The 55,487-nt window shown below is 71.6% G+C and carries 51 protein-coding genes, 1 pseudogene and 1 riboswitch; of the genes and pseudogenes, 18 read left to right on the forward strand and 34 right to left on the reverse strand.

The features are described from left to right. Positions 1 to 729 precede the first annotated feature (729 nt). The 4 genes from IEJ02_RS37315 to IEJ02_RS37330 all read right to left on the reverse strand — a co-directional run bounded on the left by IEJ02_RS37315 (position 730) and on the right by IEJ02_RS37330 (position 4,635). On the reverse strand, positions 730 to 1,758 hold the full coding sequence (locus IEJ02_RS37315) for an L-idonate 5-dehydrogenase (RefSeq protein WP_191068850.1): 1,029 nt from the start codon (positions 1,756 to 1,758) through the stop codon (positions 730 to 732). A gap of 85 nt (positions 1,759 to 1,843) precedes the next feature. After that, complete coding sequence (locus tag IEJ02_RS37320) at positions 1,844 to 2,674, reverse strand: SDR family oxidoreductase (protein WP_191068851.1); 831 nt, start codon at positions 2,672 to 2,674, stop codon at positions 1,844 to 1,846. A gap of 30 nt (positions 2,675 to 2,704) precedes the next feature. Beyond that, positions 2,705 to 4,102, reverse strand: coding sequence for a GntT/GntP/DsdX family permease (locus IEJ02_RS37325; RefSeq protein ID WP_191068852.1), 1,398 nt, complete (start codon positions 4,100 to 4,102; stop codon positions 2,705 to 2,707). A gap of 20 nt (positions 4,103 to 4,122) precedes the next feature. Further along, positions 4,123 to 4,635 (reverse strand): gluconokinase, encoded by a 513-nt coding sequence (locus tag IEJ02_RS37330; RefSeq protein WP_191068853.1) that lies wholly within the window; start codon positions 4,633 to 4,635, stop codon positions 4,123 to 4,125. Between the two features lie 132 nt (positions 4,636 to 4,767). Here IEJ02_RS37330 and IEJ02_RS37335 point away from each other — a divergent pair, with 132 nt between their 5' ends. Beyond that, positions 4,768 to 5,499 (forward strand): FadR/GntR family transcriptional regulator, encoded by a 732-nt coding sequence (locus IEJ02_RS37335; RefSeq protein ID WP_191068854.1) that lies wholly within the window; start codon positions 4,768 to 4,770, stop codon positions 5,497 to 5,499. Between the two features lie 144 nt (positions 5,500 to 5,643). On the opposite strand, the gene IEJ02_RS37340 is transcribed toward IEJ02_RS37335, so the two are convergent. Then, positions 5,644 to 6,393, reverse strand: coding sequence for an SDR family NAD(P)-dependent oxidoreductase (locus IEJ02_RS37340; protein ID WP_191068855.1), 750 nt, complete (start codon positions 6,391 to 6,393; stop codon positions 5,644 to 5,646). 96 nt (positions 6,394 to 6,489) lie between these two features. Here IEJ02_RS37340 and IEJ02_RS37345 point away from each other — a divergent pair, with 96 nt between their 5' ends. Next, on the forward strand, positions 6,490 to 7,101 hold the full coding sequence (locus IEJ02_RS37345; protein ID WP_191068856.1) for a TetR/AcrR family transcriptional regulator: 612 nt from the start codon (positions 6,490 to 6,492) through the stop codon (positions 7,099 to 7,101). Positions 7,102 to 7,255: 154 nt separating this feature from the next. On the opposite strand, the gene IEJ02_RS37350 is transcribed toward IEJ02_RS37345, so the two are convergent. Then, positions 7,256 to 7,519 carry a type II toxin-antitoxin system VapB family antitoxin gene (locus tag IEJ02_RS37350; RefSeq protein WP_191068857.1) on the reverse strand — a complete coding sequence of 88 codons (264 nt, stop codon included), beginning with the start codon at positions 7,517 to 7,519 and terminating at the stop codon, positions 7,256 to 7,258. A gap of 435 nt (positions 7,520 to 7,954) precedes the next feature. Beyond that, positions 7,955 to 8,995 carry an aldo/keto reductase gene (locus tag IEJ02_RS37355; protein ID WP_191068858.1) on the reverse strand — a complete coding sequence of 347 codons (1,041 nt, stop codon included), beginning with the start codon at positions 8,993 to 8,995 and terminating at the stop codon, positions 7,955 to 7,957. Between the two features lie 77 nt (positions 8,996 to 9,072). Between IEJ02_RS37355 and IEJ02_RS37360 the strand changes: the two genes are divergently transcribed. Further along, positions 9,073 to 9,648 carry a TetR/AcrR family transcriptional regulator gene (locus tag IEJ02_RS37360; protein ID WP_317986018.1) on the forward strand — a complete coding sequence of 192 codons (576 nt, stop codon included), beginning with the start codon at positions 9,073 to 9,075 and terminating at the stop codon, positions 9,646 to 9,648. Here IEJ02_RS37360 and IEJ02_RS37365 read toward each other — a convergent pair. Next, positions 9,645 to 10,061: an ATP-binding protein gene (locus IEJ02_RS37365; protein WP_191068859.1), complete on the reverse strand. Its 417-nt coding sequence runs from the start codon at positions 10,059 to 10,061 to the stop codon at positions 9,645 to 9,647. The genes IEJ02_RS37360 and IEJ02_RS37365 overlap by 4 nt on opposite strands. A 116-nt stretch (positions 10,062 to 10,177) precedes the next feature. Here IEJ02_RS37365 and IEJ02_RS37370 point away from each other — a divergent pair, with 116 nt between their 5' ends. After that, positions 10,178 to 10,987: a helix-turn-helix domain-containing protein gene (locus IEJ02_RS37370; RefSeq protein WP_191068860.1), complete on the forward strand. Its 810-nt coding sequence runs from the start codon at positions 10,178 to 10,180 to the stop codon at positions 10,985 to 10,987. Beyond that, positions 10,984 to 11,169, forward strand: a complete 186-nt coding sequence (locus tag IEJ02_RS37375; protein ID WP_191068861.1) for a DUF397 domain-containing protein — start codon at positions 10,984 to 10,986, stop codon at positions 11,167 to 11,169. The genes IEJ02_RS37370 and IEJ02_RS37375 overlap by 4 nt, the downstream gene beginning before the upstream one ends. Positions 11,170 to 11,229: 60 nt before the next feature. Here IEJ02_RS37375 and IEJ02_RS37380 read toward each other — a convergent pair whose 3' ends face one another. Both IEJ02_RS37380 and IEJ02_RS37385 read right to left on the reverse strand, forming a co-directional pair. After that, positions 11,230 to 12,003 carry an SAM-dependent methyltransferase gene (locus IEJ02_RS37380; RefSeq protein ID WP_191068899.1) on the reverse strand — a complete coding sequence of 258 codons (774 nt, stop codon included), beginning with the start codon at positions 12,001 to 12,003 and terminating at the stop codon, positions 11,230 to 11,232. A gap of 234 nt (positions 12,004 to 12,237) precedes the next feature. Next, the gene (locus IEJ02_RS37385; RefSeq protein WP_191068862.1) at positions 12,238 to 13,650 is read right to left on the reverse strand and encodes an amidase; all 1,413 of its coding nucleotides are present in this window, start codon (positions 13,648 to 13,650) and stop codon (positions 12,238 to 12,240) included. Positions 13,651 to 13,790: 140 nt separating this feature from the next. On the opposite strand from IEJ02_RS37385, the gene IEJ02_RS37390 reads away from it, so the two are divergent. Further along, positions 13,791 to 13,946 (forward strand): SCO1431 family membrane protein, encoded by a 156-nt coding sequence (locus tag IEJ02_RS37390; RefSeq protein WP_191068863.1) that lies wholly within the window; start codon positions 13,791 to 13,793, stop codon positions 13,944 to 13,946. A gap of 191 nt (positions 13,947 to 14,137) precedes the next feature. On the opposite strand, the gene IEJ02_RS37395 is transcribed toward IEJ02_RS37390, so the two are convergent. Further along, complete coding sequence (locus IEJ02_RS37395) at positions 14,138 to 14,353, reverse strand: hypothetical protein (RefSeq protein ID WP_037953453.1); 216 nt, start codon at positions 14,351 to 14,353, stop codon at positions 14,138 to 14,140. Between the two features lie 128 nt (positions 14,354 to 14,481). Then, positions 14,482 to 16,071 carry an acyl-CoA mutase large subunit family protein gene (locus IEJ02_RS37400; RefSeq protein ID WP_191068864.1) on the reverse strand — a complete coding sequence of 530 codons (1,590 nt, stop codon included), beginning with the start codon at positions 16,069 to 16,071 and terminating at the stop codon, positions 14,482 to 14,484. 131 nt (positions 16,072 to 16,202) lie between these two features. On the opposite strand from IEJ02_RS37400, the gene IEJ02_RS37405 reads away from it, so the two are divergent. Then, positions 16,203 to 17,099: a L,D-transpeptidase family protein gene (locus tag IEJ02_RS37405; RefSeq protein ID WP_223865101.1), complete on the forward strand. Its 897-nt coding sequence runs from the start codon at positions 16,203 to 16,205 to the stop codon at positions 17,097 to 17,099. Positions 17,100 to 17,338: 239 nt separating this feature from the next. Here the strand turns inward: IEJ02_RS37405 and IEJ02_RS37410 are convergent, their stop codons facing one another. From IEJ02_RS37410 to IEJ02_RS37425, 4 genes are all read right to left on the reverse strand, one after another. Continuing rightward, complete coding sequence (locus IEJ02_RS37410) at positions 17,339 to 18,586, reverse strand: hypothetical protein (protein ID WP_191068865.1); 1,248 nt, start codon at positions 18,584 to 18,586, stop codon at positions 17,339 to 17,341. Next, on the reverse strand, positions 18,586 to 19,266 hold the full coding sequence (locus tag IEJ02_RS37415; protein ID WP_137980790.1) for an RNA polymerase sigma factor: 681 nt from the start codon (positions 19,264 to 19,266) through the stop codon (positions 18,586 to 18,588). The genes IEJ02_RS37410 and IEJ02_RS37415 overlap by 1 nt, the downstream gene beginning before the upstream one ends. A 60-nt stretch (positions 19,267 to 19,326) precedes the next feature. After that, a complete protein-coding gene (locus IEJ02_RS37420; RefSeq protein ID WP_191068866.1) occupies positions 19,327 to 20,361 on the reverse strand; it encodes a DUF4328 domain-containing protein in 1,035 nt (344 codons plus the stop codon). A gap of 451 nt (positions 20,362 to 20,812) precedes the next feature. Continuing rightward, on the reverse strand, positions 20,813 to 22,462 hold the full coding sequence (locus IEJ02_RS37425) for a beta-N-acetylhexosaminidase (protein WP_191068867.1): 1,650 nt from the start codon (positions 22,460 to 22,462) through the stop codon (positions 20,813 to 20,815). A gap of 251 nt (positions 22,463 to 22,713) precedes the next feature. On the opposite strand from IEJ02_RS37425, the gene IEJ02_RS37430 reads away from it, so the two are divergent. From IEJ02_RS37430 to IEJ02_RS37455, 6 genes are all read left to right on the forward strand, one after another. Continuing rightward, entirely contained in the window at positions 22,714 to 23,271 is a 558-nt protein-coding gene (locus tag IEJ02_RS37430) for a 2-oxo-4-hydroxy-4-carboxy-5-ureidoimidazoline decarboxylase (RefSeq protein ID WP_191068901.1), read from the forward strand. 251 nt (positions 23,272 to 23,522) lie between these two features. After that, positions 23,523 to 23,903 (forward strand): succinate dehydrogenase, cytochrome b556 subunit, encoded by a 381-nt coding sequence (gene sdhC, locus IEJ02_RS37435; RefSeq protein WP_191068868.1) that lies wholly within the window; start codon positions 23,523 to 23,525, stop codon positions 23,901 to 23,903. Positions 23,904 to 23,908: 5 nt separating this feature from the next. Beyond that, entirely contained in the window at positions 23,909 to 24,379 is a 471-nt protein-coding gene (locus IEJ02_RS37440) for a succinate dehydrogenase hydrophobic membrane anchor subunit (protein WP_037953443.1), read from the forward strand. Between the two features lie 24 nt (positions 24,380 to 24,403). Next, entirely contained in the window at positions 24,404 to 26,158 is a 1,755-nt protein-coding gene (gene sdhA / locus IEJ02_RS37445; protein ID WP_191068869.1) for a succinate dehydrogenase flavoprotein subunit, read from the forward strand. After that, entirely contained in the window at positions 26,158 to 26,931 is a 774-nt protein-coding gene (locus IEJ02_RS37450; RefSeq protein ID WP_137978354.1) for a succinate dehydrogenase iron-sulfur subunit, read from the forward strand. The genes sdhA and IEJ02_RS37450 overlap by 1 nt, the downstream gene beginning before the upstream one ends. A gap of 145 nt (positions 26,932 to 27,076) precedes the next feature. Further along, complete coding sequence (locus IEJ02_RS37455) at positions 27,077 to 28,510, forward strand: VanZ family protein (protein ID WP_191068870.1); 1,434 nt, start codon at positions 27,077 to 27,079, stop codon at positions 28,508 to 28,510. A gap of 47 nt (positions 28,511 to 28,557) precedes the next feature. On the opposite strand, the gene IEJ02_RS37460 is transcribed toward IEJ02_RS37455, so the two are convergent. Both IEJ02_RS37460 and IEJ02_RS49295 read right to left on the reverse strand, forming a co-directional pair. Continuing rightward, a complete protein-coding gene (locus IEJ02_RS37460) occupies positions 28,558 to 29,823 on the reverse strand; it encodes a metallophosphoesterase (protein ID WP_370467183.1) in 1,266 nt (421 codons plus the stop codon). A gap of 630 nt (positions 29,824 to 30,453) precedes the next feature. Beyond that, positions 30,454 to 30,705 (reverse strand): SCO4848 family membrane protein, encoded by a 252-nt coding sequence (locus IEJ02_RS49295; protein ID WP_037953585.1) that lies wholly within the window; start codon positions 30,703 to 30,705, stop codon positions 30,454 to 30,456. A gap of 10 nt (positions 30,706 to 30,715) precedes the next feature. Between IEJ02_RS49295 and IEJ02_RS37465 the strand changes: the two genes are divergently transcribed. Further along, complete coding sequence (locus IEJ02_RS37465; RefSeq protein ID WP_498067120.1) at positions 30,716 to 32,152, forward strand: D-alanyl-D-alanine carboxypeptidase family protein; 1,437 nt, start codon at positions 30,716 to 30,718, stop codon at positions 32,150 to 32,152. A gap of 121 nt (positions 32,153 to 32,273) precedes the next feature. Here IEJ02_RS37465 and IEJ02_RS37470 read toward each other — a convergent pair whose 3' ends face one another. The 3 genes from IEJ02_RS37470 to trpS form a co-directional block, all read right to left on the reverse strand. After that, complete coding sequence (locus tag IEJ02_RS37470) at positions 32,274 to 33,275, reverse strand: YihY/virulence factor BrkB family protein (RefSeq protein WP_191068872.1); 1,002 nt, start codon at positions 33,273 to 33,275, stop codon at positions 32,274 to 32,276. A 264-nt stretch (positions 33,276 to 33,539) separates the two neighbouring features. Beyond that, the gene (locus tag IEJ02_RS37475) at positions 33,540 to 34,139 is read right to left on the reverse strand and encodes a 2'-5' RNA ligase family protein (protein ID WP_191068873.1); all 600 of its coding nucleotides are present in this window, start codon (positions 34,137 to 34,139) and stop codon (positions 33,540 to 33,542) included. 234 nt (positions 34,140 to 34,373) lie between these two features. Beyond that, positions 34,374 to 35,387 carry a tryptophan--tRNA ligase gene (gene trpS / locus IEJ02_RS37480; RefSeq protein WP_191068874.1) on the reverse strand — a complete coding sequence of 338 codons (1,014 nt, stop codon included), beginning with the start codon at positions 35,385 to 35,387 and terminating at the stop codon, positions 34,374 to 34,376. A 76-nt stretch (positions 35,388 to 35,463) separates the two neighbouring features. Between trpS and IEJ02_RS37485 the strand changes: the two are divergent. Next, a pseudogene (locus IEJ02_RS37485) lies at positions 35,464 to 36,018 on the forward strand (RNA polymerase sigma factor); the annotation flags it as partial. Positions 36,019 to 36,374: 356 nt separating this feature from the next. Here the strand turns inward: IEJ02_RS37485 and glyA are convergent. After that, a complete protein-coding gene (gene glyA / locus IEJ02_RS37490) occupies positions 36,375 to 37,646 on the reverse strand; it encodes a serine hydroxymethyltransferase (RefSeq protein WP_191068875.1) in 1,272 nt (423 codons plus the stop codon). Between the two features lie 39 nt (positions 37,647 to 37,685). After that, positions 37,686 to 37,783, reverse strand: a riboswitch (ZMP/ZTP riboswitch). A 32-nt stretch (positions 37,784 to 37,815) separates the two neighbouring features. Here glyA and rocD point away from each other — a divergent pair. Next, positions 37,816 to 39,036 carry an ornithine--oxo-acid transaminase gene (gene rocD, locus IEJ02_RS37495; protein ID WP_191068876.1) on the forward strand — a complete coding sequence of 407 codons (1,221 nt, stop codon included), beginning with the start codon at positions 37,816 to 37,818 and terminating at the stop codon, positions 39,034 to 39,036. Between the two features lie 11 nt (positions 39,037 to 39,047). Here rocD and IEJ02_RS37500 read toward each other — a convergent pair whose 3' ends face one another. The 3 genes from IEJ02_RS37500 to pdxR all read right to left on the reverse strand — a co-directional run bounded on the left by IEJ02_RS37500 (position 39,048) and on the right by pdxR (position 42,328). Continuing rightward, a complete protein-coding gene (locus tag IEJ02_RS37500; protein WP_191068877.1) occupies positions 39,048 to 40,235 on the reverse strand; it encodes a glutathionylspermidine synthase family protein in 1,188 nt (395 codons plus the stop codon). A gap of 15 nt (positions 40,236 to 40,250) precedes the next feature. After that, the gene (locus tag IEJ02_RS37505; protein WP_191068878.1) at positions 40,251 to 40,601 is read right to left on the reverse strand and encodes a hypothetical protein; all 351 of its coding nucleotides are present in this window, start codon (positions 40,599 to 40,601) and stop codon (positions 40,251 to 40,253) included. A gap of 128 nt (positions 40,602 to 40,729) precedes the next feature. After that, positions 40,730 to 42,328, reverse strand: coding sequence for a MocR-like pyridoxine biosynthesis transcription factor PdxR (gene pdxR / locus IEJ02_RS37510; RefSeq protein ID WP_191068879.1), 1,599 nt, complete (start codon positions 42,326 to 42,328; stop codon positions 40,730 to 40,732). 46 nt (positions 42,329 to 42,374) lie between these two features. Between pdxR and IEJ02_RS37515 the strand changes: the two genes are divergently transcribed. Continuing rightward, positions 42,375 to 42,854: a carboxymuconolactone decarboxylase family protein gene (locus tag IEJ02_RS37515; RefSeq protein ID WP_191068880.1), complete on the forward strand. Its 480-nt coding sequence runs from the start codon at positions 42,375 to 42,377 to the stop codon at positions 42,852 to 42,854. Positions 42,855 to 43,009: 155 nt separating this feature from the next. Beyond that, complete coding sequence (locus IEJ02_RS37520) at positions 43,010 to 43,582, forward strand: Uma2 family endonuclease (RefSeq protein ID WP_191068881.1); 573 nt, start codon at positions 43,010 to 43,012, stop codon at positions 43,580 to 43,582. A gap of 36 nt (positions 43,583 to 43,618) precedes the next feature. Here IEJ02_RS37520 and IEJ02_RS37525 read toward each other — a convergent pair whose 3' ends face one another. From IEJ02_RS37525 to IEJ02_RS37565, 9 genes are all read right to left on the reverse strand, one after another. Further along, a complete protein-coding gene (locus tag IEJ02_RS37525; RefSeq protein ID WP_191068882.1) occupies positions 43,619 to 44,596 on the reverse strand; it encodes an ABC transporter substrate-binding protein in 978 nt (325 codons plus the stop codon). Position 44,597: 1 nt separating this feature from the next. Next, positions 44,598 to 46,616 carry an ABC transporter permease gene (locus tag IEJ02_RS37530; protein ID WP_223865104.1) on the reverse strand — a complete coding sequence of 673 codons (2,019 nt, stop codon included), beginning with the start codon at positions 46,614 to 46,616 and terminating at the stop codon, positions 44,598 to 44,600. Between the two features lie 46 nt (positions 46,617 to 46,662). After that, complete coding sequence (locus tag IEJ02_RS37535; RefSeq protein ID WP_223865105.1) at positions 46,663 to 47,763, reverse strand: quaternary amine ABC transporter ATP-binding protein; 1,101 nt, start codon at positions 47,761 to 47,763, stop codon at positions 46,663 to 46,665. After that, positions 47,763 to 49,349: a GMC family oxidoreductase gene (locus tag IEJ02_RS37540; protein WP_191068883.1), complete on the reverse strand. Its 1,587-nt coding sequence runs from the start codon at positions 49,347 to 49,349 to the stop codon at positions 47,763 to 47,765. The genes IEJ02_RS37535 and IEJ02_RS37540 overlap by 1 nt, the downstream gene beginning before the upstream one ends. 207 nt (positions 49,350 to 49,556) lie before the next feature. Next, a complete protein-coding gene (locus IEJ02_RS37545; protein ID WP_191068884.1) occupies positions 49,557 to 51,059 on the reverse strand; it encodes an aldehyde dehydrogenase family protein in 1,503 nt (500 codons plus the stop codon). 351 nt (positions 51,060 to 51,410) lie between these two features. Further along, positions 51,411 to 52,229, reverse strand: a complete 819-nt coding sequence (locus IEJ02_RS37550; protein WP_223865106.1) for a serine/threonine kinase C-terminal domain-containing protein — start codon at positions 52,227 to 52,229, stop codon at positions 51,411 to 51,413. A 171-nt stretch (positions 52,230 to 52,400) separates the two neighbouring features. Then, positions 52,401 to 53,195 (reverse strand): serine/threonine kinase C-terminal domain-containing protein, encoded by a 795-nt coding sequence (locus tag IEJ02_RS37555; RefSeq protein ID WP_223865107.1) that lies wholly within the window; start codon positions 53,193 to 53,195, stop codon positions 52,401 to 52,403. Between the two features lies 1 nt (position 53,196). Then, a complete protein-coding gene (locus tag IEJ02_RS37560) occupies positions 53,197 to 53,661 on the reverse strand; it encodes a hypothetical protein (RefSeq protein WP_191068885.1) in 465 nt (154 codons plus the stop codon). Continuing rightward, positions 53,648 to 55,486 carry an AbeC-like domain-containing protein gene (locus tag IEJ02_RS37565; RefSeq protein ID WP_275561809.1) on the reverse strand — a complete coding sequence of 613 codons (1,839 nt, stop codon included), beginning with the start codon at positions 55,484 to 55,486 and terminating at the stop codon, positions 53,648 to 53,650. The genes IEJ02_RS37560 and IEJ02_RS37565 overlap by 14 nt, the downstream gene beginning before the upstream one ends. Position 55,487: the final 1 nt, after the last annotated feature.

Here is a 55,487-nt window from a genome sequence, read left to right on the forward strand (position 1 = left end):
GCGCGGGCGGCGCGGGCGCGGGCGGCGCGGGGCCAGCCACTGACCCCGGCAGGGTCGACGCGGGCCGAGACGCGCTGACCCCTCGGGCGGGGGCGGCGAGGCCCGGAAGCACTGCCCCCGGGCAGAGGCGCGACGCAGGCCCGGGAGCACTCACCCCCGGGCGGAGACGCGACGCAGGCCCGGAACCGCTACGGGGCGTCCAGCGGACCACACGGGGTCTCGCCCCTGGACCCCGGGGTCAGGGGCGGAACCCCACCCGGGACCTGGGACGGAGCCCCACCCGGGACCTGGGACGGAGCCCCACCCGGGGCCCGGGGCGAAGCCCTGCCCGAGGCCTGAGGCCCCGTCCGGGGCCCGGGACGGAACCCCGCCCGAGGCCTGAGGCCCCACCCGGGGCCCGAGACGAAACCCCACCCGGGGCCCGGGACGGAACCCCGCCCGGGGCCTGAGGCAGAACACCGCCCGGGGCCTGGGGCAGAGCCCCACCACGCGGCGGAGCCGCATATCGATGCTGCGGGAAGGGGCGGGGAGGGGAACAGCCCGCCGCAGGCGCCACATCGCCGCCCCGAACACCCACCGGCGGGCTGATCGGTGGGCACACCGACGCAACCGAAGACCGGGCGACGCCCGCACGCATCCGCGCCACCCGCGACGCGGCCGGGGCCTGGGGCGGAGCCCCAGTTGAGGGAAGGGGCGGGGAGGGGAACAGCCCGCCGCAGGCGTCAGGGACTAGGCGAAGTCCAGCAGCACCTTGCAGGACTGGCCACGGTCGGCGGCCAAGGTGAACGCCTCCGCCGCCTCCTCCACCGGCCGTACGCCGCTGATCAGCGCGTCGAACGACGGCTCGGCGGCCAGCAGCCGCAACGCGTCGTCGAACTCGGCGTGGAAGCGCAGTGCGCCCCGCAGTTCGATCTCGCGGCTGACCAGTACGTTCCCGGCGAACGGGCTCTGCCCGGGCGGGAGCATGCCGAGTTGGACGACGACCCCGCCGCGCCGCACCCTCCGCAGGCAGGTGTCGAGGCCGGCGGCCACGCCGGATGCCTCGATGGCGACGTCGAACTCGTCCGAGGGCCAGTTCGGGTCGTCCGGGTCGTCGGCCCGTACGCACGCGGTCGCACCGGCCGCGGCCGCGAACTCCAAGGCGCGGGGCAGCAGATCGGTCGCCGTGACCGACGCCGCGCCCGCCGCGCGGGCCGCCGCGATGGTCAGGCAGCCGATCGGGCCGGCGCCGGTGACCAGCACATGGCGGCCCTTCACCGCGCCCGCCCGCCGCACCGCGTGCAGCGCGACGGACAGCGGTTCGGCGAGCGCCGCCCGGCGCGGGTCCAGCCCCTCCGGCAGGGCGCGCAGCTGCGCCGCCGGGACGGTGATGCGGGAGGCGAAGCCGCCCTGCACGTGGGGGAAGCGCGCGGCGCTGCCCAGGTAGCGGGTGTCGCGGCAGACGTTGGCGCGGCCGTCGGCGCACTCCGGGCACACCTCGCACGGCGTCGCCGGGTGCACGGCGACCGGCGTGCCGGCCGCGGGCCCGGTGGCGCCCTCGCCGTACGCCACCACCGTGCCCACGACCTCGTGCCCCAGCACCATCGGCTCCTGGAGCCGGAAGTCGCCCACCCCACCGTGGCGGTGGTAGTGGAGGTCCGATCCGCAGATCCCGCCGTAGCGGATCGCCACGAGCGCCTGCCCGGGCGCCGGTTGCGGCTCCGGGAGTTCCTCGACCCGCAGATCACCCTGTCCGTGGATCACACAGCCCAGCACCATCCGGCCAGCCTCCTCAAGCTCACCTGGTTTCGACCTGGTTTCGCAGCGTTCACAAGCCCGTCAGCGTTCACAAGCGCGTCAGCACTCACAACACGCTCGTCATGCCGCCGTCTACGTACAGCACCTGTCCGCTCACGAAGTCCGCCGCCGGGGACGCGAGATACAGCAGCGCCCCGATCAGGTCCTCGGTGCGGCCCCAGCGCCCGGCCGGGGTCCGGCCGCGCACCCAGGCGCTGAACTCCTCGTCCTCGACCAGCGGCCGGGTCAGCTCGGTCTCGATGTAGCCGGGGCCGAGCCCGTTGACCTGGATTCCGTACCGGCCCCAGTCCGCGCACATGCCCTTGGTGAGCATCTTCAGCGCGCCCTTGGTCGCCGCGTAGGGCGCGATGCCGGGGCGGACCACCTCGCTCTGGAGCGAGCAGATGTTGACGATCTTGCCGTGGCCGCGTGTGGTCATCCGCCGGGCGGCCTCCCGGCCCACCAGGAAGGCGCTGGTGAGGTTGGTGTCCAGGATCTGCCGCCAGGCGTCGTCGGTGAACTCCAGCAGCGGCGCCCGGTTCTGCATCCCGGCGTTGTTGACCAGGATGTCGAGCGGGCCGACCCGCTCCTCGACATCGGCGATCCCGGCGGCGACGGCCGGGCCGTCGGTGACGTCGAACGCGGCGGTGTGCACCCTCGCACCCCTCGCGCTCTGCGCGCCCCCCGCAACCTCCGTGCCCCCCGCGCCCTCCGCAGCCCCCGCGCCACCGCCGAGTTCGGCGGCCGCCTTCTCCAGGGCCCGCGGATCGCGCCCGTTGAGCACCACCGTGCAGCCGGCCTCCACGAGCCCCCGCGCGAGGGCGTGGCCGATGCCCCGGCTGGAGCCGGTGACCAGCGCGGTGCGGCCCGCGATGTCGAAGAGCGGATGTGTCGTCATGTCGTGCGTATCCCTATTCTCTGCTCGGCGCTAGATCACCAGTGACAGCAGCAGGACGAAGACGAGCCCGACGACGGAGATGATCGTCTCCATCACCGACCAGGTCCGCACCGTCTGCCCGACGCTCATCCCGAAGTACTCCTTGACCAGCCAGAATCCCGCGTCGTTGACATGGCTGAAGAAGAGCGACCCGGCGCCGATGGACAGCACCAGCAGCGCCACATGCGTGCTGGACATGTCGGCGGCCAGCGGCGTCATCAGCCCGGCGGCCGAGATCGTGGCCACCGTCGCCGAGCCCGTGGCCAGCCGGATGGCGACCGCGATCAGCCAGGCGAGGAGCAGCGCGGAGACGCTCCAGTCCTCCGAGATGTCCATGATCATCTTGCCGACGCCGATGTCGATGAGGGTCTGCTTGAAGCCGCCGCCCGCGGCGACGATCAGCAGCATCCCGGCGATCGGGGCGAGCGAGTGCTCGACGGTGGAGGAGATCCGGTCCCGGGTGAAGCCCGCCGGGCGGCCCAGCGTGAACATGCCCACGATCACCGCCGCCAGCAGCGCGATCAGGGGGTTGCCGATGACGTCGGCGACCCGCTGGACGCCGTTCTCCGGGTCGTCCACCACGATGTCGACCAGCGCCTTGATCAGCATCAGCACGACCGGCAGCAGCACGGTGAACACGGTGACGCCGAACCCGGGACGCCGCTCCAGCTCCTCCGACGGGCGCGTGGGCATCAGCCGGTCCGGCGGGGTGACGTCGACCCAGCGGTCGGCGACGCGCGAGAAGACCGGGCCCGCGATGATCGCGGTGGGGATGGCGATGAGGACGCCGAGCGCCAGGGTGATCCCCAGGTCGGCGTGGACCGCGTCGATCGCGGCGAGCGGGCCGGGGTGCGGCGGCACCAGGCCGTGCATCACGGACAGGCCCGCGAGCGCCGGGATGCCGATCCGCATCAGGGAGAAGTTGCCGCGCTTGGCGACCAGCAGCACCACCGGGATCATCAGCACCATGCCGACCTCGAAGAAGAGCGGCAGCCCGATGATCCCCGCGATCAGCACCATGGCCCAGGGCATCGTCTTGTTGTTCGCCCTGGCGAGGATCGTGTCGACGATCTGGTCGGCGCCGCCGGAGTCGGCGAGCAGCTTGCCGAGGATCGCACCGAGGGCGATCAGCACGCCGACACCCGCGACGGTCGACCCGAGACCGGCCGAGAAGCTGGTGATGACCTTGTCGAGCGGGGCGCCCGCGACGGCGCCGAGCGCCAGTGAGCCGATCGTCAGCGACAGAAACGCGTGCAGCTTGGTCTTGGTGATGAGGAGGACGAGAACGGCTATGCCGACGAGGACGGCTATGCCGAGCTGTGCGTGACCGGCCGACGTGATCGGGTCGACGGTGTCCGCTGCCAGCATCTCGGCGCTGAGTCTGGTCACGGCGGGTTTCCTAACGTGCGTTACTGGTGTTCGAGCCGCCGCAGTTCGGCGGCGGCCCGCTCGGTGATGACCTCGGGCTCCGGGGAGACGTCCACGGCGACGCCGTACTCGTCCGGCTGGAGCGGTTCGAGCGTGGCGAGCTGGGAGTCGAGCAGGTCCCCGGAGAAGAAGTGGCCCTTGCGCTCCTTCATCCGCTCGGCGATCAGCTCGCGGTCGCCGGTCAGGTGGAGGAAGACGATGCCGGGGGCGGCGGACCGCAGCCGGTCGCGGTACATCCGCTTGAGCGCCGAGCAGCTCACCACTCCCCCGCCCGAGGCGTGGGTCTCGGCCCAGGCGCCGATGGCGTCCAGCCAGGGGCGTCGGTCGTCGTCGTCCAGCGGGATCCCGGCCGACATCTTTTCGATGTTGGCCGGCGGGTGGAAGTCGTCGGCCTCGGCGTACGGGACGCCGAGCTCCTCCGCCAGCAAGGGGCCGATCGTGGTCTTGCCCGTTCCGGACACTCCCATGACCACGACAACCTGGGGGGCGTGCATTGTGTGAACCTCGCTGTCTTCTTCGACCTCGGCGCCGCCGGACACTCAACCCCACAGATACGACGTATTCAAGAGCCCGTGACATAAAAGTCATACTTATTTGATGGTCTGGTGGCCGCGTAGGCTGAGCGCATGGACGAACAGGGGCCCGAGGGCCGTGGTCAGAGGCCCAGGGGCCGGGGGCTGCACGACCGCGTCCTGGAATCCCTCGGCCCCGCGATCACTGCGGGCGACTACCCGCCCGGGACGGTGCTACGCACGGACGAACTGGAGCGGCGCTACGACGTCTCCCGCACGGTCGTCCGGGAGGCGGTGCGGGTCCTGGAGTCCATGCACCTGGTGGAGTCCCGCCGCCGGGTCGGCGTGACGGTGCGCCCCACCGAGGAGTGGGACGTCTTCGACCCCCAGGTCATCCGCTGGCGCCTGGCCGGACCTGACCGCCCCCGCCAGCTCCGCTCCCTCACCGCCCTGCGCTCGGCCATCGAGCCCGCCGCCGCCGGGCTGGCCGCCGAGCACGCCACCCCGGAGCAGTGCGCCGAACTCACCGAGCACGCGCTCAATATGGTGGCCACGTCGCGCGGCCAGCAGCTGTCCGCGTATCTGGTCCACGACGTGGCCTTCCACCGCGTGATCCTGCGCGCCTCGGGCAATGAGATGTTCGCCCGGCTCGGCGACGTCGTCGCGGAGGTCCTCACCGGCCGCACCCAGCACCGCGTCATGTTCAGCGACCCCGACCCGGAGGCGGTCACCCTCCACGTCCGCGTGGCCGAGGCGGTCCGCGCGGGCGACGCGGAGGCGGCGGAGCGCTATACGAAGGAGATCACCGTGGGCGCGCTACGGGAGCTGGACATCCTGGCGCCCTGAGCCCGCCGTGACGCCCGCCCCGGGCCTGGCGTGAATCCACCCCGAGTCCACCCGGGGCCTGCCGTGAGTCCACCCCCGAGCCCGCCGTGAGTCCCCCTTGAGCCCGCCCTGAGTCCGCCCGAGGGCGCGGCCGGTGCGCCCGGGTCAGATCTGGTTCTCACCTCCGTCGACGTAGAAGTTGGCGCCGAGGATGAAGCTGCTCTGCTCGGAGGCGAGGAACGCCACCAGCCCGGCGACCTCCTCGGGGCGCCCCATCCGACCGATCGCGGTGGTCGTGGCGAGGTGTGCCTTGAAGTCGTCCGCTTTGCCCTCGGGGGCGATGCCCGTGATCGCCGGTGTGTCGATCGGCCCCGGCGAGACCGCGTTGACCCGGATGCCGCGACCCTTGAGCTCGTTGGCCCAGGTCCGCGCGAAGGACCGGATCGCGGCCTTCGACGCCGCGTACGCGCCGAACGCCTCCGTGCCGTTGTCGGCGGCGGTGGAAGCGTTCAGGATCACCGAGGCGCCCTCGTTGAGCAGCGGCAGCGCCTTCTGCACGGTGAACAGCGTGCCCCGCACATTGACGGCGAAGGTCCGGTCGAAGTGTTCCTCGGTGACCTCCTCCAGTGTCGCGAACGAGGCGGCCGCCGCGTTCGCGAAGACCACGTCCAGACCCCGGCCCCGGGCGCGGACCGCGTCGTAGAGCCGGTCCAGGTCGGCCAGGTCGGAGATATCACCCGCCACCGCGGTGGCCCCCGCCGGGCCGATGGCCTCGACGGCCGCGTCCAGCTCGGCCTTCCGCCGTCCGGTGATGAACACGTGCGCGCCCTCGGCCGCCATCCGTACGGCGGCGGCCAGACCGATCCCGGTGCTGCCGCCGGTGACGACGGCGGTCTTGCCCTCAAGCTGTCCCATGCCAATAACCTCCCAAGCCTTCGGTACCGATCGATACCGAAAGCGAGCGTAGCGCACTTCTGAACCGATCGGTACTGAAGAGGTATCCTGGACGGCATGACGACGCGGCAGCAGGCACCGATCGGCCGACCGAGGGGGTTCGACGCCGACGAGGCCCTCGAGCGCGCCATGCGGGTCTTCTGGGAGCAGGGCTACGAAGGCGCCAGCCTCACCGACCTGACCAGCGCCATGGGCATCACCCGCACCAGCATGTACGCGGCCTTCGGCAACAAGGAGGACCTGTTCCGCAAGGCCCTGGAGCGCTACACCGAGGGCCCGGCCGCGTACGCGGACCGGGCCATGCGGGAACCGACCGCCCAGCAGGTGGCCACCGCGTTCCTCCACGGCTCCGTCCGGGCCAACACCCGCCCCGACTGCCCCGCCGGATGCTTCGGCGTCCAGGGCTCCCTCGCCGCCGGCGAGCCCGGACGCAGCGCCCGCGACGCCCTCATCGCCTGGCGCAACGAGGGCACGGCCCGCCTCCGCGACCGCTTCCGGCGGGCCGTCGACGAGGGCGACCTGCCACCGGACACCGATCCCGGAGTGCTCGCCCGCTACCTCATGGCCGTAGCGCACGGCATGGCCGTCCAAGCGGCCAGCGGTGCCACGCGGGAGGAGCTCCAGCAGGTGGCCGACGCGGCGCTGCGCAACTGGCCGCCCGCGCCCTGAGCCTGCCCGAGGGCGGTTCCGATCTCAGCGGGGCGCTGCGGAGCGCACGAGCCGATGGCCCCCTCGTCCAGCTCATGACCCCATAGATCGTTGAGCTTGCGGTCACGCTGGAGACGCCAGACGGCCGTGGAGTCGGCGAGGTAGCGGATCACGGTCAGGCCGTGCCCTTCTCCGTACGCTCAGAGCCACCCTTCTCGGCCGCGTGACGTTGCCAGAACCCTTCCTCGTCCCACTGCTGCGCCTGCTCCAGGTGGCGCAGGCGCGCCTCGGTGCGCGCCCGGCGCTCGGCGTACTCGCGGAGGGCGATGTTGACCATCTCCTTCTTGATCTTGGCACCGGACAGCCGCATGGCCTCCGCGAGGGCGTCGTCGTCGATGTCGATCTGGGTGGCGGACGACTGCGGGCAGTTGGGGGCCATGATCCCGACGAGTGCGACGCCCGACCGCGCCCAACGGCGTTTCGGTGGTCCTGACGTCGCACTCGGCCCCCGACCCCTGAATACCCCCTCCGAAATCGCTTGATCTGACGCAACTACTACATCAAGCGATTTCCAGGAGGCACCTCCGGCAGCCCGGCACCGGGAGCGGCCTCCGGGCACAGGTGCCGCCACCGGCCGCACATCGGCGTCCGCGAGATGACCGGCCGGTCTCCAGGCGACGCCCCCGCAGCCCGGCACCGGGCCAAGCCACCGGGCGCGGGTGCCGCCACGGTCTCGACACCGCACCGGCCCGACGGATGCCGACGAGGCCCGCGCCCCCACCCCCTGCCCATGCTCAAATGCGCCGAAGGCGCGAGACGGCGCCGCGCCATCCCACGTCGGTCAGCCCACGACCCCGCCCAGATCCCCGGCGGCTCAGATCACCGGTACCCTCGGCGCCGCCACCCGATCCACGTCGCCGCCGAGGGCGGCCTCGCGGGCTGCGGCGGCCGTTTCGTGGGGGTTGCCGAGGGAGACGGCGCTGACCTCGGCCAGGCGGGTGTACTGGTCCTCGGTCAGGGTCAGGTCCAACGCGCCCAGGTACTCCGTCAGTTGCGCGCTCGTACGGGGGCCGATGACGGGGATGAAGGCCGTGGCGGCGCGGGCCGCGTGGGCGCGCAGCCAGGCCACGGAGACCTGCGCGGCCGAGGCCCCGGTCTCGGCCGCGATGGCCAGCACCGTGTCCAGGACGGCGGTCTTCTGGCCGCCGTCCTCGGCCCGCACCCCCACCCCCCGGCGGGTCAGCCGCCCCTCCTCCCCGGCGCGGTATTTGCCGGTCAGCATGCCGCCCCCGAGCGGCGCGTACAGCGCGGCGCCGAGGCCGAACGCCTCGGCCATGGGGAGAAGTTCGCGGTCGGCGGTGCGTTCGGCGAGGCTGTACTCGACCTGTACGCCGATGATCGGCGTCCTGCCGAGCCGTTCGGCCGCCGTGACCGCCGACGCCACCCGCCAGGCGGGGAAGTTGGACAGCCCGCCGTGCAGGATCTTCCCCGCCCGGATCAGGTCGTCGAAGGCCGTGGCGATCTCCTCCACGGGGGTGATCGCGTCGGGCATATGCGCCCAGTAGACGTCGACATAGTCCGTGCCGAGCCTTCTCAGGCTCGCCTCCAGCGACCGGACCATGGTCTTACGGCTGTTGCCGGTCGCGCCGATCCCGGGGCGCTCGCCCCCGCCCGCGCTGTACTTCGTGGCCAGGACGAAGTGGTCGCGATCCGTGGCGAGCAGCTCGCCGAGCAGGGTTTCGGACGCCCCGCCCTGGTAGCGGTCGGCGCTGTCGAGGAACGTGCCGCCCGCCTCGGCGAACGCGTCGAAGACCGCCCGGTACTGCTCGCGGTCCGTGGTGGTGAAGTTCGCGGTGCCGAGTGCGTACTCGGATACCCGCAGGCCAGTACGCCTGCCGAAAGTGGTGTATCGCATCAGTGTGTCGCCTTTCCTGAAACTGGAATCTGATTCCGGTAACCCTACCGGAATCAGATTCCGGTACGCTGACCCCCGTGGACACCACCGGCAAACCCCTGCGCGCACACGCCGCCCGCAACCGGGACGCCCTCATCGCGGCGGCGCGCGACGCCTTCGAGGCCGGTGAACTGGACATCCGCATCGAGGAGATCGCCCGCCGGGCCGGGGTCGGCGTCGGCACGCTCTACCGCCACTTCGCCACCCGCGAGGCCCTCATCGAGGCCGTCTACCGGCAGCGGGTGGAGGACCTGTGCGGCACGGCGCCGCGCCTACTGGCCGAGCTCACGCCGTACGACGCGCTCCGCGTGTTCCTGCGGCAGCTCATCGCGCACGCGGCGGCCAGCCAGGGCATGGCCACCGCGCTGGAGGCGGTCATGAGCACCGGATCACCGGTTTTCGCGCAGACCAGGGCCGAGATGACCGACGCCATCGCCACGATCATGACCGCCGCCGTCACGGCCGGGGAGATCCGCAGGGACATCACCCCCGAGACCGTCTTCCAGGCGATGGGCGGCATCTGCACCGGCCACGACCGGCCCGACTGGGAAGACGGAGCCCAGTCCGTGGTGCGCCTCCTCCTCGACGGCCTCCGCGAACCCACGCCGCGCTAGGTCCCGATCTCGGCCCACACCGTCTTGCCGATCAGCTCGGGCACGACGCCCCACCGGTCGGCCAACTCCTCGACCAGCAGCAGCCCGTGCCCGCATTCGCGCGGCGCCTCGGGCTCAGGGGCCGGGCGCACGGTCGGCAGGCGTTCGACACGCGGGTCCCGCACCTCGATACGGAGCGTGGACCCGGTGACGGTGAGTGTCAGCCGGAAGTTCCGCCCCGGTACGCGGCCGTGCAGCGCGGCGTTCGCGGCCAGCTCCGCGATGATCAGTGCCGCCGTCTCATGCGGCAGCCCCCAGGAGCGAATGCGCTCCGTCCCGAGGAGTCGTGCCAGGCGGGCGCCCTTGCGGGTGGCCGACAGCAGGACCGTGTAGTGCGAAACGGAAGTGTCGGTTCGAGTGATTTGTTGCTTCACGTCACTCAGCGTGGCCGCGCGCGAATAGGCTGAAAAGTAGCGGCGCCAATACGTGCAGTGACTGTCCGGCCATCGTCCGGACCTGTCCGACGGCGTCGGGTGGGAGGTGGACCCGTATGGAGGATGAGGAAAGCGGCGCGGTCCTGAGGACGGTCGGCCGCCAGATCAAGTTGTGGCGGGAAGCGGCCGGGCTGAAGCAGGCGGAGCTGGGGGCCGCGATCGGTTACGGAGAGGAGCAAGTTTCGGCCGTCGAGCGGGCGCGACGCATCCCCAGCCCGGAGTTCCTGGACAACGCGGATCGGGTGCTGGAGGCGGGCGGCAAGATCGCCGCGATGAAGAAGGATGTCGCGGAGGCGCGTTACCCGAAGAAGGTTCGGGACCTGGCCAAGTTGGAGGCCGAGGCCGTCGAGTTGGGCGGATACGGCAACCACAACTTGCATGGGTTGTTGCAGACACCCGAGTACGCCCGTGCCCTGTACGACATGCGACGGCCCTCGTACTCCGAGGATGAGGTCGAGCAGCACGTGGCGGCACGAATCGCTCGGCAGGAGGTCTTCGAGCGGCGGCCCGCGACCACGCTGACATTCGTGCAGGAAGAGGTGACGCTCAGCCGCCCACTCGGGGGCAGAATGGTGCTGCGCCGCCAGCTCGAACACCTATTGGAACTTGGCCAGTTGAGGCACGTCGAGATCCAGGTGATGCCGACGAACCGCGAGGACCATGCCGGGATGGGGGGTGAGTTGGGTCTGCTGAAGCTCAAGGACGGCACGACGGTGGGCTATTCGGAAGCCCCACTCACCAGCCGCGTGATCTCCAACCCCAAAGAGGTCCAGATCCTTGAGCTCCGTTATGGGATCATCCGGGCGCAGGCCCTCACGCCGCGTGAGTCTCTGGCCTTCATCGAGAAACTGCGGGGAGAGACATGACCCTCAAGCCCAATGAGTGGATCAAGAGCAGCTACAGCGCCAGCAACAGCAACGACTGCGTAGAGGTCGCCGCGACCCCCTCCACCATCCACATCCGCGACTCCAAGAACCCCAACGGCCCCCACCTCACCGTGACCCCCACCGCCTGGACCGCGTTCGTCACCTACGCCAGCAACAGCTAGGGGCCCGACGAGCCGTGACGCCTGCGGCGGGCTGATCCCCTGCTGAAGCGGTCGGGGCCGTCAGGGCTTGCGGCCCACGCCCCCGTACGCGTCGACGTCGGAGGCCGCGCCGCTCGCCCCGTCGGGCCCCGGCCGCCACCGCGTGATCCGGACGATGCCGGGCTCCAGCACGTCGAGCCCGTCGAAGAACGCGGCGAGCTCGTCGACCGGGCGGACGTAGTACGGGACCGCACCGCTCGCGTTGTACGTCTCGGAGGCCGCGATCATGCCCTCGCTGGTGGCGGTGGAGTCGCCGATCACCAGGTAGCTGCCGGACGGCAGACGGGCCATCAGGCGGTTCACCAGGGAACGGGCCTCGGCGTGGTCGGCGACGTGGCCGAGGACGTTGAGCAGCACCAGGGCGACCGGCTGGGTGAGGTCCAGCGTTCCGGCCGCCGCCCGGAGTACGGCGTCGGGGTCGTAGAGATCCGCGTCGAGGTAGTCGGTGGCGCCCTCGGGGGTGCTGCTCAGCAGGGTGCGGGCGTGTACCAGGACCAGCGGGTCGTTGTCGACGTACACGATGCGCGCGTCCGGCGCGACGCGCTGCGCGACCTCGTGGGTGTTGTCAGCGGTGGGCAACCCGGTGCCGATGTCGAGGAACTGGCGTACGCCGTGCTCGGCGGCGAGGCAGGTGATGGCGCGGGAGAGGAAGTGACGGCTGGTCACGGCCACGTCGGCCAGGCCCGGGAAGATCTCCTTGATCTTGTCGCCGACCTCGCGGTCGGCCTCGTAGTTGTCCTTGCCGCCCACGAAGTAGTTCCAGAAGCGGGCGGAGTGCGGCTTGGTGGTGTCCATGCGCTGCGCGACATCGGCGGCCGTGCTGTGGGTCGGCTCGTGCTCGGACAAGGAGCTGGCTCCTGACGGGAGTTCGTGAGGGTACGTACGTAGGTGATGATCTCCTGCAAAGTTAGACGGAACCAGTCGCCCGGTGCACCGAAACGGTCGGGGAGCGAAAGATTGGCCACATATGTATGCGGCACCGTCGGTGCGGCGGGGCCGCGCGGGCCGGGGGCCGGCTGCCGCGCCGGGTTACGCGTAGTGGGCGGGTGGGTGGCGCTCGTACCACCGCTGGTCGGCCTCCAGCTGGGCCGCCAGCGAGATGAGCACGGGCTCGCTGTTGGCCGGGCCCAGGAGCTGGGCGCCCAGCGGCAGGGTGGCGGCGGGGTCGGCGAACCCGGCGGGGACGTTCATCGCGGGCCACCCCAGGACGTTCCACGGCCAGGCGTACGGGCATGCCGCGATCATGGCCCGGTCCGTACGCCACCCGGACAGACCGGCCATGGCGCCGATCCGCAGCGGGGGCGTGGCCGTCGTCGGGGAGAGGACGACGTCGAAGCGCTCGAAGATCGCCCCGACCTGGCGCCGCAGCGGCTCCTCGTACGACCGCGCCCACCGCAGCGCGGCGCCGCCCAGCAGGCGGCCGTTGCGGACGGCGCCGCGGGTGCGGATGTCCAGCAGCAGCGGATCGGGGACCCGGCCGGACCATTCGGTGAGCCCGGCCGTGGCGCGCGGCAGGAAGGAGAAGCCCACGAGCCCGTAGCGCGGCTCGGCCTCCACGACCTCGTGGCCGAGGGCCGCCAGCCGCTCGGCGAGCCGGACGACGGCGGCCCGCACCACCGGGTCCAGCCTCTTCGGGGTGCCGGTGAAGGCCGTCTTGAACGACAGGGCGATCCGCAGCCGCCCCGGGTCGCGGCCCACCGCGGACAGCACGTCCACCGGCTCGGGGCAGTGCAGATCCCCCTTACAGTTGCCGGTCGCGGCATGCAGCAGCAGCGCCGCGTCGGCGACCGTACGGGCCAGCGGGCCGTTGCAGGTGATGCCGTTGAACGCCTCGGCGTCCGGCCAGGTGGAGATCCGGCCGCGCTGCGGCTTGATGCCGACGAGATGCGTCCAGGCGGCGGGGATGCGGACCGAGCCCGCGCCGTCCGAGCCGAGCGCGGCGGGGACCAGACCGGCGGCGACGGCGGCCGCGCCGCCGCCGGAGGAGCCGCCGGGGGTGTACTCCGGGTTCCAGGGGTTGCGGGTGTCGCCGAAGGCGGGGCCCTCGGTGAACGGCCACTGGCCCAGCTCGGGGGTGTTGGTCTTGCCGACGATCACGGCCCCGGCCGCCTTCAGCCGCCGTACCGCCTCGCCGTCCTCGGTCTTGGCGGGGAAGTCCCCGCGGCAGCCGAAGGCGGTGGGCTCGCCCGCGACGTCCGTGTCGTCCTTGACCGCGAGCGGGACGCCGAGCAGCGGCAGCCGCTCTCCCGCCGCGAGCCGCCGGTCGGCCTCGGCGGCCTCGCGCAGGGCGGCCTCGGCGCGGATGCGGCGGAAGGCGTTGAGCGTGGGCTGGGTCTCGGCGATGCGCTGGAGCGACTGCTCGACCAGCGCACGGGAGGTCACCTCGCCGCCGGCCAGGGCGCGGATCTGCTCGCCCAGACCCTTGGGAATGACGCTGGTCACCGTGGACCTCCTCGGGTGAGTTCGGCCACTCCCCCTTTACCCCAGGTGGCCGCTCGGCGCACCCTGGGCAACGGTGATGACCCTTTTCATCACGTTCATCATCTTCATCACGATCATCGCTGAGCACAGAGGACACCCGCATGACCGACATCGCGGCGCGCCGCGCCCGGCCCACCGGCCTCCAGACCCGCACCGGGGGCCCCTCCGACGGTGAGGGCCACCTGCTGGAGCATCTGCTCGGCTGGTCGCTGGTCGTCGTCCTCGCGTCGCTCACCACCGGGCTGGGGCTGTTCTGAGCCTACAGGTCGCGGTCCAACACACTGCACCGCACCGTATGTCATAGCGGACCAATGACCCGGTCCGGGGTCTGGGGCGCAGCCCCGGTCCGGGGGCTGGGGCGGGGTCCCTGCCACGCGGCGGAGCCGCATATCGATGCTGCGGGAAGGGGCGGGGAGGGGAGCAGCCCGCCGCAGGCGGCAGGCGCGGGCTAGAACAGCGCCTGCTGGCCCGGCGTCGGGGGCTCCTCCTCGCCGAACAGCTTCGGCGGAGTCGTGAGCAGCGGCGCGATCCTCCGCGAGCCGGGGCAGGAGATCAGCTCGTACGCGGAGCGCCGCCCCGGCGGGTCATGGCGGGCGAAGCGCCCGCCGACGACCGCGATCTCTCGGGTGCAGACCGGGCAGGTGCGGCGGGGTGACGACGACATGGCTCCAGTGTCACCCACCCCTCCGACAACGGCCCCGGACCGACTCCCCGGCATCCGCCGCACCGGCATGCGACTCCCCGGCATCCGCCGCACCGACATCCGACTCCCCGGCATCCGCCGCCCCGCCCTCAGAACGCGTCCACCGGCCTGTACGCCCCCCACACCTCCCGCAGCGCGTCACAGACCTCCCCGAGCGTGGCCCGCGCCGCGAGCGCGTCCTTCATCGGGTAGAGCACATTGGCCGTGCCCGGCTCGCTCTCGGCGGCCTTCCGCAGGGACGACAGCGCCGCGCTCACCGCCGGCCGGTCGCGCTCGGCGCGCAGCCGGGCGAGTCGGTCGCGCTGGCGGGCCTCGATCTCCGGGTCCACCCGCAGCGGCTCGTACGGCGCCTCCTCCGCCAGCTGGAAGCGGTTGACGCCGACCACCACCCGTGTCCCCGCCTCCGCGTCCCGGGCGATCCGGTAGGCGTTCCGCTCGATCTCCTCCTTCTGGAAGTTCCGCTCGATCGCGGCCACCGCGCCGCCCAGGTCCTCGACCCGCCGCATCAGATCGACGGCCGCCTCCTCGACGGCGTCGGTCAGCGACTCCACCGCGTAGGAGCCCGCGAAGGGATCCACCGTGGCCGTCACATCGGTCTCGTGCGCCAGCACCTGCTGGGTGCGCAGCGCCAGCCGGGCGGAGACATCGGTCGGAAGCGCGATCGCCTCGTCGAAGGCGTTGGTGTGCAGCGACTGCGTGCCGCCGAGCACCGCGGCCAGGCCCTGGACGGCCACCCGGACGAGGTTCACCTCGGGCTGCTGGGCGGTGAGTTGGACGCCCGCGGTCTGGGTGTGGAAGCGCAGCATCTGGGACTTCGGATCGCGGGCGCCGAACTCCTCCCGCATCACCCGCGCCCAGATCCGCCGCGCGGCCCGGAACTTGGCGACCTCCTCCAGCAGCGTGGTGCGGGAGACGAAGAAGAAGGAGAGCCGGGGCGCGAAGTCGTCGATGTCCATGCCCGCCGCGATGGCCGTACGGACGTACTCGATGCCGTCGGCGAGGGTGAAGGCGATCTCCTGCGCGGGTGAGGCCCCGGCCTCCGCCATGTGGTAGCCGGAGATCGAGATGGTGTTCCACTTGGGCAGCTCGGCCTTGCAGTACTTGAAGATGTCCGCGACCAGCCGCAGCGAGGGGACGGGCGGAAAGATGTAGGTGCCGCGGGCGATGTACTCCTTGAGGATGTCGTTCTGGATGGTGCCGGTCAGCCGGGCCCCGGACACGCCCTGCTCCTCGGCCACGAGTTGGTAGAGGAGCAGCAGCAGGGCCGCGGGCGCGTTGATGGTCATGGAGGTCGAGACCCGGTCCAGCGGAATGCCGCCCAGCAGCACCCGCATGTCCTCGACCGAGTCGATGGCCACGCCCACCCTGCCGACCTCGCCGTGCGCGAGGGGCGCGTCGGAGTCGTAGCCCATCTGCGTCGGCAGGTCGAAGGCCACCGAAAGACCGGTGGTGCCGTGCTCGATCAACTGCCGGTAGCGGGCGTTGGACTCGGCGGCGGTGCCGAACCCCGCGTACTGCCGCATCGTCCAAGGGCGTCCGGTGTACATGGTCGGATAGACCCCGCGGGTGAAGGGGTACGCCCCCGGCTCGCCCAGCCGCGCGGCCGGGTCCCAGCCGCTGAGCGCGCCGGGCCCGTACACCGGCTCGACGGGGAATCCCGACTCCGACTCGCGCGCCATGGGTCACGCCTCCTGATGGCTGATACCGGGCGTTCTCCCGGTACGGGGCCTTGTTCACAGCATGCGTCGATGTTCGCCCCCTGGCAGCCCCGGGAAGCATTCAGAGCAAAAAGATCAGGGGAGGGGTTCGGATGCACCGGACAGCGGTGGTCGGCACCGCGCTGGCCACGGCCACGGCGGCGGCGCTCGTCGCCGGGTGCCGGCCGGGGGAGGCGACCGTGAACGGCCGGGGGCAGGAGCGACCCCAGGCCCGGGCGAGTACGAGCGCACCCGCGCGCGAGACACCGCCCCGGCCGCGGCGCACGTACACCCACAAGGCCAAGCCCAAGCGGGCGGTGGCGCGCCCGCCGCGCACCACGGCCCCTGCCGTGCCGCGGCGCACCGCGCCGAGGGTGGCCCCGCCGGTGATCCCCTTCGGCACCAGCGGGGACCGGGTGCGCGAGCTCCAGGCCCGGCTGCGCGCGCTCGGCCTCTTCCACCGGAACCCGACCGGGTACTTCGGCACGATCACGCAGGCGTCGGTCAGCGCGTACCAGCGGGGCCACGGCCTCGCGGCCACCGGCTCGGTCAATCAGCGCACCTGGACCTCACTGCGCTCGGCGACGAAGACGCCCACGCGCGACGAGCTCTACCCGCCGACCACCCTCCCGCTGGCCAAGCCGGACCCGCGGTGCCTGACCGGCCGGGTGCTGTGCATCAGCAAGACCAGCCGCACGCTGGCCTGGATGGTCAACGGCCGGGTGGTGTCGGCGATGGATGTGCGCTTCGGCTCGGAGTACACCCCGACCCGGGAGGGGCTGTTCCAGGTCAACTTCAAGAGCCGGGACCATGTCTCGACGATCTATCACACGCCGATGCCCTATGCGATGTTCTTCAGCGGCGGCCAGGCGGTGCACTACTCCTCGGACTTCGCCGCCCGCGGCTACAGCGGCGCCTCACACGGCTGTGTGAACGTCCGGGACAAGAAGAAGATCGCCGCGCTCTTCGAGAAGGTGAAGGCGGGCGACAAGGTCGTGGTCTACAAGTAGGACCGCAACCATCAATTGAGGAACCCCGACGGCGAGCACCCGGTCCGCGAGAGCGGCGCCGGTTTAGGCGCAAAGAAGAGGGCGGCGCGGGCAGAGCCGGGGGAACGTGCTCTGCCCGCGCCGAATGCGCGGAGCCGTCGGTACGGGGGGAACCTCGGCTCCCGCGCGGCCGATGACCAGTCGGCCCGTTTCTTTCAGCGTCACCGCTGAAAAAAACGTCACACCTGGGTGCCCGAGTCTCAGTCGGCACCCGTTCCCGCGGTGGTCGTGGGGTCGCCCGAAGCGGGCGAATCCGTGGGTGTCGCGGGGTCCTTCAGCCTCTCGGGGTCAGCGGCGGTCGTGGGCGTGGTGGCGTCGCTCGGCGTGCCCGTGGTGTCCGGCGGAGGGGGCGGCGGGACCGGCTCGCCGTCCCCGCCCCCTTTTCCCTGATCGCCACCGGAGTCGCCACCGCTGCCCGAACCGGCAGTGTCACCGGAGCCAGAACCGGAGCCGGAACCGGAACCGGAACCGCCGGAGCCGCCGTTCCCGCTGCCGCCGTTGCCCGAGCCGCTGTCCGTGCCGCCGCTGTCGCCCCCGCTGCCCGTGTTCTCACCGCTGCGCGGGGTGCCGCCCGTACCGTCGTCGGCCAGGACCTGCGTGCAGTAGCCGTGGATGGCGGACGCGCCGCCCGCCGCCTTCGCCAGCTTCTTCAACGACTTCTTGTCGAGGTCCGCGCCCACACCCGTTTCGGAGGCCAGGTAGCGCGGGCAGACGCTCAGGGCCCAGCCCGGGACGCCGGGCGTCCCCTTCGAGGAACCCTTCGACGTACCGCTCTTGCCCTTGCCGTCGCCCTCCGGATCGGAGGGAACCGTTCCGCCCTGGGCGCCGTTCGAGCCCACATCGCTGGCATCGTTGTCGCCCGAACCGCTGGGACCAGGCGTCGTCGTACCGCCGTCCTCGGAGATCTCCGGATGGGCGGAGTTCCCGCCGGTGCCGCCGTCCGGCATGCTCACCGAGGGGCCCGGTGTGTGATCGCTCTGCCCGAACGGTGTCGGCAGTACCCCCGCGGCTGCCGCCACCGCGAATCCGCTGAGCGCGCATCCGGCCACGACCGCGACCATGCCCGCGCGCAGCGGGCGGCGCAGCCGCGGCTGTCTGTCTCTGAACCGCCGGATCCGGTGCGGCCGCCGGGCCATGTCCATTTCGGCCACCTCGGCCACGGACCCCGCCCCGGCCTCGGACCCCGCCTCGGCGCCGATCCCGACCCGGGCCGCCCGGAAGGCGGCCACGGCCGCCTCCTCACCGGGAAGCACGGACGCGTCGGAGGGGACCACCGTACGGCCCGCGCCGGCGACGGCGCTGAGCACGGCCGCCAACCGTTCCGCATCGGCATATGACTGGTCGCCCCGGCCGTCGGGAGCTGCGGGCTGCCCCTCGACCGGTTCGCCGCAAAGCAACCGCTCCGCGGCACTGTCATCCAGCCAGCTGTAGCGGTGGTCTTCGGCCATCACATGTCCTTCTGCGTTGGCGCGCGTGAATCCGTCACACCAGCAGACTTCGCCACGCCCGGCTTGGTTGCGCCACCGCCGTGTGACTCGCGTTGCCCTGGAACCCCGTCGAGCACCGAATCGCCCCCGGCCGCCGGGCCGATCAGATCGGCGAGCCGCCGCAGCCCCCGGTGGGCGGCGGTGCGCACCGCACCGGGCCGCTTGCCCAGCACCGCGGCCGCGCTCTTGGCGTCCAGGCCCAGGACCACCCGGAGCACCACCGCCTCGGCCTGGTCCTGCGGCAGCTGGGAGATCAGCCCGAGCGCCTTGCCGGTGCCGATGGCCTCCATCGCCTCACCGGCCGTGTCCGCGTCGGACGGCCGGAACTCCAGCTCCGACTCGTCGCCGCCGATGGCCGGGCGGCGGCCGCGCATCCGTATGTGGTCCAGCGCGCGATTGCGGGCTATCCGGGCCGCCCAGCCCCGGAAACGATCCGCGTCTCCGTTGAACCGGTGGAGGTCACGGGCTATTTGCAGCCAAGCTTCCGAGGTGATGTCCTCCGCGTCTCCATCACCGACCAGCGTGCGTACGTAGCCGAGGAGGCGAGGGTGCACGGACCGGTAGACGGTCCGGAAGGCGGTCTCGTCCCCTTCCTGCGCCGCGAGCACCGCGGCGGTCAGTTCCGCGTCGTCCCCCTGCACGCTCTCTTCCTGCCCCACTCGGAGAATCCGTGGTCCAGTCGATTCCGGCGTAACCCGCGGCTAGCCCTGCCCGTAGGGCGGGTACTGCTGACCGGGCTGGCCGGGCGGCGGGGTCGGCGGCATCTGAGGGGCACCATACGGGGTGGAGCCGGGGGCCGGGGAGCCGTACGGGTTCGGAGAAGGCATCCCGTACGGGGCCGGGCCGGCCATCTGCGGGGGCAGCGAGGCCCGCTGCTCCTGCATCACGGTGATCTGCCGGACCAGCAGCAGCGCCAGGACCGCCGCGGCCATGAAGATCACGATGGCGAACATGTCGAAGGCCAGGATGGAGTGCAGGCTCTCGATGTCGCTCTTCGCCTCCGAGGGAGTAGGGGAGTAGTCGTCGCCCTCCACCTTGCTCCGCAGCAGGTTGTACCGGATCCCGCCGACGGCGTTGGTGACCAGCGCCACGATCCAGGTGACCCACCATCCGTTGAGCATCCCGCGGCTGACGGCGTGCGGCCCCTGCGGGGAGCTGGCGCGCCAGATGTCGTTGGCGATCTGCTTGGGGAACCAGAGGTTGACCACCGGGGTGAACCACGAACCGGCCGCCCAGCCGCTGCTGAAGCGGTGCTGACCGGGCGCGAAGACCTCGGCGTTCAGCCGCAGCCGCCGGAACCAGATCGCCCAGACCACGGCGATCGCGACGGTGAGCAGCGAGTAGATGACCTGCGCCGTGGTGAACATGTCGTCGGCGTCGTTGAGGTCGTCCTCGGTGATGGAGACCGACTTGCCCTCGACCGCGTCGAGCATGTCCCCGATCACGCTGTACTGGCCGGATCGCGCCACCAGGAGGAAGATGAGCGCGGGCAGCGCCACCCCGAAGAGCACCACGAGCGTGGTGGAAAGTCCGCGCCGCAGATCGACCCCGCCGGTCGGCATGCCCATCGGCGGAGCGGCCGGGTAGCCGCCGGGCATCGGCGGCCCCTGCGGCGGGACGGACGGCTGGTGCGGGGGGCCGGATGGCTGCTGGAGCTGCTGCTGGTAGGTCCCGCATGCGGCACAGCGCCCGTCGGGGCCGACGGCGACAGCGCGGCAGTTCCCACACGGATACATGGTCTTTTGAGTCCCCCTGGGAACGTGACCGCTCCGGGCCACGCGAGAAAATGAGCCTCTGACCGCGCCCAGAGCGCGGACCTGCACGTTACGGGCATCCGACCGGTCCCGTCCAGAGCGGAACGAGCCCCGGACAGCGGGGTGAAGTCCCCGGTTTCGTCCAAGGGGAGGTGTGACGCAATCGAGGCGTGCGACGCTGTAAGGGGTACGAGCCTCTTGCGGGCTCTCCTGATCGACGGTCGGGGCCTCTCCTGTGGGGGGTGGCGGCCCCGACCGTCCTTCTTTTCTCCTTCTTGGAACGCCTTCCGCTCGGAACGCCTTCCTTTCAGAACGCCTTCCTTTCAGAACGCCTCCTCTCGGAACGCCTCCTCTCGGAACGCCTCCTCTCGGAACGCCTTTCTCCCTCGCGGAAGGCCCCAGGAGCGCGCGCTCGCCCCCGGTGGCCCCGCGCTCAGACCCCCAGCCGCTCCGCGAGCCGGGTGAATTCGGACCAGCTCAGCGGCGGCTTCCCAGGGTTCCACACCCGCTGTGCCAGCGCCGCGAGCGGCAGCCGGATGCCCTGGGCCACCTGGACGGGGGTCTGGGCCTGCGGCTGGTCGCCCCAGATGGCGAGGCGGGCGCCGAGGATCCGGTCGGGTCCGGTCAGGCTCTTGTCGGCGATGGGCGTGGAGTCGCGCAGCACCGCCGGGGACCAGTCCCGGTAAATGCGTTCCCCGGTCGGATAGGTGAAGCCGCCGGGCTCGCCGAGCACGTAATAGAGGAAGGAGTCGTTGAGGTTGACCACCTTGCGGCCCTCCTTCAGATACTCCAGCGGCTGCCGCGCCGTCTCCTTCAGCCGTCCCGTCCAGTACTCGACCTCGATGTTCTTGTCGGGCTTGACGACGCCGCCCGCGAAGAAGCCGTCGTTCCACGCCTTGGGCCGCTTGCCGAGCTGCCGCGCGAGCCGGGCCCGGTCGTTCAGCCAGCCGGTGACCAGATCCTGCACCCGGGCGCTGGGGCCGTACTTCTTCTTGGCGGCGGCCACCAGCTGGGGGAACGACGCCTGGGGGTCCTTGACGGTCAGCGCGAGGTACTCATCCGCGCCCAGGTGCCACCAGCGGCCGGGAAAGAGGGGGGCGTACTCGCGCATCAGGTCGTCGACGATGCGGGCCGCGGCCGGTTTGGAGATGTCCACCGAGCCCTGGAAGGTGGTGCCGCCCGCGTTGCGCAGCTGGAGCTGGGGATGGGCCCGGATGACGGCGCCGAGGTGGCCGGGTGAGTCGATCTCGGGGATGAGGGTGATGTGCAGCCGCCGCCCGAGCGCGACGATCTGCCGGACCTGGTCCTTGGTGAGGTACTGGGACGAGACGATCTCGGGGTGGCTGGTGCTCTGGATGCGGAAGCCCTGATCGTCCGAGAAATGCAGGGCCAGCTGGTTGAGCTTGAGATCGGCCATCTGGCGCATCCGGGCCTCGATCCACCCGACCGAGAAGAATTTGCGCGCGATGTCCAGGTTGAGGCCGCGCTGGGCGCGGCCGGGCCGGTCGTGGACCACGCCCTCGGGGAGGCGGCCGCCGGAGCGCAGGGCCTGTTTCACGGTGCGGGTGCCGTAGAAGACGCCCGCGTCGGCCGGGCCGGTGATCCGGGCGCGGCCGCCCGCGACCGTCAGGGTGTACGCCTCGCCGCCGCCGCTCTCCTTCGGGGCGAGGGCCAGGGAGAGGTCACCGCGGCGGGCGGGTCCCGAGGTGGTGCGCAGCCCCAGCTCCGCGGCGATCATGCGGGCCTCGTCGGCGAGCGGGCCCTTGAGGTCGGCCACCACCCGGCTGCCGTTGCCGGGGCGCCAGCCGGGGCCCGAGGCCGGGGTGAAGTCGCGGACGGAGGGGATGGTGCGAGGCGGCGCGGAGGCCGCCGTGCCGTGCGGCGGGACGGCCGAGGGGGACCGCGCCGAGGTGGCCGTCGTGGCGTGGGGCGAGGACCGCGCGGGCGAGGAGCGGGTGCCCGCCGGGCGCTGCCCGCCCTCCGTCTGCTGACAGCCGAGGGCTGTCAGGACGAGCGTGGCGACGGCCCCCGCGACGAGACCGCGGACGCAGGACGCCTTGGTGGCTCTGAGCGGCAATCCCATGGCGCTGTACCTCCTCCTCGGGCCCTCCCCGCTTCAGGCGTTCGGCCGCTTTTGGCCGAAAAACGCCCTGCGCCCCGAATGCCGTCCACCGCATGCGGTAAAACCACCTCGTTCGGGTGATATCGCGTTCCCTCCGGCACACCTACCTCCCCGCCTCGTTAGCGTGTACTGCTCACACGCCCAGCCCATGTGTCCCACGCCTCCCCCGGGTCCGTTTCTCCCGGGCGTCCGTTCCCATGCGCGCCTCATGCGTGTCCGAGGAGTCCACGCTGTCCAGGTCCAGGTCCCGCGCCGCCGCCTCCCGCCTCGACCGGCTCAACACCGCCCCCGCCGACGCGGCCGAGGCCGCGCTCCTCTCCTGTTGCGGCAGCCGCCGCTGGGCCCGGCTGATCGCGGCCCACCGCCCGTACCCGGATCTGGAGGCGCTGCTGGCCGCCGGGGACGAGGCCAGCTATGACCTCACCCCCGCCGATCTGGACGAGGCGCTGGCGGACGAGTCGGTCGTCGGCCATGCGCTGCCGCCCGCGGACAGCCTGGGGTCGCTGGCCGCGCACACCGCGCTCCAGGCCGCGCACGACGCGTACGAGCGTCGATTCGGTCACGTTTTCGTCATCTGTCTGGATGGTCTGCCGCCCGAGGAGCGGCTGGACCGGCTGCTGACCGGGATCCGGGACCGGCTGGGCAACGAGTGGGAGCGGGAGCGCGACAACACCGCGGAGGAGCTGCGGCGCATCGCCCGCGGCAGACTGGTCCGGCTGGCCGAGAATCCGGCCCGTCTGCCGGAAGCACCGGGGTTCCGGATCGCGTGACCGCCCGCCGCCGCGTGAGCGCCTGTCGTCGCGTGAGCGCCCGTCGTCGCGCCATCGCCCGTCGTCGCTTTGATCGCCTGTCCGTGATCGCGTGATCGCCCGTCCGTGCTTGATCGATCACACTTGAGCCCCCCGGCCGGACCCTCCGACAACACGTCGGTACGATGGCCAGGGCCGGTGGACCGTACCCGGCCGGGCCCGACCGACCGTGAAGCCGGCAGGCCCCAATCCCGCTTCCGGAGGGTTTTTCCGTGCCGGCTGGAACGCTGTATCGCGGCCGGGAAGGCATGTGGTCCTGGGTGGCTCACCGAGTCACCGGCGTCCTCATCTTCTTCTTCCTGTTCGTACACGTGCTGGACACCTCGCTGGTCCGCGTCTCGCCCGAGGCGTACGACAACGTGGTCGCCACGTACAAGAATCCCGTCGTGAACCTGATGGAGTACGGCCTGGTGGCCGCCATCCTGTTTCACGCCCTCAACGGCCTTCGCGTCATCGCCGTCGACTTCTGGTCCAAGGGCGCGAGGTACCAGCGCCAGATGCTCTGGGGCGTCGTCGGTATCTGGGTCGTGCTGATGGCCGGTGCCTTCTACCCGGTCCTCCAGCACACGCTGCGCGAACTGTTCGGGAGCTGACGCACATGTCCGCCGAGACCACCACCCCCGCGAGCGACGCGGTCAGCGCGTACGACGTGGATCATCCGGCCCCGGTCATCGAGCCGCCGCGGGCCCGCACCCGCAAGACGCCCAGGGCGACCCGGACGAACTTCGAGATGTACGGCTGGCTCTTCATGCGCCTGTCCGGCGTCCTGCTGGTCGTCCTGGTCCTGGGCCATCTGCTGATCCAGCTGGTGCTGGACGGCGGTGTCACCAAGATCGGCTTCGCCTTCGTGGCCGGCCGCTGGGCCTCGCCGTTCTGGCAGGCATGGGATCTGATCATGCTCTGGCTCGCCACGCTGCACGGCGCGAACGGCCTGCGCACGATCATCAACGACTACGCGGAGCGGGACAACACCCGCCTGTGGCTGAAGGCGCTGCTCTACACGGCGGCGGGATTCACCATCGTGCTCGGCACTCTGGTGATCTTCACCTTCGACCCGAACATCCGCTAGGCCCCGGGGCTGAGGTATCCACTCATGAAGATCCACAAGTACGACACCGTCATCGTCGGCGCCGGCGGGGCCGGGATGCGCGCGGCCATCGAGTCGACCAAGCGCAGCCGCACCGCGGTGCTCACCAAGCTCTACCCGACCCGGTCCCACACCGGCGCCGCGCAGGGCGGCATGGCCGCCGCCCTCGCCAACGTCGAGGAGGACAACTGGGAGTGGCACACCTTCGACACGATCAAGGGCGGTGACTACCTGGTCGACCAGGACGCCGCCGAGATCCTGGCGAAGGAGGCCATCGACTCGGTCCTGGACCTCGAGAAGATGGGCCTGCCGTTCAACCGGACCCCGAACGGCACCATCGACCAGCGCCGCTTCGGCGGCCACAGCCGCAACCACGGCGAGGCCCCGGTCCGTCGGTCCTGCTACGCCTCGGACCGCACCGGTCACATGATCCTCCAGACGCTGTACCAGAACTGCGTCAAGGAGGGCGTGGAGTTCTACAACGAGTTCTACGTCCTGGACCTGCTGCTGAGCGAGGTCGACGGGGTCAAGCGCACCGCCGGTGTGGTGGCGTACGAGCTGGCCACCGGCGAGCTGCACGTCTTCCAGGCCAAGGCCGTCGTCTTCGCCTCCGGCGGCTGCGGCAAGTTCTTCAAGGTGACCTCCAACGCCCACACCCTCACCGGTGACGGCCAGGCGGTCGCCTACCGGCGCGGGCTGCCGCTGGAGGACATGGAGTTCTTCCAGTTCCACCCGACCGGCATCTGGCGCATGGGCATCCTGCTGACGGAGGGCGCCCGCGGTGAGGGCGGCATCCTCCGCAACAAGGACGGCGAGCGCTTCATGGAGAAGTACGCGCCGGTCATGAAGGACCTCGCCTCGCGCGACGTGGTCTCGCGGTCGATCTACACGGAGATCCGCGAGGGCCGCGGCTGCGGTCCCGAGGGCGACCACGTCTACCTGGACCTCACCCACCTGCCGCCGGAGCAGCTGGACGCCAAGCTGCCCGACATCACCGAGTTCGCGCGGACGTACCTGGGCATCGAGCCGTACACGGACCCGATCCCGATCCAGCCGACCGCGCACTACACGATGGGCGGTATCCCGACCAACGTCCAGGGCGAGGTGCTGGCGGACAACGACACCGTCGTGCCGGGCCTGTACGCGGCCGGCGAGGTCGCCTGCGTCTCGGTGCACGGCGCCAACCGCCTGGGCACCAACTCGCTGCTCGACATCAACGTCTTCGGCCGCCGGGCGGGCATCGCCGCCGCGGAGTACGCCGCCACGGCCGACTTCGTCGAGCTCCCCGAGGACCCGGCCGGATTCGTCCAGGCACAGGTCGAGAACCTGCGTGACGCGACCGGCACCGAGCGGGTCACCGAGGTCCGCAAGGCGCTCCAGGAGACCATGGACAAGAACGTCATGGTCTTCCGCACCGAGCAGACGCTCAAGGAGGCCGTCGAGGAGATCGGCCACCTGCGCGAGCGCTACAAGAACGTCAGCGTCCAGGACAAGGGCAAGCGGTTCAACACCGATCTGCTGGAGGCCATCGAGCTGGGCAACCTGCTCGACCTGGCCGAGGTCATGGCCATCTCCGCCCTGGCCCGCAAGGAGTCGCGCGGCGGCCACTACCGCGAGGACTACCCGAACCGCGACGACGTCAACTTCATGCGGCACACCATGGCGTACCGAGAGGTGGGCGCGGACGGCTCCGAGTCCATCCGCCTCGACTACAAGCCGGTCGTGCAGACCCGCTACCAGCCGATGGAGCGTAAGTACTGATGAGCACCCCCACGCTTGAGAAGTCCGACCAGGCCCCCGAGGCGGCCGACGCCACCGCCTCGCACCTGATCACCGTCACCTTCCGGATCCGGCGCTTCAACCCGGAGATCTCGGACCAGGCGGTCTGGGAGGACTTCCAGATCGACATCGATCCGAAGGAGCGCGTCCTCGACGGCCTCCACAAGATCAAGTGGGAGCTGGACGGCACCCTGACCTTCCGCCGCTCCTGCGCCCACGGCATCTGCGGGTCCGACGCGATGCGGATCAACGGCCGCAACCGGCTGGCCTGCAAGACGCTGATCAAGGACATCAGCCCGGAGAAGCCCATCACGGTCGAGCCGATCAAGGGGCTCGCGGTCCTCAAGGACCTGATCGTGGACATGGAGCCGTTCTTCCAGGCGTACCGCGATGTGATGCCCTTCCTGATCACGACGGGCAACGAGCCGACGCGTGAGCGGCTGCAGTCCGCGGAGGACCGCGAGCGGTTCGACGACACCACCAAGTGCATCCTGTGCGCCGCGTGCACCTCGTCGTGCCCGGTGTTCTGGAACGACGGCCAGTACTTCGGCCCGGCGGCGATCGTCAACGCGCACCGCTTCATCTTCGACTCGCGTGACGAGGGTGGTGAGCAGCGGCTGGAGATCCTGAACGACAAGGACGGCGTCTGGCGCTGCCGTACGACCTTCAACTGCACGGAGGCGTGCCCGCGAGGCATCGAGGTCACGAAGGCCATCCAGGAGGTGAAGCGCGCGCTGATCACGCGGCGCTTCTGAGGACGGCTGTGGCTCCCTAGGAGCTTGTGGGCGAGGGCCCCGCTTCCCGGGTTTCCGGGGGCGGGGCCCTCGTCGTTGCGAGCCGTCGAGAGCTATGCAGCCTGGCTATACACCCTAGGTATACACATGACGTATAGTCGTGCTCATGGCCACCGCCTACGTTCTCCCGATCAAGACCGCTGCCGCGCTCTTCCCCCTGCTGGCGCTCTTACTGTTGCTGCCGACAGCCGTCGCCCTGTACCGCCGTCACGGCGTGATGTCCCGGGGGCGGGCGCTGTCGCTGTACGGCTTCCTCTACTACTCGCTCACGGCCCTCTGCATGACGATCGTGCCGCTGCCGAAGCAGACCACCGATATGTGCCAGCGGTTCGCGCTGGTGGCCCATCCGCAGTGGATGCCCGGGAACACCTTCAGAGACATCTGGAAGGAAGCGGACCACAAGGTCGGGCTCAACGCGCTGGTCCTCCAGAACCCCGCCGTGGCCGGAACCGTCTTCAACCTGCTGCTGCTCCTGCCGCTCGGCGTCTTCCTGCGCTATCACTTCCGGCGCTCGCTCCGCGCCACCGCCGCGATCGGCTTCGCGGTCTCGCTGTCCTTCGAGCTGACGCAGTGGACCGGGGTGTGGGGCCTCTACACCTGCCCGTACCGGCTCTTCGACGTGGACGACCTGATCGTCAACACGGCGGGGGCGTTGGCCGGTTGGCTGCTGACCGGGCCCGTCGTGCGGATGCTGCCCACGTTGGAGACGCTGGACGGGCGGGCGCTGGCGGCGCGGCCGGTTCCGTTCGGGCGGCGGCTGACGGCGCTGGTCGTGGATGTGGCCGGATATGTCGTCGCCTCGGTGTTCACCGCCGCCGTGATGACCTATCAGGGCGGGTCGGCCCCCACCTGGATGCTGGTGGGGATCTTCGTGGCCTGGTTCGTGCTGCTGCCGCTGGCGACCGGGTCGACCCCCGGAAAGCGGCTGTTGCTGCTGAAGCTGGTGGCGGACGACGGCGGTCCGCTGGTGCCCTGGCGGCTGACCCTGCGGGCACTGCTGATCGGGGCGCTGGTGATGCCGTTCCTGGCGGGGCTGTTCCTGGCCGCGCTGACGCTGCTGAACGAGCCGTATCCGTCCGGCCTGTTCGCCACCGTCCGCGACTCGGGCACGCAGGGCGCGGCGGCGGTCCTCATGGCGCTGAGCCCCGTTCAGCTGCTGGCGGTGCTGGTCGGGTTCTCGCTGACGGTGGTCTGCGTACGGAAGACGCTGCGCCACCCGGACCGACTGGCCCCGCACGACCGCATCTCGGGCATCCGCAACGCGACACTGCCGCACAGGCGGGCGGCGCGGGCGGCTGCACGGACGGGTGACGGGACGGCTGATGGGGCGGCTGGTGGGACGGCTGATGGGCGCGTTGACCGGCCTACTGGCCCGCTCGCTGACCGGCCCGCTCCGGTCGCGGTGGAGCCGGTCGCGGTGGCGCGGGCGGCCGAGGACGCACCGGCGGGCGCGCCCGGCCGTCCGGTGGCCACCATGGCCACCACCGGTCCGGGGCCGGGTCCGGCGGAGGCTCAGCGGTCCGCCGCCAACTCCCGCTGAGGCACGGCGTGCTGATGGCGGATCGGCGGCGACCCGACCGCAGCCGATCAGGCGCGGGTCGAGGCGAGCTCCACGACGGTGACGTCCGGGGGCGCCCCGACCCGTACCGGCGGGCCCCAGGCGCCCGCGCCCCGGGTCACATAGAGCTGGGTGTCGCCGTACCGGTCGAGCCCGGCGGCGGTGGGGTTGGCGAGCTCGGCCACATAGGTGCCGGGCCACAGCTGACCGCCATGGGTGTGGCCGGAGAGCTGGAGATCGACGCCCGCCTCCACCGCGTCGTGGATCACCACCGGCTGATGGGCGAGCAGCACGGAGGCGCGTGAGCGATCGCGGTCCCCGAGCGCCTTACCGAAGTCGGGGCCCTGGCCCTCGCTCTCGCCCGCGACGTCGTTCACCCCGGCGAGATCGAAGCCGGGCAGCTCGGTGCGCTCGTTCTCCAGGGGACGCAGGCCCAGCTCGCGCACGTGGTCCACCCACTCGGCGGCGCCCGAGTAGTACTCGTGGTTGCCGGTGACGAAGTAGCTGCCGTGGCGGGCGGTCAGCCCGCGCAGCGGCTCGGCGGCGGGGCCGAGGTCGGCCACGCTGCCGTCCACGAGGTCGCCGACGACGGCGACGAGGTCGGCGTTGGTGCGGTTGACCGCCTCGACCACCCGCCGGGTGTGGTCGCGGCCCAGGATCGGTCCGAGGTGGATGTCGCTGACGACGGCGATACGGAAGCCGTGCGCTCCGCGCGGCAGCTTGGCGAGCGGCACGGTGATCCGCTTGACCCGCGGCCCACGCAACACGGTGTACGTCCCGTACCCCACCGTCCCGGCCGCCACGGCGGTGGCCCCGACGGCCACGGCCCGCGCGACGAAGAGCCGGCGAGAGGACGTGGGGGCCGCGTCCGCCGGGTCGGCCGCGTCGCCCTTGGCGGCCTCGACGGCGCCCGCAACGGCCTCGGCCGCCCCGCCGTCCGCGAAGGCCGGGGGCGCCGCGCCTACCGGGCCCGCCACGCCGTCCGTGGCGGCCGCCTGAGCGGTGGGCTCCTCGGCGGCCTCGGCCGCTGTAGGCGCAGCCGCCTCGGCCGCTGTGGGCGCAGCCGCCTCGGCCGCCTGGGCCTCGGCTGCCGAGGCGGCTGCGCCCACAGCGGCCGAGGCGGCTGCGCCCACAGCGGCCGAGGCGGCTGCGCCCACAGCGGCCGAGGCGGCTGCGCCCACAGCGGCCGAGGCGGCTGCGGCGACCTTGACCGCCCCGGCCGTGGCGGGCCCCGCCGCACCAGCCGACGCCTTGACGGCCCCGTCGGCGACGGCCTCGGCTTCGGCTTCGCTCACCACAGCCGCGCCCACGCCATCTCCGGCCGCTGAGCCCGCGCCGCCTTCGGCCGCCGCGCCCTCGCGGCCGCCCGTGCGGACGGCCGCCGGAGCGGGAGCGGGAGCGGGCACGGCGCCGCCGCTGTCGTCGGCGAACGCCGTCGGCGCCCCGCCGGGTGCCGCCGATCCGGCGGCCATTGCCCGCCCAGTGGTAGCCGCCTTCGCGGCCGCTCCCGGGCCACTGGTCGACCGCACATCAGCGGACCTGCTCAGCCAGGCGCGCAGCAGGGGGCGTACCGCCTCACCGACCAGCAGGGCCAGGGTCAGGTACAGGAGCAGCGCGAGCCAGAGGTAGCCCGGCCAGGCGAGGGCGCGCTGGAGGGGGAAGGGCGCGCCCGCACGGCCCGCGACCAGCGCGCCGACGCTGATCAGCGGCAGCGCGAAGGCCGCCGCCGTGCCCGTACGGCGCGCCCATCCCGCGCGCGCCGTCGTATCGCGGACGAGCCGCCGCCACACATACCAGTGGACGCCGGTCAGCAGACCGACGACGACCAGTGCGATCAGGACGTAGAGCACGACCATCCCGGGTCCCCTCCCCTAGCGACTACGCGACTACCTGCCACGGCTGCCTGCCACAGCTGCCTGGAACGGCTACTCGGAGGCATCGTTCCGGCGCAGAGCGCGTACGCCACGCAACCCGATCACCCCGATCGCCGTCCCCAAGAGAAACGAGGTGATCGCGAGCAGCAGATGCACCCAAAAGTACGCGGTGGGGTCACCGGAGTCGTCGAAGGCGAGTCCGCTGGCGTCCTTCCACAAATTTTTGACAAAGGTGAACCAGATGACCCAGCTCCAGACCCCGAAGGCGAGCAGGAACCAGGACACGGGGCGGCTGAGCTTCATGGTCTCCAGTATGGGCACGGCCCCCCATACCTCCACGCGGGGGTATGCCGTCAATACGTCGGCGCTGCTGTCGCTCTCCTCAGCGACGCCAGGTACGTTCACCTCCGTGCCCACACCTTCCTTCACCAGCACTCACGTCCGACGCAGCACCCGTAAGAGCACGGGCAAGAGCACCGACAAGATCTCCGGCAAGGGCCGCGCCCCCGCCCGCCGCGCCGCGGCGCCGCTGGCCGCCACCGCCGCCGCCCTCCTGCTGTGCGGTCCGCTCGCCGCCGCCCCGGCGCACGCCGCCGACCAGCCGGGTGGCTCCACGGACGCGGTCAAGCCGCCCGCGCACATGTCCACGCTGGGCGGGAAGCGGCTCGGCCGCCCCGGCACCCAGGTGGACCCGAAGCCGGGCGCGCCCGCGCTGCCCAAGGGGCTCAGCGGGAAGTCGTGGCTGGTGGCCGACGCCGAGTCGGGCGATGTGCTCGCCTCGCACAACGCCCACTGGCAGCTGCCGCCCGCGTCCACGCTGAAAATGCTGTTCGCGGACACGCTGCTGCCGAAGATGCCGAAGACGAAGACCCACAAGGTGCGGCTCTCCGACCTGGAGGGGATGGGCGAGGGCAGCAGCCTGGTCGGGGTCAAGGAGAACTACACCTACTCGGTCCACGACCTGTGGCTCGGCGTCTTCCTGCGCTCGGGGAACGACGCGGTGCACGTGCTGTCGGCCATGAACGGCGGGGTCCCGGAGACCGTGAGGGAGATGCAGGCACACGCGAAGTACCTCAACGCCCGGGACACCCATGTGGTCACCCCGGACGGCTACGACGAGAAGGGCCAGGTCAGCAGCGCGTACGACCTGACACTCTTCGCCCGCTCGGGGCTGCAGAAGGCGGATTTCCGGGAGTACTGCTCGACGGCGACGGCGCAGTTCCCCGGTGTGTTCAAGAAGGACAAGAAGGGCAAGAAGACCCGCTCCAGCTTCGGCATCCAGAACACCAACCGGCTGCTGACCGGCCTCGGCGTCGAGCCCTACAAGGGCATCGCGGGGGTCAAGAACGGCAACACCACGAACGCGGGCGCCACCTTCACCGGGGTCGCCCAGCGCGGCAACCGGGTGCTGCTGGTCACCGTCATGAATCCGCAGCAGAAGGAGCCGAACGAGGTCTACAAGGAGACCGCGAAGCTCTTCGACTGGGGATTCAAGGCGTCGGGCTCGGTGAACCCGGTCGGCACCCTCGTCCGGCCGGGCGCGGCGGGCGCGAACCACCCCTCGGCCGGTACCGAGGACGGCCATAAGCACGCCCAGGCGTCCGTCTCGACGGACAACGGAAGCTCGGGCGGCATGTGGACCGCGGTGGGCATCACGGGCGGCTCCCTGGCCCTGCTGGGCGCGGTGGCCTTCGGGGTGCACCGCCGCTGGCCGCTCCCGGAGCTGGTGCGCCGCCGCTCACGCGACTGAGCGAAAGCCCTTACGGCCGGCCGTGGCCGCCTTACTGCCGCCATGACCGCCTTATGGTCGCCGTGGCCGCCTTACGGTCGCCATGGCCGCCGTGGCGCCTTACGGTCGCCGTCGTCCGTCGTCACGCCGCCGCCGGCGGGCCTTCCGGCCCGCTGGCGCGGGGCTTCTCGACGACCTCCGGCTCGGGCGGTCCGGACGGCTCCGACGGCCCGGACGGCTCCGACGGCTGGGCCTTGTCCGCCTCGGCCGCCCATTCCGCCTCGTGCTCGGCCTGGGCGGCGGGCGGGGTGGCGGTCCAGGCGGCGCAGTACAGCGTGAGCTTCGCGGTGAAGTTGATCCACAGCAGCAGCGCGATGGGCACCCCGAACGCCCCGTACATGCTCTTGGCCGCCACGTCCTTCAGATAGCTGCTGAGCAGCAGCTTGAGCAGTTCGAAGCCGATCGCCCCGATGAGCGCGGCGACCACGACCGTATGGCGGGGCGGCTCCACGCCGGGGAGCCAGGTCAGCACGTAGCACAGCAGCAGGAAGTCGGCGCCGACGGCGATGAGGAACGCGGCGATCCGCAGCAGCCAGCCGCCGACCCCGTTCTCGGGGATGCCGATGAGCCGGGCGACCCGGCCCACGGCGGTGGCGGCCAGGGCGGACACGGCGAACGACACGAGCGCCACCCCGCCCAGCCCGATCAGTACGAACGCGTCCTTGACCTTGCGCACCAGCGGATTGCCGGGGTCCTCCTCCAGCTCCCACACGGCGCGCAGGCACTCGCGCAGCGAGCCCACCCAGCTGATGCCGGTGAACAGCAGCAGGGCGCCCGCGACGACCCCGATCGTGCCGGCGTTCTGGACGAGCGCGCCCAGGTCGAGCTGGCCGGAGATGCCGGGGATCTGCTGGGCGAGCTTCTTCTGGAGCTGCGCCATCTGCGACTGGGTGAGCGTCGCCGCGCCGATCGCCGCGCCGACGGCGACGAGCGGGAAGAAGGCGATGAAGCTGGTGAACGTGATCGCGGCGGCGAGCCGGGTCCAGTGGACGCGGTCGAGCCGTTCGTACGTACGCCAGGCGTGGGTGCGCATCAGCCGGGCCAGGGCGGGGCCGACGACAGGCAGCCGGGTCAACCATTCCATGATCAGCAACTACCCCTCTGCGCGTTGTCACTCCTCGGCGCGCCGGGCGCGCGGTTTGGATACCCGGGTTCCCCGGACCGGCGCTCCCCTCATCACTCTTTTCGGTGAGGGCGTGCATACGGACGCACGATCACTCCATGAGCGGCCCCGTAAGGGCGCGGGGCTGTGGCGATGTGCGGCTCCGCCGCGCGGGCGCGACCAGCCACGACGGGCCCGCGGATGACTGACGCACCGGAACCCCGGCGGAGCGCTCCGGCGGAGCGCTCAGTGGGAGGGCGCCGCCGGGCGCGAGAGATCGGCCTGACGGGGCACCATGGGCGGGGCACCGCCCGGCCGTTCATCCGCCCCGAAGGGGTATTCGCGGTCCAGCCGCCAGACCCCGTCCGCCCCCTGCTCGTACAGCGCGAAGCCGGTGATCGTCCAGGCGGCCTCGTACTCCTTGAGCTCCACGAACGCCCGGTCCATCGCCTCCTCGTCGATGCCGTGCGCGACCGTGACATGGGGGTGGTACGGGAACTGCAGCTCACGCGCGCACGGCCCGGACTCCGCCCGGATCCGCTCCTGGAGCACCGCGCACTCCTCCGCGCCCTCGACGATCCTGACGAAAACCACCGGTGAGAGCGGCCGGAAGGTGCCGGTGCCCTCCAGCCGCATCGGGAACGGCCGCCCCTCGGCCGCGACCCGCGCCAGATGGTCCTCCACGGCAGGCAGCGCCGAGGCGTCGACCTCGGTCGGCGGCAGAAGGGTGACATGCGTGGGGATGCCATGGGCGGCCGGGTCCCCGAAGCCCGCGCGCCGCTCCTGGAGGAAGCTGCCGTACGGCTCCGGGACCGCGATCGAAACGCCGAGCGTTACGGTCCCCACTGCGTTCTCCCTCCTGGCCCTCCCGGGCTGCTGGGTTCTGGCCGCTGCACCCGTGTCAGTGTGGCGGCTGCGCCGCCTTCGCGGCTAGATTCCTCGGTCCTTCGGCACACCCGTCCAAAGGCCCCCTGGTCAGGGGGCCGGACCGGTGTGTTCCGCTGTCCGCGCGTCCGTATGGGTACGTGCGCGGGGCGCTCCGTGCTCACCGGGCGGTGGGCACGGCGCTCGGCGTGCCGCTCAGCGCACCGCGGGCAGGAAGCCCACCTTGTCGTAGGCGGCGGCCAGCGTCTCGGCGGCGACGGCCCGGGCCTTGTCGGCGCCCTTGGCCAGGATTCCGTCCAACGTCGCCGGGTCGCCCAGGTATTCCTGGGTCCGCTCGCGGAACGGCGTGACCCACTCGACCAGCACCTCGGAGAGGTCGGTCTTGAGCGCGCCGTAGCCCTTGCCCTCGTAGCGGCGCTCCAACTCCGCGATGGCGGTGCCGGTCAGGGTGGAGTAGATGGTCAGCAGATTGCTGACGCCCGGCTTCTTCTCCTCGTCGAAGCGGATCTCCGTCTCGAGGTCGGTCACCGCGCTCTTGATCTTCTTCGCCGAGACCTTGGGCTCGTCGAGGAGGCTGACGATGCCCTTCGGCGTGGACGCCGACTTGCTCATCTTGATCGTCGGGTCCTGGAGGTCGTAGATCTTCCCCGTCTCCTTGACGATGTACGGCTCGGGGACGGTGAAGGTCTCGCCGAAGCGGCCGTTGAAGCGGTCGGCCAGATCGCGGGTGAGCTCGATGTGCTGGCGCTGGTCCTCGCCGACGGGGACGTGGTTGGCCTGGTAGAGCAGGATGTCCGCGACCTGGAGGATCGGGTAGGTGAAGAGGCCGACGGTGGCCCGGTCGGCGCCGTGCTTGGCCGACTTGTCCTTGAACTGTGTCATCCGGGACGCCTCGCCGAAGCCGGTGAGACAGTTCATCACCCAGCCGAGCTGGGCGTGCTCGGGCACATGGCTCTGGATGAAGAGCGTGCAGCGGTCCGGGTCCAGACCGGAGGCGAGCAGCTGGGCGGCGGCGAGCCGGCTGTTGGCGCGCAGCTCCGCCGGATCCTGCGGCACGGTGATCGCGTGCAGGTCGACCACGGTGTAGAACGCGTCGTGGGTCTCCTGCAGCGCGACGTACTGCCGGATCGCGCCGAGGTAGTTGCCGAGGTGGAAGGAACCTGCGGTGGGCTGGATACCGGAGAGCGCACGGGGACGATCGAGGGCCATGCCACCCATTCTCTCAGGTGTGGAACCAGACTCCGTCCGCCGGTGTATGAGAGGTGTGAGGACTGGTGAAGCACAGATCATCGCGCGGGTGCGGGCCGGCGACGCCGAGGCGTATGCCGAGCTGGTGCGGGCCCATGCGCCGATCGCGCACCGCACCGCCCGGCTGCTCGGGGCGGGCGCGGATGCCGAGGATGTGGTGCAGGACGCCTTTGTGAAGGCGTATCTCGCACTCGGGCGGTTCCGGAGCGAGGCGGCGTTCCGGCCCTGGCTGCTGCGGATCGTCGCCCATGAGACGAGTAACGCGGTGCGCTCGGCGCGCCGCAGGCGCACGGCGGCGGACCGGGAGGGGGCGCTGCTGGCCGGAGCCGAGCCGGTGATACCGGAGTCGGCCGATCCGGCGGCCGTGGCGCTGGCGGGCGAGCGGCGGGCGCGGCTGCTGGCCGCGCTGGAGGAGCTGAGCGAGCCGCAGCGGCGGGTGGTGATCTACCGCTATCTGCTGGATCTGGACGAGGGGGAGACCGCGCAGGCGCTGGGCTGGCCGCGCGGCACGGTGAAATCGCGGCTGAGCCGCGCCCTGAGACGGCTGGAGCGGCTGCTGGGGCCGTCGGAGCCGTCGGAGACCGAGAGGGAGACGGCCGATGAGATGGAGTGGGGAGGCGAAGGAGATGGCCGAGGAAGGGCTGCCCGGAGAGCTGCGGGCGCTCGGACGGGGGCCGGGGATACCGCCGTCCGGCGGACCGCCGCGGCACGGCGTGTCGCGGGCGGGCGGCATGGAGCCGGAGGACGGCATGGAACCGGAGGGCGGCGCGCTCCCGGGGGCGTCGGAGGACGGCGTCCCGCCGGAGGGCGGGGAGACGCTGGTCGAGCGGGTGCTCGCCCGGATCGTGGGCCTGCCGGTGCCGGTGGCCGACGACGACCGGATCCGGGAGGAGCAGTGGTGGCGGCCACTGCCCGGCCTGGAGGCCGGGCAGGGCCCCGCGCCGGGGGTCAGCCGGTCGGCAGACCGGGCGCCGGGTAGGCCGCCATCAGCTCGGACACCTCGGCCCTGATCTTGATGAGGGCGCCCTCGTCACCGCCCTTCGCGGCGGTCACCCCGCGGTCGATCCAGTCGGCCACGGCGGGCATGTGCCCGGTGGACAGACCGCGCGAGGTGAGGGAGGGGGTGCCGATCCGGATGCCGGAGGGGTCGAAGGGCTTGCGCGGGTCGTAGGGCACGGTGTTGTAGTTCACCACGATCCCGGCCTGGTCCAGGGCCTTGGCCGCGACCTTGCCCGGCACCTCCTTGGGCGTCAGGTCCATCAGGATCAGATGGTTGTCGGTGCCGCCGGAGACCAGATCGAAGCCGCGGGCGAGCAGTTCCTCGGCGAGCGCCTTGGCGTTGGCGACCACGGCCCGGGCGTAGTCACGGAAGGCGGGCTGGGCGGCCTCGTGCAGGGCCACCGCGATGGCGGCGGTGGTCTGGTTGTGCGGACCGCCCTGGAGCCCGGGGAAGACGGCCTTGTCGATGGCCTTGGCATGGGTCTCGCGCGACATCAGCATCGCGCCGCGCGGACCCCGGAGCGTCTTATGGGTGGTGGTGGAGATGACATCGGCGTGCGGGACGGGCGAGGGGTGGACGCCGCCCGCGATCAGACCGGCGATATGCGCGATATCGGCCACGAGCACCGCGTCCACCTCGCGGGCGATCTCCGCGAAGGCGGCGAAGTCGATCGTGCGGGGCACCGCCGTGCCACCGCAGAAGATCAGCTTGGGCCGCTCCTCGCGGGCCAGCTGGCGCACCTGGTCGAAGTCGATCGCGCCGGTGTCCTGCCGCACCCCGTACTGGACGCCGCGGAACCAGGCGCCAGTGGCGGAGACGCCCCAGCCGTGGGTGAGATGACCGCCCATGGGCAGTGACATGCCCATCACGGTGTCACCCGGCCGGGCGAAGGCCAGATAGACCGCGAGGTTGGCGGGCGAGCCGGAGTAGGGCTGGACATTGGCGTGCTCGGCGCCGAAAACGGCCTTGGCCCGGTTGATCGCCAGGGTCTCCACCTGGTCGATGACCTGCTGGCCCTCGTAGTAGCGGCGGCCCGCGTAGCCCTCGCTGTACTTGTTCTGCAGCACCGTCCCGGAGGCCTCCAGGACGGCGGCGGAGACATAGTTCTCGCTCGGGATCAGGCGCAGGGTCTCGGACTGCAGCAGCTCCTCGGAGCCGACGAGGGAGGCGAGTTCGGGGTCGGCGGCGAGAAGGGCGGGATGGGACAGGGGCAGGCTCATCGAGTCCTCCGGGGCGATCGGTGACGGTCCGGTCGTGTCCCGGGGTGCCCAGGCGGGCGGCACCTCGTGGCGCTATGGCCGCGCATCGCTTCCTCGTGGTCGGTTCCACGCTCGGCTCGCCAGTCACGATGCGCACCCCCACTCTAGCTAGTGAGACAAGGAGGACAAGATGGGACCGGGACGCCCCTCGGAGCGGGCCATCGCCGCCGCCGAGGCCCATGGCGCGCACAACTACCGTCCGCTGCCGGTCGTCGTCGCGTCCGCCGAAGGCGCCTGGATGACCGATGTGGAGGGCCGCCGCTATCTGGATCTGCTCGCCGGATACTCGGCGCTCAACTTCGGGCATCGCAACCGCCGGCTGATCGAGGCCGCCAAGGCCCAGCTGGACCGGGTCACCCTCACCTCCCGCGCGTTCCACCACGACCGCTTCGGCGCCTTCTGCTCCGAGCTGGCCGAGCTGTGCGGCATGGAGATGGTGCTGCCCATGAACACGGGCGCGGAGGCGGTGGAGACGGCCGTCAAGACCGCCCGCAAATGGGGCTATCGGATCAAGGGCGTCCCGGACGGCCGGGCCAGGATCATCGCCGCCGGGAACAACTTCCACGGCCGGACGACCACCCTGATCAGCTTCTCCACCGACCCGGAGGCCCGCGCCGACCACGGCCCGTTCACCCCGGGGTTCTCGATCGTGCCGTACGGGGATCTGGCGGCGATGGCGGCGGCGCTCGACGCCGCGCCCGAGGAGACGGTCGCCGTGCTGCTGGAGCCGATCCAGGGCGAGGCGGGGGTGGTGGTGCCGCCGCCCGGCTATCTGGCCGGGGTCCGGGAGCTGACCCGGGAGCGGAACGTGCTGTTCATCGCCGATGAGATCCAGTCGGGCCTCGGCCGCACCGGCACCACCTTCGCCTGTGAGCACGAGGGCGTGGTCCCCGATGTCTATGTGCTGGGCAAGGCGCTGGGCGGCGGGGTGGTGCCGGTGTCGGCGGTGGTGTCCTCCCGCGAGGTGCTGGGGGTGCACCGCCCCGGGGAGCACGGCTCCACCTTCGGCGGCTCCCCGCTCGCCTGCGCGGTCGCCCTGGAGGTCATCGCGATGGTGCGGACCGGGGAGTTCCAGCGCCACTCGGCCACGCTGGGCGGGCTGCTCCACCGGGAGCTGGGGCTGCTGCGAGGAAAGGGGGTCCGGGAGGTGCGCGGCCGGGGGCTGTGGGCGGGGGTGGACATCGACCCGTCGCGGGGCACCGGGCGGCAGGTCTCCGAGCGGCTGATGGACCGCGGAGTGCTGGTCAAGGACACCCATGGCGCCACGATCCGGATCGCCCCGCCCCTGGTGATCAGCGAGGAGGATCTGGAGTGGGCGCTGGATCAGCTGAGGGCGGTGCTGGCCGAATGATCCGGTGTCGCTCAGAGGATGACATGCGGGATGAAGCGCGCGTACTCGTCCGTCACCAGCCCCGCCGACTCGCGGATGCCGAGCCCCGCCGACTCGCCCTCGACCACCCAGGTGCCGAGCACCACGCGGTTGCCGTCGAAGTCGGGCAGCGGCGCCAGTTCCTGGTAGCAGCACGGCTCGTCGCGTACGACGGGCTCCTCGCCCGGCGGATGCACGGTGACTCCGGCGCCCTCGCGGCCCAGCAGCGGTTTGGCCACATAGCCGGTGGTGCGGGCCAGCTCCCGGGGGCCGTCGAGGTAGGCGGGCAGCAGATGGGGGTGGTCCGGGAAGAGCTCCCACAACACGGCCAGCAGCGCCTTGTTGGACAGCAGCATCTTCCAGGCCGGTTCGATCCACAGGGTGGATCCGGTGCCGCCCCCGTTGTCCAGCGTGTCCAGCACATGCGGGCCGAACCGGTCGGTGGCCAGCCACTCCCAGGGGTAGAGCTTGAAGCAGCTCCGGATGAAGCGGAACCGCTTGTCCACGAAGCGGCCCGACAGCCGTTCCCAGCCGATGTCCTCCATGGAGATCGCCTCGGTCCTCAGCCCGGCCTGCTCGGCCGTCTCGCGGAGGTAGGCCACCGTCATCAGGTCCTCGCCCAGCTCGTCCCCGGCCGAATGGGCGAAGTACAGGGGCGTCCCCGGCGGCAGCAGCGCCGCCTGGGCGCGCCAGGCGTCCACCAGCCGTTCATGGAGGGAGTTCCACTGGTCGGCGCCCGGGAAGCGGTCCTCCATCCAGAACCACTGCGCGCTGGCCGCCTCCACCAGCGAGGTGGGTGTGTCGGCGTTGTACTCCAGCAGCTTCGCCGGGCCCGACTCACCGTCGTAGCGCAGGTCGAACCGGCCGTAGACGCTGGGCTGTTCGGCCCTGCGGTGCCAGGACTCGGCGATCAGCCCGGCCAGCCGTGGATCGTCGATGCCCAGGTCGGCGAAGCGGCCGGTCTCGACGATATGGGCGGCGGCGGCCAGCGACATCCGGTGCAGCTCCTCGACGACCTCCTCCAGCGCCTCGACCTCGGGCAGCGAGAAGGCGTAGTAGGCGCTCTCGTCCCAGTAGGGGCGCAGCGAGCCGTCCGGGTAGCGGGTCAGCGGATAGATGACCCCCTGCTCCTCCACCGTGGACTGCCAGTCGGGGCGGGGGTCGATGGTGTGGCGCTTCATCGTGGGCCGGTCCGCTCAGCCGCCGCCGGAGCCCGAGCAGCCGAAGCCGCCCCGGTCGGCCGCCTTGCTCTTGTCGAAGGTGCCGTAGTCCGCCCAGCGGCCGCTGACGTCGGAGTCGTAGTACCACTCGCCGTCCACGCGCGATGTGCCCCGGCTCTTCTTGCCCTTGCCGCCCGTGGTGGACGAAGAGCCCTTGCAGGCGCTGGAGTCGACGACCCGGTAGCCGTTCACCGCGTCATAGCTGTTCCGGTCCACACAGCGCTTGTCCGGTTCCGAACCACAGGAGGTGAGCGCCGCCGCCAGCGCGCCCATACCGCCCAGGATCACCGTGCTCGACCGCAGCCGCCGCGTCGTCTTCCGTTCCATCCCCGTCTCCCCGTTCCGCTCCCCCGGGGCCGTCGTGTCCCCCGAGGCCGTCGTCCCGCCCGGGGCCGTCCTCTCCCCGGGTCCCCGGGACCGCGACCGCCCACCTTAGGGCAACGGAGGCGTGGCCTTCATGGCAGCACCCGGCACAGCGCCTCCAGAGCGCCCGTGAAGGCGTGGTCGGGCGGGGCGCCATAGGCGAAGACCAGCGCGTCCGGCCGCGCGTCCGGGCCCGGTCCCGGCTCGTCCGGCTCCCCTTGCTCCCGGTAGCGGTAGCGGGACAGCCCCTCCAGGGCCAGGCCCTGCCAGGCCGCGCCCTGCACCACGGACCGTTCGGTGCCCGGCGGCAGTTGGAGCACCGCGTGCAGCCCCGCCGCGATACCCGTGACCCGCACCCGCGGGGCGCGTTCGGCGAGCGCCGCCACCAGCTGGTCGCGGCGGCGCCGGTAGCGCATCCGCATACCGCGCACATGGCGGTCGTACGCCCCGGAGTCGATGAACTCCGCGAGCGTCAGCTGGTCCAGCGCGCCCGACTGCCACTCCCCCGTTCCCTTGACCGCCAGGAGGTCGTCCATCAGATGGTCCGGCACCACCATCCAGGCCAGCCGCAGCGCGGGCGCCAGGCTCTTACTGGCGGTGCCCAGATAGACCACATGCTCGGGGTCGAGCCCCTGGAGCGCCCCGACCGGCTGGCGGTCGTAGCGGAACTCCCCGTCGTAGTCGTCCTCCAGCACCAGCCCGCCCACTCGGGACGCCCAGTCGACCACGGCGGCGCGCCGGTCGGGGTGCAGCGAAACCCCGGTGGGGAACTGATGCGCCGGGGTGAGCAGGACCGTCCGCAGCCCGGCCGACCGGTCCAGCTCCGCCGTCCGCGCGCCCTGCTGATCGACCGGCAGCGGCACGGTGCGCAGCCCGGCCCCGCGCATCACGTTCCAGTGCACGTCGAGCCCGTAGGACTCCACGCCCGCCTCACGGTGTCCGGCCCTCGCCCGCACCCTGCTGAGCAGGGCCAGCCCCTGGACGAACCCCGCGCAGACCACGATCCGTTCGGGCGCGGCCCGCACCCCGCGGGCGCGCGCCAGATAGTCGGCCAGGACCCGCCGCAGCTCGGGCCGTCCGGCGGGGTGGCCGTAGCCGAAGGCGTCGTTCGGCGCGGCGGTCAGGGCGCGCCGGGCCGCGGAGAGCCAGGCGGACCGGGGGAAGGCCGAGACATCGGGCTGGCCGGGCCGCAGATCGTAGGTGGGCCGGGCGGCGGCCACGGCGGCGGGCGGGGGTGTGCGCGGCGGCGCGGGCTCGGGCGGCACGACGCGCCGGGCGACCCGGGTGCCCGAGCCCTGCCGGGCCGTCAGCCAGCCCTCGGCCACCAGCTCCCCATAGGCGTCGGCCACGGTGTTCCGGGCGATGCCGAGGTCGGCGGCGAGGGAGCGGGAGGAGGGCAGCCGGGTGCCCGGGGCGAGCCGCCCGCCGCGGACGGCGTCGCGCAGGGCGCGGATGAGCGCGTCCCGCACCCCGGTCCCGCCGCCCCGCGGCAGATCCAGATGGAGGTCCGTCCCCGGCCCGGCCGAGCCGCCCGGATGCGCACCCGGCCCGGCCGGGCCGCCCGCCCGCTGCCCGGGCTCGCCCACCCGCTCCCCGGCGTCGGCCCGGTGTCCGGAGCCGCCCGCCCGCTGCCCGGAGCCGTCTGTCCGCTGTCCGGGTCCGCCGCTCGGAGTGGCCCATGAATCCGCCATGGAAATGGACCATACCCCTGGGCCGCCCGGCCTCTAGCGTGGAGGCATGACGACCGGAACTTCCCACACGCACGGACCCCGGATGCAGTTCGCCAAGGCCGCTCCCGAGGTCTACAAGGCCATGGTCAACCTGGACGCGGCCGCCAGAAAGGGCGTCGACCCGACGCTGGCCGAGCTGGTCAAGGTCCGCGCCTCCCAGCTCAACCGCTGCGCCTTCTGCATCGACATGCACACCAAGGACGCCCGCGCGGCGGGCGAGTCCGAGGAGCGCCTCTACCTCCTCAGCGCCTGGGAGGAGGCCGACCACCTCTACACCGAGAAGGAGCAGGCCGCCCTCGCCCTGACCGAGGCCGTCACCGTCCTGACCGACGGCTTCGTCCCGGACGAGGTGTACGAGCAGGCCGCCAAGCACTTCGAGGAGCGGGAGCTGGCCCAGGTCATCGCCCTGATCTTCACCATCAACGCCTGGAACCGGATCGGTGTGACCACCCGCATGACCCCCGGCGCCTACAAGCCGACCGTGTGACCATCTGCCCCCGTCGTCGTTATTGACGACGACGGGGGACCGTTATCCGACATCGGAGTCATCGCGTAACGCATGATGGTGACAGGCCCCCGCATGGCAGTACGGCACGAAGGCAACACAGCCAGAAGGGGGACCCACCAATGGGAGGTCTCGTGATGACGGCGCCACTGCCCGACCAAGAGTTCGCAAATCTGCTCGATATCCATGCCCAGCTGGAGCTGCCGGATGGGATGCGGGCAGAACTCATCGGGGGGGAGATCGTCATCTCACCGACGCCTGCGAATTTCCACAACTGGATCTTCAGCGAGCTGAACCTCCAGCTCGTCCGCGAGGTACCAGCGCAATGGCGCATTACCAACACCACAACGGTCTTCCTCCCCGCGACGGAGGAGAGGTTCATCCCGGACCTGCTCATCTGCGAGTCGGAAGCGCTGAAGAGCATGGAGGAGTGGCAGGTCAAGGCGGATGACGTCCTGCTCGTCGCCGAGATCACCTCGCCCGCCACACGAGCGCGCGACCTCGGGGACAAGGTCAAGGGCTACGCCCACTCCAACGTGCCGATCTATCTGCTGATCGACCCGCACGACGACGAGGGCTCCGCGACCGTGTACTCCGTACCGGACGGAAAGGGCCGCTATCGGGATAAGCACCGAGCGGCGTTCGGGGAGCCGATGACGCTCCCCGAACCGCTCGGCCTCACACTCGACACCGCGGGCTTCCTCAAGTAATCCGGTCGCCCAGGCCGCCCTGGGCGCGATCCGGGCTCAGGGCAGCCACTTCTTCCACACGTCCGGATGCGCCTCGACCCACTTCTTCGCGGCGTCCTGCGGCGACATCCCCTTCGAGGCGATCAACTCCGACACCTCGTTCTGGTCCTTCTTGGTCCAGTGGAACTTCTTCAGGAACGCCGCCGCCTTGCCGCCCTTCTTCGCGAAGTCCGCGTTCAGGTACTTCTGCAGCGGTGTGGTCGGGTAGGCGCAGTCAATGGTGGCGGGGTCCTTGGTGCCCTCCTCAGCGCACTTGTCCGTGTACTTGGGCAGCTTGACCTCGACCATCGGCACCTGGTTGAACAGCCACTGCGGCTCGTACCAGTACGACAGGAACGGCTTCTTCGCCTTGGCGAACTGCTTCATCTGGGTGATCTGCGCCGCCTCCGAACCCGCGAAGACGATCTGGTAGTTCAGCTTCAGGTTCTTCACCAGCGCCTTGTCATTGGTGACATAGGACGGTGAACCGTCCAGCAGCTGGCCCTTGCCGCCGCTCTCCGCGGTCTTGAAGGTCTTCGCGTACTTGTTGAGGTTCTCCCAGTCCAGGACGTCCGGATGGGCGTCGGCGAAGTACTTCGGCACCCACCAGCCGATATGGCCGGTGACGCCGAGCCCGCCGCCCGGCACGATCGTCTTCTTGTCCTTGACGTAGCGCTGCTCCTGGTCCGGGTGGCCCCAGTCCTCCAGGATCGCGTCCACCCGGTCCTGGCTGAGCGCGTCCCACGCCGGCACCTCGTCCACCTGCACGGTGTCGACGCGATAGCCCAGCTCGTGCTCCAGCAGATACTGGGCGACCGCGACATTGGACTGGGCGCCGACCCACGACTGGACCGAGAGCGTGACGCTCTTGGCCCCGCCCACATTGGCGTACGGCGAGGTCTGCTTGGTCATGTCCGCCGCGCCGCAGCCGGTCGCGGTGAACACGGCCGCGACCCCGGCGGCGGCCATCAGCAGCTGAGTGCGGGTGCGAGCCATCTCAGGCCCCCTTCCTGTCGCGGCGCGAGGTCGGCTGGGTGACCCGGTCCAGCATCAGCCCCAGGCAGACGATGGCCGCGCCGGCGACCAGGCCGGTGGCCAGATCGCCCTGGGCCAGGCCGAACACCACGTCGTAGCCGAGCGCGCCCGAGCCGACCAGACCGCCGATGATCACCACGGCGAGCACCAGCACCACACCCTGGTTGACGGCGAGCAGCAGCGCCGGGCGGGCCAGCGGGAGCTGGACCTGGCGCAGTTGCTGCCCCTGGGTGGCGCCGAGCGAACGCGCCGACTCCAGCGCCGCCGGATCCACGTTCCGCAGCCCCTGGGTGGTGATGCGGATGACGGCGGGCAGCGCGTAGACGATGGCCGCGGCCGCCGCCGGGGCGCGGCCGACGCCGAACAGCGCGACCACCGGGATCAGATACACGAACTGCGGCATGGTCTGGCACACGTCCAGCACCGGCCGCAGAAGCCGCTCCAGCCGAGTGGACCGCGCGGCCGCGATGCCGATCGCGAAGCCGAGCACCAGCGTGACGACGACGGCCGCCAGCACCTGGGAGAGGGTGTCCATGGACGGCTCCCACACCCCGAGCACACCGATCGCGGCCATGGCGGCGGTGGCGGTCAGGGCGGTGGCCCAGGTGCCGATCAGCCAGGCCAGCGTCGCGACGATCAGCAGCACCGCGTACCACGGCAGGCCCTGGAGCCCCTCGCGCAGCGGGTCCAGGATCCACTTGACGTAGTCCGAGGCCCAGTCGGCGGTGCCGCCGACGACCGGCACCCCCGTGTAGAGGTGGTCGACCATCCAGTCCTTGAACTGGTTGACGGGCTCCTCGATGGGGACGGTCCAGCCGGTCGGCCAGGCCTGGGACCCGGCCAGCCGCCCGACGAGGGTCACCACCACGGTGATCACCCCGACGCCCGCCCAGGCGGGCCAGCCGCGCAGCAGCCGGGGCCCGCCCTCGGCCGGGGGCTCGCCGAGGCGTTCGCCCGCCGACGCCGTGGTGCGGTCCATCACGACGGCGAGCAGCACGATCGGGAGGCCGGCGGCCAGCGCCTTGCCGACGTCCACGCTGGACAGCGCCTGGTAGACGCGGTCACCGAGACCGCCGCCGCCGATCACGGAGGCGATGACGGCCATGGACAGCGCCATCATGATCGCCTGGTTGACGCCCAGCAGCAGTTCCTTGCGGGCCAGCGGCAGCCGGGCCGACAGCAGCCGCTGCCGCCAGGTGGCGCCGAGCGAGGTCACCGCCTCCAGCACCCCGGCGTCCGCGCCGCGCAGGCCGAGGGCGGTGAGCCGGGCCATCGGCGGCGCCGCGTAGATCACGGTGGCCAGCACCGCGCCCGGTACGCCGATGCCGAAGATCAGCACGACGGGCAGCAGATAGGCGAACGCGGGCAGCACCTGCATGGTGTCCAGGATCGGGCGCAGCGCCCGGAACGCCCGTTCCGACAGCCCGCCCGCCAGGCCCAGCAGCCCGCCGATGACGACGGACGCGGTGACGGCGACGGCCATCAGCGCGAGCGTCTGCATCGTGGGCACCCACATGCCCAGCAGCCCGCACACGGCGAAGGACACCAGGGTCGTCACCGCGACCCGCACCCCGGCGACCCGCCAGGCCACCAGGGTCGATGCGGCCGTCACCCCGGCCCAGCCGAGGGTGAGCAGGACGACGTAGACGGCGCGCACGCAGATGATGACCGCGTTGCTGATGTGGCCGAAGAAGTAGAGGAAGATCCAGTGGCTGTCGCGGTTGTCGATGATCCAGTCGCTGGCCTTGCCGAGCGGCTCGGAGACATCGACGGTCAGCGCGTCCGGCCAGCTGCCGCTCGCCCACTTGGCGTGCGCGAGGGGCACGAGCACGGCGGCGATCACCACGAGCACCGCCAGCTTGCGCGCGGCGTGGCTGCGCACGACCGCGCTCAGCGGGGACGGGCGCGTCTCGTCCGCCGCCGTCCCGGTGGCCGCTTCGGTGGCGGGGTCGGTGGAGGGGCGGGTGGCGGTGGCGCTCATACGCGCCCCCCGGTGCGGCCTGGCGGGGCGAGGGTCGAGGGGAGGCTCATGCCGCGGCCACCTCCTTGCCGTCCAGGCCCGCGACGACGCTCAGCAGACAGGCGTGGTCGACGACGCCCAGGCAGCGGCCGCCGTCCACGACGCGCGCGGGGCCGCCGGTGCGGGCCACGGCCTCGATCGCGTCGGCGACCGTGGTGCCCGGGGCCAGCGCGGGCCCGCCGTCCTGCTCGTCGGACGTCGCGGGGCGCATGGCGCGGCGCACGGTCAGCACCTGCTCCCGCGGCACGTCGCGGACGAAGTCCCGTACGTAGTCGTCCGCCGGGGAGCCGACGATCTCCTCCGGGGTGCCCAGCTGCACGATCCCGCCGTCGCGCATCAGCATGATGCGGTCACCGAGCCGCAGCGCCTCGCTGAGGTCATGGGTGATGAACACCATCGTCCGGCCCTCCTCGTGGTGCAGCCGGATGACCTCCTCCTGCATATCGCGGCGGATCAGCGGGTCGAGCGCGCTGAACGGCTCGTCGAAGAGCAGCACCTCGGGGTCGACGGCGAGCGCCCGGGCCAGGCCCACCCGCTGCTGCTGACCGCCGGAGAGCTGGCCGGGGCGGCGGCGCTCGAGGCCGGTGAGGCCGACCTTCTCCACCACCTCGGCGGCCTTGGCCCGGCGCTCGGCCTTGCCCACGCCCTGGATCTCCAGCCCGTAGGCGACGTTGTCCAGGACGGAGCGGTGCGGCAGCAGCCCGAAGTGCTGGAAGACCATGGCGGCGCGGTGCCGGCGCAGATCGCGCAGCCGGGCCTTGTCCATGGCCAGGACGTCCTCGCCGTCGATCTTCAGGGTCCCGGAGGTGGGCTCTATCAGCCGGGTGAGGCAGCGGACGAGGGTGGACTTGCCGGAGCCGGACAGCCCCATGACCACGAACACCTCGCCCGGCTGGACGTCGAAGGAGACCTCGCGGACGGCGGCCGTACAGCCGGTGCGGGCACGCAGCTCACCGGCGGGCAGCTTCGCCTCGGCGGAGCCGGGGATCCGGTCGGCCTTGGGGCCGAAGACCTTCCACAGGTCGCGGACCGAGAACACCGGGGTGGCCTCGCCGCTCTCGGGGAACTTGGGGGTGTCGGGCGTCTCGGGGACCAGGGTCGTGGCCATCACGCCTCACCTCCCGGCTCATGCGTGGCAGCTCGGTCATCGGGCCGGTGCCGTTCCCGATCGCGCTCCTCGAACAACAGCTCAGCGCACTTCTCGCCCACCATCAGGACTCCGATCATCGGGTTCACGGCCGGCATCGTCGGGAAGACGGACGCGTCGGCGATACGGACGCCGCTCAGGCCCCGGATCCGCAGATCGGGGCCGACCACGGCGAGTTCGTCCGACGTGGCACCCATACGACAGGTGCCCGCCGGGTGGTACACGGTGTGCGCGACCTTGCGGGCGTACTCACTGATCTCCTCGTCCGAGGTGATCTCCGGGCCCGGGCACACCTCGCGCTTGAGCCAGCTCGCCAGCGGTTCGGTCTTGGCGATCTCACGCGCGACCCGGATGCCGTCGACCAGCGTGCGGCCGTCGTAGTCCTCCTCGTCCGTGAAGTACCGGAAGTCGAGGGCGGGCTTGACGGACGGGTCGGCGCTGGTGAGGTAGAGCCGGCCGCGGCTGCGCGGCTTGGGGATGTTGGGGGTCATTGACACGCCGTGCTCGGGCTTTTCGTAGCCCAGCCGCTCCGGATTGTCGGTGAACGGGATCTGGTAGAAGTGGAACATCAGGTCCGGGCCCCGGGATTCGGGGTCGCGCCGGATGAACAGCCCCGCGTCGGAGTCCATCGCGGAGTTGTCCGGGATCGGGCCGTCCGTCTCCCACACGATGACTGACTCGGGGTGGTCGAGCAGGTTCTCGCCGACGCCCGGCAGATCATGGACGGCGGGAATGCCCAGCGCCTCCAGATCGCCCTTGGGCCCGATGCCGGAGTGCATCAGCAGCCGCGGGGTGTCCACGGCGCCCGCGCAGACCAGGACCTCGGTCTCGGCCCGGACCAGGATCTCCTCGCCGTCCTTGGTGCGCACATGGACGCCGGTGACCCGGCCGGTGTCGTTCAGCTCCAACCGGTACGCCCAGGTCTCCAGCATCAGATGGAGGTTGGGGCGGTCCAGGAACGGGTGCAGATAGGCGACGGACGCCGAGGAGCGCTTGTTGTTCTCCGGGTGGTACGCGAGGTCGAAGAAGCCGACGCCCTCGTGGAACGGCTTCTTGTTGAACCCCTCGACCCGCGGCACCCCGGCGGCGGCCTGGGCCGCGTCGACGAAGTCCCGCGCGATCGCGTTCCGGTCCTTCTCGTCCACCGGGACGATGTTGTTGCGCAACCGCTGGAAGTACGGGTCCATGGACTCCGCGTCCCAGCCCTCGGCGCCGGCCTCGGCCCACTCGTCCCAGTCACCGGGCAGCGGTTTGAAGGAGATCAGCGTGTTGTGCGAGGAGCACCCTCCGAGCACCCGCGCCCGGCTGTGCCGGATATGCGAATTTCCTCGTGGCTGCTCGGTGGTGGGGTAGTCGTAGTCCAAGTCGCCGCCGAGCAGGCCGAGCCAGCGGCGCAGGGTGAGCACATCGGGCCGGTCGACATCCGACGGTCCGCCCTCGATGACGGCGACACGGATGTCCGGGTCCTCGGTGAGCCGGGAAGCGATCACCGAGCCTGCGGTGCCGCCGCCGATCACGACGTAGTCGTATGCGACAGGTACGGACATGTGGGGTTACTCCTCGCGGTCTTACCCAAACGGCTCGCGCCGGTGCGGGCCGGGGGCTGCGCCGCCCCTGGGGTGGGGGTGTTGCTGAGTGCCTTACGTGCCTACGGGCTTCTCGCCGCCGGTCGCCGCGATCGGGCGCGGCCGGGTCCGGGCCCCGGGGGACGAGTCCGGGCCCGGCCGTGCCCCGGACGGGGCCGGCGGCGGGTGTCAGCCGGCGAACCAGCGCACCGGGCTCGGCCGCAGGTTCTCGTAGACGTGCTTGGTCTCGCGGTATTCGTCAAGGCCCGCGGGGCCGAGCTCGCGCCCGACCCCGGACTTGCCGAAACCGCCCCATTCGGCCTGCGGAAGGTAGGGGTGGTAGTCGTTGATCCACACGGTGCCGTGCCGCAGCCGGGCGGCCACGCGGCGCGCCCGCGCGGTGTCGGCGGACCAGACGGCGCCGGCCAGTCCGTACTCCGTGTCATTGGCGAGTGTGACGGCCTCGTCCTCGGTTTGGAAGGACTCGACCGTCAGAATCGGCCCAAACGTTTCCTCCCGCACCACCCGCATCTCGCGGTGGCACTGGTCGAGCACGGTCGGGAGGTAGAAGTAGCCGGTGGCCGGGCGGACCTCGTTGGGCTCCGGCTGCTTGCCGCCGCAGCGCAGCAGCGCGCCCTCCTCCAGGGCGGACGCCACATACGCCTCGGTCTTGTCCAGCTGCTGGGCCGAGACCAGCGGACCGCACTCCACGCCGTCCTCGGTGCCGCGGCCCAGCTTGATCTTCTCTGCCCGGCGGGCGAGCTCGGCCACGAACCGCTCGCGCACCGACTCCTCGATGATCAGCCGGGCGCCGGCCGAGCAGACCTGGCCGCTGTGGATGAAGGCGGCGTTCAGGGCCTGGTCGACGGCGGTGTCGAAGCCCTCGGCGGTGGCGCAGGCGTCGGCGAAGACCACATTGGGGTTCTTGCCGCCGAGCTCCAGCGCGACCTTCTTGACCGTCGGCGCGGCGGCCTGCGCGACCTTGGTGCCGCTGACCAGGCCACCGGTGAAGGAGACCAGATCCACATCGGGGTGCTCGGACAGCCGGGCGCCCACGGGGTCGCCCGCACCGGTGACCACATTGGCCACCCCGGCCGGGAGCCCGGCCTCGACCAGCAGCTTCACCAGATGGACGGTGGACAGCGGGGTCACTTCGCTGGGCTTGATCACAAAGGTGTTCCCGGCGGCCAGCGCCGGGGCGATCTTCCAGCTGGCCTGGAGCAGCGGATAGTTCCAGGGGGTGATCATCGCGCAGACGCCGACCGGCTCATGGACCACGACGCTGTGCACATCGGGGGAGCCCGCGTCGACCACGCGCCCGGCCGACTCGCCCGCGACCAGGTCGGCGAAGTAGCGGAAGGCGTTGGTCACGTCGTCGACGTCGACCCGGCCCTCCTCCAGGGTCTTGCCGGTGTCACGGCTCTCGATGAGCGCGATCACCTCGCGGTCGCGCTGGAGCAGCTCGGCGACGCGGCGCAGCAGCGCCGCCCGCTCGGCCACCGGCGTCCCGGGCCAGGGCCCCTGGTCGAAGGCGCGCCGCGCGGCCGCGATCGCCGCGTCGGTGTCCTCGACACCACCCTCCGCGACGACGGCGAGGGTCTTGGCGTCCGCGGGGTCGAGGACCTCCCGCTGCGCCCCGGACGCGGCTGCCTGCCACACCCCGTCCACATGAATGGTCTCGACTGCCGCCACGTGATGTCTGCCTTCCGGTTTCCGCGTGCTGTGCCACTGGTCCAAGCCAGCAACATGGACCCCTAACCGGAAGGCGGGAACCTATGCGCGATTCGCAAGAGAAAGTGGGGCGGCTCACGTGATCCGAAGGCAGAACCGGCCCCTCGGCTCATAATCGACCTCTGTGTCAAGAGGCGGTGCGGTCAAGAAGTGGTTCGGGTCGAGAGGCTGGGTGCGGTCGAAAGGCGGGGTGCGGTCGAAAGGCGGGGTGCGGTCGAAAGGCTGGGCGGTCGAGAGGCTGGGGTGTGATCAGGAGGCGGCGCGGCCAGGACGCGGCGCAGTCACGACGCGGGACGGCAGGACGCGGCGCGGTCACGACGCGGGGCAGTAGGCGGTCGGGCAGAAGGTGTCCACCGCCGTCTGGTGGATCTCCCGCTCCTCCACCCGGTCCCCGGCCCCGGAAGGGCCGATCACCAGCACCGCGTACATGGTGCCGCCGGGGGCGGCGAAGCGGCGGTCGAGTATCCGGCGGTGGCCGTCGTTCTTGGACTCGTATGTGTACTCCAGCTGGGCCGGGTCCATGGCGGCCGAGCCCAGCCGGGTGAGGGCGATCTGCTCGTAGTCGCGGTGGGTGGAGGCGATCCGCTCGGCCTCCTGGGCGGACTCGTACGGCGTCGACTCGGGACCGTGGAGCTCAAAGATCTGGATCACGGTGCTGTCGTCGGGCGAGGTGTAGTAGACGCTGGGGCCCTCGGTCGTCCGCCGCCATCCGTCCGGGACCGCGAGGTGGTAGCCGGCCGGGTCGGCCTGGGTGCTGTAGCCCGCGGGCGGGGCGGCACCCGTCAGGGAGGGTGAGGACGGGGTGCCGAACGGCGTCGCGGACGGGGACCCGGAGGGTGTCCCGGTCGGAAGGTCCGTGGGGAGATCGGTCGGGGGGTCGGTCGGCCCGCTGGTCTCGGGGCCGGGCGAGGGGTAGAGGTCGCTCGGCTGGGAGGCGTCCCCGCTCGGCGTGGCCGTGGGGCTCTCGCGGTCCCAGGGCAGTGGCCCCGCCTGATTCCGGGAGGTGCCATCGCCTCCGAAGGCCACCCATCCGGAGAACGCGATCCCCGCGACCAGGAAGATCGTCACCGCCAGCGCCCGTAGCACCCGCCTGGCGTCCTGCCCCGGCGCTCCCCCGTTGTGCATGCTCATCTATGCCCCCCGATGATCGATCTCTGCTCCCATATGCGGATAAGCCACGTCGGCCCCCATCGATGTACCCGGTTCGAGGGCCGCCCCACCCCCTGTCACCGCACCGATACGTGTCCGTCGCCCGGTCGCCGGTCAGGTGGCCGGCAGCCGGTCAGGTGGCCGGGCAGCCGGTCAGGTGGCCGGGCAGTAGCCCGTGGGGCAGAAGGACGCCAGCACGATGCCCTGCCGCTCCCGCTGCTGCGGCCAGTCGTCGGCCGGGCCCGCGACCAGCACCGCGTACTGCACCCGGTCCGGGCCGGTGAAGGCCCGGTCGAGTATCCGGCGCGGGCCGTACTTGGCGCTGCGGTAGCCGTACTCCAGCTCCGCGTCCGCGTCATCGCCGGGGCCGAGCCGCTTGAGCCCATACCGCTTGTAGTCAGGGTTCTTCTTGAGCCCCGTCTCCGCCTGGCGCAGCGCCTCATACGGCGTGATGTCGGGCTCGGTCAGCGCGAAGACCTGGATCAGACTGCTCGCGTCGGACGACTCGTAGAACACCCCGGTGTCGCGCTTGACCCGCTGCCAGCCCTTGGGCACATCCAGCCGGAACCCCTCCGGGTCGGTGGTGCGCACATAGTCCGCCGGCGGTCCCTGGGTGCTGTCCTCGGACACCGACGGCGGCGCCGAGGTCGGCTCCGGGTACGGCCCCGACGACACCGCCGAAGGCTGCCCGTCCGATGGCGACCAGGACGAGGCCGAGGGCGAACCGCCGTCCGCCCGGGGCTTGTCGTCCCCGCCGCCCGACACCAGCTTCCAGGCGCCGATACCGATCCCGCCGACCAGCACCACGGCGAGCACCGCCAGCAGCACCGTGCCCAGATGCGGATTGGGTGGTCTTCGGCCCGGGGCCGGCGGCTCCGCGCCCACTCCCACCCAGCGCTGGGCCTCCTCGTCCCATCGACGGCCCCCCTCGCCGCCCGGAGTGCTCATCTCACCCGCCCAACAACGCGCCGACCGCCTGTCCGACGGCGACGCCCGAGGCGAGCATGCCGACACTGGCGCTCGCGTCCTGCAACATCACCCGGATCCGGGCCAGTCGGCCGGCCCCGGCCCGGCCGGTGCGCTGGATCTCGTCCTCGGTCCGGTCCAACTCGTCGGAGAGCGCGCCGATCTCCGGGCTCGGGACCACCCGCCGCAGATCCTCGGCAAGCTGCCGTACGGCCTCCAGCAGTTCCTGATAGGCGGGGTCACAGGGGGCCGCCTCCCCCTGCCGTCCGTTCACGATGTGGTTGTGGTCGCCGAAGCCGATGGCGCTGCCCCGCACACTGCCGAACCGGATGTTCCCGAACGTGCTCCCGCCGCCCGCCGCCGGGGCCGCGCCGCCACCGCTCGCGTCCGCCGCGTGGTCCGGGCCGCCGCCCATGTCGCTACCGTCCTGCGCGTCAGCCATCGCCATGGCCGCCTCCCGCTCCATTGCTTCCGGTGGTGTTGCTGATGGTGTTGTGGTCACCGAAGCCGAAGGCGCTGTGCTCCGCGGACTCGATGAAGACCCCGCCGCCGCTCACATTGATGACCTTCTGCTCGAACTCACCGGTCTCCCAGCCGGCTTCGTCGAGCGCCCTTCGCACGCCGTTGGCCACCCGGTCCTCGACGCTCTTCAGATAGCGGCTGACATCCATCTCCTGGAAGAGCGATGCGCCGGCGTCGCTGCCCAACTCCCGCACCGAGACCCAGGGCCCGTCGGGGATGGCCGCCTCATAGCCCCCCGCGTACATCCGCCAGAGGAAGGCGGCCGAGCGGAAGGCATGGATGACCGCCCGGCCCGCCGCGGTGGGCGTCCGCCCCAGCGCCCAGACCACCTTGCCCGGCAGCCCGCCGCGGCGGTGGGAGTCGGAGAGCCGGTCGACCGCCCGGAAGTCCGGGCGGATCGGACGCAGCACATGCGGGGCGAACTCCAGCATCAGCATGCCGCCTTGCGTATGCACCCGCACGAAGACCGTGGTGACGACCTCTTCCCGCCAGGCGCCGACGCGGATGCGCAGAAAGTGCCGGCGGATCTCGCCACCCTCCTCAACGGCCTCCGCCCGCTCCCGCGCGAAGTCCGCCTCGCCGTATGGCACGAAGGAGCGGCTCCGTAATCCGGTGACCTTGAGGAAGACGCATTCGTCGAGCTCCAGGCCGCGCAGCCGGTCCCGGCTCTCGGCGGCCGGACGGGCGGTGCTCTGCGCGGGGGCGGTGCTCTGTGCGGGGGCGGTGCCCTGTGCGGCGGCGCCTTGGACAGGGGCGGTGCCCTGGACAGCGGCGGTGCCTTGGGTGGAGGGGGTACGCAACTTCTCGACCAGCGGCCGGATCCGCTCCAGGATCACCCGGTTGTCCAGCGGCACCGGATCCCCGCCCTCGCGCGGCCGCAGCTCGACGGCGAGGGTCCAGGTGTCATGGGCGGTGCCCGCGCCGAGGAAGGGGTGCCGGTCGTGGTAGAGGATCACCGGTGAGTGCTGCTCACGGCGGATCAGGGCCCGCACCCGCTGGAACCGCCCGCCCTCGAACCGCTCCGCGGGGTCCGCGGCGGGGTCGGCGAAGGTCTCCGGCTCCAGATCGGTGGCCAGCACCCGGGCCACATGCTCACGGTGCAGGGCGACCGCGGCGGCCATCGCGGCCGGGATCAGCAGCGCGAACCAGGCGGCGGTGGTGTCCGACCCGGTGGCCAGGGCGGGCGCGAAGGCCTGAAGCCCACCCGGATCGGACTGCCCGTCCGTGAGCGCCTGCGTCAGAGCGGAGAACACATAGGACAGCAGGGACAGACAGCCGAGCACCCGCAGCACCGCGGCCGCCCGCCGCCGGGTGACGGTGACCCCGTCGGCCCCGGGATAGTCGGCACGGAAGGGACCCATGGCCCCGCCCCTCGCCCAGGCCGCCAGCAGAAGCAGCGCGCAGGAGAGCAGGAAGAGATAGAAGAAGCCCTGGGCCAGCAGGAAGTCCAGCACCCACAAGGACACCAGCAGCGCGGTCCAGCATGCCTCCAGACGGCGGGCGCGCAGCGCGTGCGCGAGCACCCGGACCGCGTCGATGCCCAGCGAGGGCGCCACCGCACGCTCCTCGTGGACATACAGCTCGTCCACGACCGCGTCCCGGAAGTCGTCGTCCAGATAGGTGCCCGCGCATAGCAGCCGGGTGGCCTCGCTGGTGGCGTAGGGAGAAGCGTCGGCGGCAGCACGAGGAGAAGAGACGGCCGGTGACGGCTCCGCTCGCGACCGCGGCAGGCGGGCGGAGTGATCGCTCACA

The organism is Streptomyces sp. 5-10 (genome assembly GCF_014712245.1).
In the GTDB taxonomy this organism is placed as follows: Bacteria; Actinomycetota; Actinomycetes; order Streptomycetales; family Streptomycetaceae; genus Streptomyces; species Streptomyces violaceusniger.

Bases quoted from the DNA above. Each gene is read 5' to 3' on its own strand.
- IEJ02_RS37315 (WP_191068850.1), bottom strand. From the start codon at position 1,758: ATGGTGCTGGGCTGTGTGATCCACGGACAGGGTGATCTGCGGGTCGAG.
- IEJ02_RS37320 (WP_191068851.1), bottom strand. From the start codon at position 2,674: ATGACGACACATCCGCTCTTCGACATCGCGGGCCGCACCGCGCTGGTC.
- IEJ02_RS37330 (WP_191068853.1), bottom strand. From the start codon at position 4,635: ATGCACGCCCCCCAGGTTGTCGTGGTCATGGGAGTGTCCGGAACGGGC.
- IEJ02_RS37335 (WP_191068854.1), top strand. From the start codon at position 4,768: ATGGACGAACAGGGGCCCGAGGGCCGTGGTCAGAGGCCCAGGGGCCGG.
- IEJ02_RS37340 (WP_191068855.1), bottom strand. From the start codon at position 6,393: ATGGGACAGCTTGAGGGCAAGACCGCCGTCGTCACCGGCGGCAGCACC.
- IEJ02_RS37345 (WP_191068856.1), top strand. From the start codon at position 6,490: ATGACGACGCGGCAGCAGGCACCGATCGGCCGACCGAGGGGGTTCGAC.
- IEJ02_RS37350 (WP_191068857.1), bottom strand. From the start codon at position 7,519: ATGGCCCCCAACTGCCCGCAGTCGTCCGCCACCCAGATCGACATCGAC.
- IEJ02_RS37355 (WP_191068858.1), bottom strand. From the start codon at position 8,995: ATGCGATACACCACTTTCGGCAGGCGTACTGGCCTGCGGGTATCCGAG.
- IEJ02_RS37370 (WP_191068860.1), top strand. From the start codon at position 10,178: ATGGAGGATGAGGAAAGCGGCGCGGTCCTGAGGACGGTCGGCCGCCAG.
- IEJ02_RS37375 (WP_191068861.1), top strand. From the start codon at position 10,984: ATGACCCTCAAGCCCAATGAGTGGATCAAGAGCAGCTACAGCGCCAGC.
- IEJ02_RS37380 (WP_191068899.1), bottom strand. From the start codon at position 12,003: ATGGACACCACCAAGCCGCACTCCGCCCGCTTCTGGAACTACTTCGTG.
- IEJ02_RS37390 (WP_191068863.1), top strand. From the start codon at position 13,791: ATGACCGACATCGCGGCGCGCCGCGCCCGGCCCACCGGCCTCCAGACC.
- IEJ02_RS37395 (WP_037953453.1), bottom strand. From the start codon at position 14,353: ATGTCGTCGTCACCCCGCCGCACCTGCCCGGTCTGCACCCGAGAGATC.
- IEJ02_RS37400 (WP_191068864.1), bottom strand. From the start codon at position 16,071: ATGGCGCGCGAGTCGGAGTCGGGATTCCCCGTCGAGCCGGTGTACGGG.
- IEJ02_RS37405 (WP_223865101.1), top strand. From the start codon at position 16,203: ATGCACCGGACAGCGGTGGTCGGCACCGCGCTGGCCACGGCCACGGCG.
- IEJ02_RS37410 (WP_191068865.1), bottom strand. From the start codon at position 18,586: ATGGCCGAAGACCACCGCTACAGCTGGCTGGATGACAGTGCCGCGGAG.
- IEJ02_RS37420 (WP_191068866.1), bottom strand. From the start codon at position 20,361: ATGTATCCGTGTGGGAACTGCCGCGCTGTCGCCGTCGGCCCCGACGGG.
- IEJ02_RS37425 (WP_191068867.1), bottom strand. From the start codon at position 22,462: ATGGGATTGCCGCTCAGAGCCACCAAGGCGTCCTGCGTCCGCGGTCTC.
- IEJ02_RS37440 (WP_037953443.1), top strand. From the start codon at position 23,909: ATGTCCGCCGAGACCACCACCCCCGCGAGCGACGCGGTCAGCGCGTAC.
- sdhA (WP_191068869.1), top strand. From the start codon at position 24,404: ATGAAGATCCACAAGTACGACACCGTCATCGTCGGCGCCGGCGGGGCC.
- IEJ02_RS37450 (WP_137978354.1), top strand. From the start codon at position 26,158: ATGAGCACCCCCACGCTTGAGAAGTCCGACCAGGCCCCCGAGGCGGCC.
- IEJ02_RS37455 (WP_191068870.1), top strand. From the start codon at position 27,077: ATGGCCACCGCCTACGTTCTCCCGATCAAGACCGCTGCCGCGCTCTTC.
- IEJ02_RS49295 (WP_037953585.1), bottom strand. From the start codon at position 30,705: ATGAAGCTCAGCCGCCCCGTGTCCTGGTTCCTGCTCGCCTTCGGGGTC.
- IEJ02_RS37465 (WP_498067120.1), top strand. From the start codon at position 30,716: ATGGGCACGGCCCCCCATACCTCCACGCGGGGGTATGCCGTCAATACG.
- IEJ02_RS37470 (WP_191068872.1), bottom strand. From the start codon at position 33,275: ATGGAATGGTTGACCCGGCTGCCTGTCGTCGGCCCCGCCCTGGCCCGG.
- trpS (WP_191068874.1), bottom strand. From the start codon at position 35,387: ATGGCCCTCGATCGTCCCCGTGCGCTCTCCGGTATCCAGCCCACCGCA.
- glyA (WP_191068875.1), bottom strand. From the start codon at position 37,646: ATGAGCCTGCCCCTGTCCCATCCCGCCCTTCTCGCCGCCGACCCCGAA.
- rocD (WP_191068876.1), top strand. From the start codon at position 37,816: ATGGGACCGGGACGCCCCTCGGAGCGGGCCATCGCCGCCGCCGAGGCC.
- IEJ02_RS37500 (WP_191068877.1), bottom strand. From the start codon at position 40,235: ATGAAGCGCCACACCATCGACCCCCGCCCCGACTGGCAGTCCACGGTG.
- IEJ02_RS37505 (WP_191068878.1), bottom strand. From the start codon at position 40,601: ATGGAACGGAAGACGACGCGGCGGCTGCGGTCGAGCACGGTGATCCTG.
- pdxR (WP_191068879.1), bottom strand. From the start codon at position 42,328: ATGGCGGATTCATGGGCCACTCCGAGCGGCGGACCCGGACAGCGGACA.
- IEJ02_RS37515 (WP_191068880.1), top strand. From the start codon at position 42,375: ATGACGACCGGAACTTCCCACACGCACGGACCCCGGATGCAGTTCGCC.
- IEJ02_RS37520 (WP_191068881.1), top strand. From the start codon at position 43,010: ATGACGGCGCCACTGCCCGACCAAGAGTTCGCAAATCTGCTCGATATC.
- IEJ02_RS37525 (WP_191068882.1), bottom strand. From the start codon at position 44,596: ATGGCTCGCACCCGCACTCAGCTGCTGATGGCCGCCGCCGGGGTCGCG.
- IEJ02_RS37530 (WP_223865104.1), bottom strand. From the start codon at position 46,616: ATGAGCGCCACCGCCACCCGCCCCTCCACCGACCCCGCCACCGAAGCG.
- IEJ02_RS37535 (WP_223865105.1), bottom strand. From the start codon at position 47,763: ATGGCCACGACCCTGGTCCCCGAGACGCCCGACACCCCCAAGTTCCCC.
- IEJ02_RS37540 (WP_191068883.1), bottom strand. From the start codon at position 49,349: ATGTCCGTACCTGTCGCATACGACTACGTCGTGATCGGCGGCGGCACC.
- IEJ02_RS37550 (WP_223865106.1), bottom strand. From the start codon at position 52,229: ATGAGCATGCACAACGGGGGAGCGCCGGGGCAGGACGCCAGGCGGGTG.
- IEJ02_RS37555 (WP_223865107.1), bottom strand. From the start codon at position 53,195: ATGAGCACTCCGGGCGGCGAGGGGGGCCGTCGATGGGACGAGGAGGCC.
- IEJ02_RS37560 (WP_191068885.1), bottom strand. From the start codon at position 53,661: ATGGCGATGGCTGACGCGCAGGACGGTAGCGACATGGGCGGCGGCCCG.